This is a genomic window from Stenotrophomonas sp. YJH_SMC_53 (assembly GCF_059369995.1).
The window spans coordinates 57672-114021 of the sequence record NZ_JCAFTF010000007.1; the positions used below are offsets into that span (position 1 = coordinate 57672).

The following is a 56350-nucleotide window of genomic DNA, read 5'->3' on the forward strand; positions in this document are numbered from 1 at the left end:
GGTGGCGGCGCTGATCCACCTGGCACGGCGACGGCTGGTGATGGTCACGCCGTATTTCGTGCCTGACGAAGCTACGCTCAGCGCGTTGCGCATTGCGGCCTTGTCCGGTGTGCAGGTGCAGCTGATCCTCTCGGCCAGCAACAACCAGCGGCTGACCTCGTGGGCGCAGGAGGCGTACTACGACGAGCTGCTGCGCTGTGGCGTGCGCATCGCGCTGTACGAGCCGCAGTTCCTGCACGCCAAGCACATGAGCGTGGACGAGGACATCGCCGTGCTCGGCTCGATCAACATGGACATCCGCTCATTCGCGCTGAATGCCGAGGTCGGCCTGGTCTGCTACGACCGCGCGCTGGTGCAGCAGCTGTGTGCGATCGAGGATGGCTACCTGCGCGAGTCGCGGCAGCTGGACCTGCAGCAGTGGCGCAGCCGCCCCACGTGGCGGCGCAGCCGCGAAGGCATCGCACGGCTGGCCGATGCGTTGATGTGAGGCGGCGGCAATCGCCCGCTTCGGCAACCCGGCCCGTCATCGCCGATGGCCTACAATCGGCGCATGACTGATTCACCGCGTAATGGCGAACTGGACCTGGCAATCATCGGTGGTGGTGCGGCCGGGGTGCTGGTGGCGATCCAGGTACTGCGCCAAGCCAAGGCGCCACTGGCGTTGGCCATTCTCGAACCGGCTTCGCAGCTGGCCCAGGGCATCGCCTATGCCACGCCGTGGCCGGAGCACCTGCTGAACGTGCCGGCGGCGAAGATGAGTGCGTTTGCCGACCAGCCCGGCGATTTCCTCGACTACCTGATGGCCGCCAACGCCTACCCGGGCGAGGCGCGCGAGGTGCTGGGCGAGCGTTATGTATGCCGCCACTACTTTGCGGCCTACCTGCAGCAGCGCCTGCAGGAGGCCGCTGCGGCCAGCCCGGCGCAGCTGCAGGTGATCGCGCAGCCGGTGCTGGGCCTGCAGCCGGATGACCATGGCTACCGGCTGACACTTGGCGATGCCCAGACGCTGCACGCCGTGCAGGCGGTGCTCGCTACCGGCAACAGCATGCGGCCGCTGCCGGTGGCCGGTGCCGAGGCACTGCCCGCCGATGATGTGATCGAGGCCTGGGACTACGACGGCGTGCGTACCCTGGCCGGTGAGCAGGCCGTGGCCATCGTCGGCTCCGGCCTGAGCATGGCCGACACCGTGCTGGCGCTGGTTGCCGCCGGCCACACCGGCCCGCTGCACGTGATCTCGCGCCATGGCCTGCTGCCGCTTCCGCATGCGCATGGCGGCCTGCCCACGTTCGACCCGGCCACGCTGCTGCCGATGCGCCTGCGCCAGCGCCTGCGCGCATTGCGCGGGTTCGCTCGCCAGGCGCAGGCCGACGGGCTGCCGTGGCAGGGCGTGATGGACCGCATCCGTCCGCATGGACAGGCGCTGTGGTGCAGCCTCGACGCGGCCGACCAGCGCCGCTTCCTGCGCCATGTGGTGCGCTACTGGGACGTGCATCGCCACCGCATCGCCGAAGAGGTCGACGCACAGCTGCAGGCGCTGATCGAAAGCGGCCAACTGCGCATTCACCGGTCCCGCCTGCAACGCGTCGGCCGCGAAGGCGATGCCCTGCGGCTGTCGGGTCGCGATGCCAACGGCAATGAACAGCACTGGATGATCGGCGGCGTGGTCAACGCCACCGGCGTGGAAACCCGCGCCAGTGCGCTGCGCAATCCGTTGCTGCAGCAGCTGCAGGCCGAGGGCCTGGCACGCCCCGGCCCGCATGGGCTGGGCCTGGACAGCACGGTGCCGGGCGACCGCCTGCGTGCTGCCGGTGGCCAGCCGCAGGCACGGCTGGGCGTGCTCGGCAGCCTGCGCATCGGCAGCCTGTGGGAAAGCCTGGCGGTGCCTGAACTGCGCCAGCAGGCGCTGGCGCTGGCCAGCCAGGTGGTCGCAGGAGCCGCGACGGCGATGCCGTAAAATGGAGGCATGGATGTCTCCCACCTGCTTGATGGCCTGAACCCGGCCCAGCGCGAAGCCGTCTCCGCTCCCCCCGGCCACCACCTGGTGCTGGCCGGTGCCGGTTCCGGCAAGACCCGCGTACTCACCCACCGCATCGCCTGGCTGCATGAAGTCGATGGCGTGCCGACCCACGGCATTTTCGCGGTGACCTTCACCAACAAGGCGGCCGGCGAAATGCGCCACCGCATCGACGCCCAGCTGCCCCATGGCAGCCGTGGCATGTGGATCGGTACCTTCCACGGCCTGGCCAACCGCCTGCTGCGCCTGCACTGGCAGGACGCCAAGCTGCCAGAAGGCTTCCAGGTGATGGACTCGGACGACCAGCTGCGGCTGGTCAAGCGCGTGGTGCAGGCGCTGGAGCTGGACGACGGCAAGTACCCGCCCAAGCAGATCGCGTGGTGGATCAACGCGCAGAAGGACGAAGGCCGCCGCCCGCAGCACATCCAGCCCGAACCGCACGATGCGTGGCTGGAAACCATGCGCCAGGCCTACATCGAGTACCAGGCACGCTGCGACCGCGCCGGCCTGGTCGACTTCGCCGAGCTGCTGCTGCGCGCGCATGAACTGCTGCGCGACAACCCGGCGCTGCTGGCGCACTACCGCGCCCGCTTCCGCGAGATCCTGGTGGACGAGTTCCAGGACACCAACGCCATCCAGTACGCCTTCGTGCGCGTGCTGGCCGGCGATTCCGGCCACGTGTTCGTGGTCGGCGACGATGACCAGGCCATCTACGGCTGGCGCGGTGCCAAGGTCGAGAACGTGCAGGGCTTCCTGCGCGACTTCCCGGGCGCACAGACCATCCGCCTGGAGCAGAACTACCGCTCCACCGCCAACATCCTCGGCGCCGCCAACGCGGTGATCGCGCACAACCCGGACCGCATCGGCAAGCAGCTGTGGACCGACAGCGGCGACGGCGAGCCGATCGACCTGTATGCGGCGTACAACGAGATGGACGAAGCGCGTTACATCGTCGAGCGCGCCCGCCAGTGGGTGCGTGATGGTGGCAGCTACACCGAAGTGGCCGTGCTCTACCGCAGCAATGCGCAGTCGCGCGCGCTGGAAGAAGCGCTGCTGAGCGAACAGGTGCCGTACCGCGTGTATGGCGGCATGCGCTTCTTCGAGCGTGCCGAAATCAAGGATGCGCTGGCCTACCTGCGCCTGCTGTCCAACCGCAACGATGACGCCGCCTTCGAGCGCGCGGTCAACACGCCGACGCGTGGCATCGGCGACCGCACGCTGGACGAAGTGCGCCGCGAGGCGCGCGCGCAGGGCATTTCATTGTGGGAAGCCACCATGCTGGTCACCCAGGGCAGCGCGCTGGCCGCACGCGCGCGCAATGCACTGGCCGGCTTCCTGGGGCTGGTCAACGAGCTGCAGGCGCAGACCGTGCACATGACCCTGGCCGAGCGCGTGGACCACGTGCTGGCCCGATCGCAGCTGCGCGAGCACTGGAGCAAGGAAAGCCGCAACGCGCTGGACTCGGAATCGCGTACCGACAACCTCGACGAACTGGTCTCGGTGGCCTCGCGCTTCGTGCGCCGCGCCGACGACATCGAGGAAGTGGGCGAGGACATGGATGAGCTGGTTGCGTTCCTGGCTTACGCCGCGCTGGAGGCCGGCGAGGGCCAGGCGCAGGCGGGCGAGGACGGCGTGCAGCTGATGACCCTGCACTCGGCCAAGGGCCTGGAATTCCCGCTGGTGTTCCTGGCCGGCCTGGAGGAAGGCCTGTTCCCCAGCGCACGTTCGCTGGAGGAAAGTGGGCGTCTGGAAGAAGAGCGTCGGCTGGCCTACGTGGGCATTACCCGCGCGCGCCAGAAACTGGTGCTGAGCTATGCCGAATCGCGCCGCATCCACGGCCAGGATAACTACAGCCTGCCATCGCGCTTCCTGCGCGAGATTCCGCGTGAGCTGCTGCACGAAGTGCGCCCGAAGGTGCAGGTCTCGCGACCGGCCTCGATGGGCGCCAGCCGGGTGATGGGCCATGCCTCGATCGAAGCACCGCCGATCAAGCTCGGCGCGCTGGTTACCCATCCCAAGTTCGGCGAAGGCATGGTGACCGACTACGAAGGCAGCGGCGCCCACGCCCGCGTGCAGGTCGAGTTCGCCGACGCCGGCAGCAAGTGGCTGGTGATGGCCTACGCCAACCTGACGGTGATCTGATCACCGTCGAGGGGCGGGATACCTGTAGAGCCGAGCCTATGCTCGGCTGCTTGTACCGGGGAAAACCCAGCCGAGCATGGGCTCGGCTCTACAAACGCGGTCGGTCGTCAGCCGGTGGTGAACGTCTCTACGGCTGCCACCAACCGCGCTCGGTCCATCGCTTCTTCGTCCTGGCGGTTGCGGATCAATACGTAGTGACCTTCCTCCGGCGACAACACCTCGATCACCTCATTGCGATAGTTGGTGATCTCGATGAAGCCGCTGCTCACTCCGTTGAGGTTGTCGATCTCGGCCATCAACGTCTCCAGGCTCACGATGGCGCCGTCCTTGTCCGTTCCGCCGCCAGTGCGGGGATTGTCGAGGTACACGCTTATCTTCGGCTGCCTGGTCCTATGCCAGTTGTTGACGTCAACGATGTGATGTGTGGACCACCTGAAATCCTCTGCTGATTCGTTGCCGTTGAACTCACACCGGAAGATCGGCAGGCATAGGAACAGCTCCGTGCGCTTCTCGATCCGATTCAGAAGCCCGTGATAGGTGCTGGGAACCGCCATCGCATGAGTGAACCCATAGGCATTGGAAGGAATCTCGAAGATCGTTGGCCCATCATGTGAAAGATGGTGCGGTGCGTTCAGCACAACGCTGGTGGCGAATTCCGGATCATCGCCATTCTTGGACGCAATCGCGAGGTCATGTCCCTTGGCATTCCTCACGCAGCAATAGAGTACGTACGTCGCGACTACGTAACTGCTGAAGTAGCAGCCGTGGATTTCGGCCACCTCTCCGAACGTCGTTAACAGGTCATCCTTGGTGATCATGGGCATCTGGATGGTGGAAAAGCACATGATGGTCTGCTGAAGGTCTTCCGGCCATGCAACTTGTCTGAAAGCACCTGGATGGGGTCAGAGCCCCTTTCCGTTGGAAAAGGGATCCGACCCCGATACGCTGCAGCCATGACCCGCAACGTGCTCTTCCTCTGCAGCCAGAACCGCCTGCGCAGCCCCACCGCCGAGCGGGTATTTGCCGATTGGCCGGGCATCGAGACCGCCTCGGCCGGGCTGTTGGCCGACGCCGAGGAGGTGCTCAGCCCCGAGCTGCTGCAGTGGGCCGACCTGGTGTTCGTGATGGAGAAGGCGCATCGCAACCGGTTGTCCAGCCGCTACAAGGCCTGGTTGAACGGCAAGCGGGTGATCTGCCTGGATATTCCCGACGACTACGACTACATGGACCCGGTGCTGGTCGAGCTGCTCAAGCGCAAGGTGGCGCCGTTCCTGCGCTGACGGGCTGTTGTAGAGCCGAGCCCACGCTCGGCTGCTTCTGGCTGGAAGAACAGCCGAGCATGGGCTCGGCTCTACAGGGGTGCGCAAAGGGCAGTCGAGCAAGCTATGCCGGTCGTCCTGACCGGCACCCCTTCGGGCCGTCGCAAGCGACGTTGGCAGCGGCTCCTGCCGCTACCTTCGGCTCTACAATAGGCGGCACTTCTTCCAGGAACGCCCCCATGACCGAACCCGCGCTGCACGTCACCGTGACGTTGAATGCCCGGCTGCAGCCCGAACATCGCCACGAGCTGTTCGAAGACCCGCTCGATGCGCTGCTGCAGGCGGCCAATGTCGGCGAGATCACCGGTGGCGGCACCGCGATGTCCGACGACGGCGAGGTCGAATACGGCGATATCGAAGTGGCACTGGTCGACGTGGCCGGGGTGCCCAAGCTGATCGACCTGCTGGAGCAGCTGGGTGCGCCGAAGGGGTCGAAGATCCAGGGGGCAGGCGAAGCTGATCGCAGCTTCGGCGTGACCGAGGGCCTGGGCATCTACCTGGATGGCCTGAACCTGCCGGACGAGGTCTACGAACAGTGCGATTCCAACCACGTATTCGAGCAGCTGTCCGGGAACATCGATGGCCTGGGCGAGATCTGCAGCTGGTGGCAGGGCCCGACCGAAACCGCACTGTACATGTACGGCGAATCGTTCGAGGCGATGCGTGATGCGATTGCCGAATTCGTGTCCAGTTATCCGCTGTGCCAGAACGCACGCGTGGTGCAGATCGCCTGAGCGACATTGTTGTGGAGCCGAGCATGGGCTCGGCTCTACAGAAGTGGGCCGGCCGAGCGCGTCCCTCGGACCACGCGACGGTGCGCACGGGCCCCTGCACAGCGCCGGATTGATCCTGCTCAAGGCGCCGCCTCCACATCCGGTGTGCAATGGTGGCGTTCCCATCTGGCAGACCGCCACGGAGCCCCACCATGTACAAGCGCATCCTGATTGCCACCGACGGGTCCGAGCTGGCCGACAAGGGCCTGGCCAAGGGCCTGGAGCTGGCCAAGGACCTCAACGCCGAGGTCGATATCGTGACTGTCTCCGAGCCGTGGGCCGTCGGCATGTACGACGCCATGGGCTGGAGCGTGGGCTACATGAACAGCCCGGAATACAAGGCCGACCGCGAGGAAGGCGCGCAGAAGGTGCTGCAGCCGGCGCTGGCCAAGGCCGCCGAGCAGGGCATCACCGCCAACCCGGTGCACGTGCTGGACCGCTACGCGGCCGACGGCATCATCGAGACGGCGGCCGAGCGCAACAGCGACCTGATCGTGATGACCTCGCACGGCCGCCGTGGCGTGACCCGCGTGCTGCTGGGCAGCCAGACTGCCGAGGTGCTGGCACGCAGCACGCTGCCGGTACTGGTCATCCGCTGATCCATACCCGCAGATTCAAGCGTTCCCGGGGAGGGACCCGACGCCGGCCGCAGGATGCGCGCCGGCGTTGTTTTTTTGTGGAGCCGGGCTCGCTGGGGTCAGAGCCCTTTCCCGAGGAAAGGAATCCGACCCGGTCACCTCACCAGCTGTACAGCTTCCAGTAGACCGGCGAGACACCGTCCTTGTCGTTGTCCATGCGGCCGTCGCCGTTCTTGTCATACATGTAGAACGGGGCACCGCGCGACGGGGTCACCTTGACCATGCGCAGCTGGCCGGACACACGGTACTCCTCGATGGTGTCACCGTTGTCCATGGTGCGCCTGGACACATCCGCGCCCTTGACGTCCACCGGGGGAGCACCCGCGCCACCCATGCTGGCGCAGCCAGCGATCAGGAGCAGGGAAGCCAGCATCAGGGTCTTCATCGGCGGGGGCCTTTGCCTGGAAAGAGCCCTGATTATGCCCCATCGCGGTGTGCGCGCCGTGTCGCCGCGGTGCAGGCACGGGCGCGTAGAATCGGCGCATGAGCAGATTAGTCCTGATCGACGGGTCCAGTTACCTGTACCGCGCGTTCCACGCGCTGCCGCCCCTGTCCAATGCACAGGGTGAACCCACCGGCGCGCTGTTCGGCGTGGTCAACATGCTGCGTTCGACGCTGAAGGAGCGCCCGGCCTACGTCGCGTTCGTGGTCGATGCGCCCGGCAAGACCTTCCGTGATGACCTGTACGACCAGTACAAGGCCAACCGCCCGCCGATGCCCGATGAACTGCGCAGCCAGGTCGAGCCGATGTGCCGCATCGTCGAAGCGCTGGGCATCAGCATCCTGCGCATCCCCGGCGTGGAAGCCGACGATGTGATCGGCACGCTTGCGCTGCAGGGCCTGGCGCAGGATCTGAAGGTGACCATTTCCACCGGTGACAAGGACTTTGCCCAGCTGGTGCGGCCGGGCATCGAACTGGTCAACACCATGACCGGCAGCCGCATGGATTCCGACGCGGCGGTGATGGACAAGTTCGGCGTGCGCGCCGATCAGATCATCGACCTGCTGGCGCTGATGGGCGACGCGGTCGACAACGTGCCGGGCGTGGAGAAGTGCGGGCCGAAGACCGCTGCCAAGTGGCTGGCCGAGTACCAGCACCTGGACGGGGTGATGGCGGCCGCGCCGACCATGAAGGGCAAGATCGGCGAGAACCTGCGCGCTGCGCTGGAACGCCTGCCGCTGAACCGCGAATTGGTGACGATCCGCACCGATGTGGAACTGGAGGCCAGCCCGACCACGCTGGCGCTGCGCGAGCAGGATGTTCCGGCGCTGACCGAGCTGTATACGCGCTATGGTTTCACCCAGGCGCTGAAGGAGCTGGGCGCGCCTGTGCAGGCACCGGTGGCCGCCAGCGAGGCGACCCCGAGCCTGCGCGGCACTGCGGCCGGCTTCGCGCGTGGCAGCGTCGAGGCGCCCGCCGCCGGCACGCTGGATCCGGCACTGTCCGCGCCGGGTGAATACGAGACCGTGCTGACCAGCGGGCAGCTGCAGGCCTGGGTCGAGCGCCTGGAGCAGGCCGAGCTGATCAGCTTCGATACTGAAACCGATGCGCTGGACGCGATGCGCGCGCGCCTGGTTGGCGTCAGCCTGGCTGTCGAGCCGGGCAGGGCGGCCTACATTCCGGTCGGCCACGATTACCCGGGTGCGCCGGCCCAGCTGCCGATGCAGCAGGTGCTGGATGCGCTGCGGCCGGTGCTGCAGGACCCGGCGAAGAAGAAGCTGGGCCAGCACGGCAAGTACGACCTGCATGTGCTGCGCCGCCACGGCGTGGAGGTGCAGGGCTACCACGACGACACCATGCTCGAGAGCTTCGTGCTCAACTCCACCGCCACCCGCCACGACATGGATTCGCTGGCCCTGCGTTACCTGGGCTACACCACCCTCAAGTTCGAGGACGTGGCCGGCAAGGGCGCCAAGCAGATTCCGTTCTCGCAGGTGGGCATCGACGAAGCCAGCCGCTATGCGGCCGAGGACGCCGACATTACCCTGCGCCTCCATCGCGCGCTGCAGCCGCAGCTGCTGGCCGAGCCGGCGCTGGACAGCGTGTACCGCGACATCGAGATGCCGCTGGTGCCGGTGCTGACCAGCATCGAAGCCAACGGCGTGCGGATCGACACCGACGAACTGCGCCGCCAGAGCCAGGACCTGTCCTCGCGCATGCTGGCCGCGCAGCAGAAGGCCACCGAGCTGGCCGGCCGCAGCTTCAACCTGGATTCGCCCAAGCAGCTGCAGGCGGTGCTGTTCGACGAGCTGAAGCTGCCGGCGGTGGTGAAGACCCCGAAGGGCCAGCCCAGCACCAATGAAGAGGCACTGGAGGCAATTGCCGACCAGCACGAGCTGCCCCGGGTGATCCTCGACTACCGCGGGTTGGCCAAGCTGCGCAGCACCTACACCGACAAGCTGCCGGAGATGGTCAACCCGGACACCGGCCGGGTGCATACCAGTTACCACCAGTCCGGTGCTGCCACCGGCCGCCTGTCCTCATCGGACCCGAACCTGCAGAACATCCCGATCCGCACCGAGGACGGCCGCCGCATCCGCCGCGCGTTCGTGGCGCCGGAGGGCTTCCAGCTGCTGGCCGCCGACTATTCGCAGATCGAGCTGCGGATCATGGCCCACCTGTCCGAGGATCCGGGCCTGGTGCGCGCCTTCGAGCAGGGCGCCGACGTGCACCGTGCCACCGCCGCCGAGGTGTTCGGGCGCACGCTGGAGGAGGTGACCCCGAACGAGCGCCGCGCCGCCAAGGCGATCAACTTCGGCCTGATGTACGGCATGAGCGCCTTCGGCCTGGCCCGCAATCTGGGCATCGACCGTGGCCAGGCACAGGACTACGTGGCGCTGTACTTCAGCCGCTATCCGGGCGTGCGCGACTTCATGGAGCGGATGCGCCAGCAGGCCCGTGATCAGGGCTACGTGGAAACCCTGTTCGGCCGCCGCCTGTACCTGAACGACATCCACGCCCGCAACCAGGGCCTGCGTGCCGGTGCCGAGCGCGCCGCGATCAACGCGCCGATGCAGGGCACCGCCGCCGACATCATCAAGCGTGCAATGGTGGATGTGGACCAGTGGCTGCGCGACAGCGGGGCACCAGCGCGGATGATCCTGCAGGTACACGATGAACTGGTCTTCGAAACCGAAAGCAGTTTCGTTGAAGACCTGCGTTTGCAGGTGGTGGAGCGCATGTCGCAAGCGGCCAAACTGCGAGTGCCGCTGGTGGTCGATACCGGCGTCGGCAACAACTGGGACGAAGCGCACTGACGGCATTTCAGGCCGAAAACGACGTGAATGTGTTCATGAGTCGGGGGTTTCTGACTCGACCATGAATGTTGCCCCGATTGAATTTCATTAAATGGGGCCCCTTCACGAACCGTTAGTGTTCGGAGTGCTTCTATAACTCCCGACAGGCGCAATGCCTGTTGTGGATCTCTCCCATCCCCTGGAGCAGATCTCGGAACGGGGACTCCTCCCCAAGTGCCCGTTCCCCGGCCCCGTTGACCTCCCCCTGGTCAGCGGGGCTTTTTATTTGTGCCGCCGGAACCTCGGATGGGGTCAGATCCCTTTGCCCGTCGGGCAAAGGGATCTGACCCCAGGTGCTAGGCTGGGCCACCGTTCCGCAGGGGAAGACCATGCCCGACCTGTTCGCCCTGGCCATGCCGTGGTGGGAATTCATCCTGCGCGCGGTGGTGGTGTATGTCGTGGTGCTGGGCATGGTCCGGCTGGGCGGCAAGCGGGCCCTGGGGCAGATCACGCCCTTCGACGTGCTGCTGATCGTGCTGCTGGGCAACGCGGTGCAGAACGCGCTGCTGGGCGTTGACACCTCGCTGGGCGGCGGCCTGCTGCTGGCGGCGACCCTGATCCTGCTGAACTACGGGGTGGGCTGGCTGACCACCCGGAACCGGCGGATGGAGCGGTTGATCGAAGGAGAACCCACCGTAATCGCGCGCGATGGTCGCCTGTTTGAGGCGGTACTTCGCCGCGAGCTGATCAGCCGCGCCGACTTCGATGCCGCGCTGCGCCAGCAGGGCGGGCTGCAGATTGAAGACGTGCAGATTGCCCTGCTGGAGACCACCGGGCACATCACCATTATCGCGCGGAAGGGCAGCTGACCAGCGCCGAGCCCACGCCCCGCGCGACGGGACCCCTCAGAGCCAGTCGCGCGGCACCAGATAGTCGGCCAGGCGCGATTCGGGGCTGCCCGGTTCGGGCGAGAAGCCGTATTCCCAGCGCACCCGCGGTGGCAGGCTCATCAGGATGCTTTCGCTGCGGCCACCGCTCTGCAGCCCGAACAGGGTGCCGCGGTCGTAGACCAGGTTGAATTCCACGTAGCGGCCGCGGCGGTACAGCTGGAACTCGCGTTCGCGTTCGCCATGGGGTGTGTCCTTGCGCTGCTGCACGATCGGCAGGTAGGCGTCGAGGAAGCCATCGCCGACCGCGCGCAGATAATCGAAATCGCGCTCGAAGTCGCCGTGCAGGTCGTCGAAGAACAGGCCACCGACGCCGCGCGTTTCGTTGCGGTGGCGCAGGAAGAAGTACTCATCACACCAGCGCTTGTGCGCGGCGTAGCGTTCGTCGCCGAACGGCGCACACAGATCGCGTGCGACCCGGTGCCAGTGCTGCACGTCCTCGTCGAACGGATAGAACGGGGTCAGGTCGAAGCCGCCGCCGAACCAGCTGGCCACCACTTCACCGTCGCGCTGCGCCTGGAAGAAGCGCACGTTGGCATGGGTGGTCGGCACGTACGGGTTGAGCGGGTGGAACACCAGCGACACGCCGGTGGCGCGCCAGGAGGCGCCCGCCAGTTCCGGGCGGTTGGCCGAGGCTGACGGTGGCAGGCGGCTGCCAGCCACGTCGGAGAAGCCGATGCCGGCCTGCTCGAACACCGCACCGTCGCGCAGCACGCGGGTACGCCCGCCACCGCCCTCGGCACGCTGCCACAGGTCTTCCTGGAAGCGGGCCCGGCCATCGACGGCCTCGATCGCCGCACAGATGCGGTCCTGCAGCTCGGTGAGGTAGGCGCGAACGCGCTCGAATTCGTTCATGGCGCGTACTTTACCGCAGGGCCCGGCCAACGCCGCGGACAGGCCCTGGCAGGCTCAGCGCTTGCGGTTGGTAGCGCGCGGCGCCGGAGCGTCGTCCACGGCCGCTTCATCAACCGCCTTCTGCAGGGCACCGCCCAGCGTGATCAGCTCCCAGTTCTGGGTTCCGAGCACATCGCAGGCCACATGCAGGCCGCTGCGGTCGGCCTCGCACAGTTGCCCCAGGATGGCGCGTGCATCCACGTCCGCCCCATTGCCCTGCGCGGTGACCAGGTTCTCGCACCCTTCGCGGACGCCGGCGCGGCAGACCGTGGTGTAGTGCTCTGCGGCCTGCAGCCAGTGCCCGGACAGCGCCAGCCGGTTGCCGAGTATGTTGCAGCCCTGCAGCTTGCCCTGCGCACAGCAGGCGTCGGCGCCGTCCTCGTTGGCCAGCGCCAGTGGGCAGTCCTGTGGCAGCGGCAGTACCGTGTACTGCTTGGGTGCGCTGCACCGGGTGGCACCCTTGCCGGTGGGGGTGAACACCTGGAAGCGGGTCCAGGTATCCAGGCCCAGCAACTGCCCGCCGGGCAGCGGGCGCAGCACGAAGTCGCCGCCCCTGTCGTGGCGGATGCGGATGTCGCCCTCTTCGACGCGCGCGCGAAGGTGGCTGTTCCAGCCCACACCGACCAGGCCGTCGTCGCCGAAATCCAGCGTGTCCATCAGGCCGCCGTCGGACCGGTAATCACCGCAGGGCAGGACCGTTGCCGGCTGCGGTTGCAACGATGCACCCACCGCCTGCAGCGCTGGCAGGCGCTCGCAGGTAGCGGTGTCATTGCCGGAGGTGCAGGCCGCAGCCAGGGCCTGCACCGCCTGCTGGGGATCTCCCGCCTCCCAGGACAGCTCGGCCACGCGGGTGCAGAAACTGCCGTCCGGTACCTCGCGGCACAGCCGCAGCAACTGTTGCCGCTGCTCAGCCGGAATGATCACCGGCACGGTCGGCGCCGTCATCGTCAGCATGGCTTCGGTCATGGCTGCGGTCATCGCCGCCTTGACCAGCTTCTCCTGCACTGCGGGGTCGGCCTCGAGTGCGGCGGCACACGCTGGGGTTCCCTGGTCGAAGCCACCGTCATCACAGGCGGCGGGGAGTCTGATGCCGGACAGGGCGGCGTCGAGCGCCGCCTTTGCCAGGGCGGGATCGGCCTCGACCGCAGGCTTGGCTTCCTCGTGCCAACGATCAGCCAGTTGCAGGCACATGCCGGGCACGCCTTCCCGGCACCCTGCTTCCAGCGCGGCCGGGGTCGCTTCGCGACGGTTGTCCAGGCACGCCGCCGCATCGGCCAGGCAGCTGCCTTCAGCCGGGGTGGCGGCTGCGGCGCATTGTGCGGGGGCCTGCAGGGTGTAGACCGTGCCATCCACCTCGACCGTGCGGCCACGATCGCGCACTTGCAGCACGCTGGGCAGGCCGTACTCCAGGTTCACCAGCTGCAGCTTTCCGTCGATCTGCTGGAACGCGACCGGCGTCGGTGCGCTGCCGAAGTGCTTCTGCTCGCCGCGGTTCGGCGAGCTGATACGCAGCGTACCGCTGCCTTCGTCGGCCTTGAACAGGCCGCATTGCGGTGATTGTGCGGCGGCCACCGGCGCGGCCAGCAGCAGCGCCCAGGCCAGCCAGTGGCGGTACGGTGCGAGTGAGAGCATGTCGTCTCCTTGACGATCGAACGGAACACTCCAGGCGCTACGGCGAACCATGGCCCTCGCGCGGGGAAGAGCATTGTGCCGTGCCGGGCACCGGCTGGTAGCGCTGGTAACCGGTCCGCGTATCCATGCCAAGCAGGTCGCCGTTGCCCAGCCGGCGCAGGATGAGGGTTTCGCCGTCCTGCTGCAGGTGGATGGCGCCGCCATCCAATCGGCCGCGCGTGCCATCGCCGAAGTCGAGCCTGTCGATCGCGCCGCCATCGGCCCGGTAGCCACCACAGGGCACCTGCTGGAGTGGCACGAGGCGTAGATCGGCGCCGAGTTCACGCAATGGCGCAATACGTTCGCAGGCGCTGGTGCGCCCTGCATCGCAGACGACCTGCAGCGCCTGCATCGCCAGCGCGGGTTCCAGCGCGATCAACTGCTGTTCGGCGACCTCGGTGCAGAAGCGACCACCGCGCTGGTGCAGGCAGAGCCGCTGCAGCGCGGTGCGCTGCGCTGCAGGCAATGACGCGTCCTGCTGCCCGGCTCCGGCTGCGGGTGCAGCGAGAAAGTGGCGCAACAGCGCCGAGCATCCGGCGCCGACGCCTTCCTCGCACGCGCGTTGCGCCTGCGCCGATGGCGCATCAGCGAGCCGTGCAATGCAAAGCGCAGGTTGGCCCAGGCAACCGTCGGTGCCGGGCGCGGGAGCGCGCTGGCAGGCCTGGGCTCGATGCAGCTCGTAGCCAGTTATGCCGTCGTTGATATGCACCCCGTCAGCGGCCACGCTGATGGCGGTGGATACACCGTCGTCGAGAAACACCAATCGCAGATCGCCGGCGCTGCGGTCGATGCGCAGAGGCGCGCGTTCCTGACCATCGAGAGCGCGATAACCGGTAGTCGATGATTCGAACACCAGCGCCATGCCGCCATCGGTGCTGCGATACTCGCCACATCGCAACGCGTCGGCGAACGCAGGCAGCGCGGCGAACAGCAGCAGTGCGGGGAGCAGGGTCAGCAAGCGCATGCGACGGCCCTTGTCGCGCGGGAAAGGGGTGTGGCTCAGTGGAAGCGCGCGCGCACGCCGGGGCGCAGCAGTCGCCAGGCCAGCCAGCCCTGCAGGCCGAGAAGCACGAACGACATGCCGACCACGGTCAGCGTGATCAGCCAGCGTTTCAGCTGCAGCTCCTGCAGCAGGGCCGGGTCATCGGCCAGCAGCGGAATGAAGTCGCCCATGAACAGGTCCAGCCACCAGGCGGCTGCGAAGTTGGTCAGGGCACTCAGCAGCAGCAGTACCACGAAGCTCCACAGGCCCCAGCGACGTTCACGCAGCAGGCCCCAGCTGGACACGGTCGAGGCCAGGCACAACAGCGCGAGGACCATTGACGCGGCCACCGGGTGCGCCAGCAGCCAGACCAGGCTGTGCAGCTGCTGTTGCTGCACTTCGCTTTCCACCAGGCGCCACAGCGTGAGGTTCTGCAGCGGCCACAGCACCAGTCCCTGCAGCACGAAGTAGATCGTCAGCAGCAGTGACAGCCAGAACGAAGCCTGTGCGACCGGGCGCACCCAGGCGTGATAGGCCGGGGAAAGCGGCGAGGGGATCGACGGGATCGACATTGACATCCGATGTCCTTGCAGTCGGCGCCCGCCTGCTCAGCGGGCCGTCGCCCGGGTGGCGACGGCCGGCAGGATATGGTGTTCGCTCAAGGGTGCCAAGGGCAGGCCATGCGGCGGTTGCAGCGGCACCCAGGCCAGTTCGGCAATTTCGGCGCGCGCCTGCGGCGCACCGTCCACCTGTACCCACCACGCCTGTGCCTGCACGCGGTGGCCGGGCTCGTTCACAGCCCAGTCCTCGAACGTGCCCAGCGCGATGGCGGCATCGGCGCGCAGCTGCACGCCCAGTTCCTCGTCCAGCTCGCGGGCCAGCGCCTGCAGGGGCGCCTCGCCGGGTTCGGGCTTGCCACCGGGCTGGATGAAGCGGCGCGCACCCTGCTTGCGCACCACCAGCGCCCGGCCGCGGTCATCCAGGATGACCGCAGCCACGATCCGGATCGTGGCTGCGGCATTGCTCACTTCAGGTTCTGCTCGAACAGCTTGAGGATGCGCTTGTACTGGTCCAGCCAGGAATCGGCACGCACATAGCCGTGGCGTTCCAGCGGGTACGGGGCGATCGACCAGTTGTCCTTGTGCAGTTCGATCAGGCGCTGGGTCAGGTTCACCGAGTCCTGGAAGAACACGTTGTCATCCATCATGCCGTGGGCGATCAGCAGGTTGTCCTGCAGGTTCTGCGCGTACTCGATCGGCGAGGACACGCGGTACGCCTCCGGGTCGATGTCCGGGGTGTTGAGGATGTTGCTGGTGTAGCCGTGGTTGTAGTTGTGCCAGTCCACCACCGGGCGCAGCGCCGCGCCGGCCTTGAAGGTGCCCGGCGCACGGAACAGTGCCATGAAGGTCATGAAGCCGCCATAGGAACCGCCGTAGATGCCGGCGTGGTCGCGGTCACCCTGCTGGGTGTCGACCAGCCAGTCCAGGCCGTCCTTGTAGTCTTCCAGTTCAGGGTGGCCCATGTTGCGGTAGATCGCCGTGCGCCAGTCGCGGCCGTAGCCCTCGCTGCCGCGGTAGTCCATGTCCAGCACGATGTAGCCCTTCTGCACCAGCAGGTTGTGGAACATCTGCTCGCGGAAATAGGCCGGGTAGCGCTGGTGCACGTTCTGCAGGTAGCCGGCGCCGTGCACGAACATCACGATCGGGTACTTGCGGCCCGGTTCCTTGTTCTCCGGTTCGTAGTACTTGGCCCAGACCACGCCGGCACCATGCTTGGACGGCACTGCCACCAGCTTCGGCTGGATCCACTGGCGTGCCTTGTAGTCGGCGGTGCGGGTGTCGGTCAGCACGCGCGCCTGGCCACCGGCACTGGGCAGCACCGCCAACTGCGGCGGCAGGTAGGCGCCGGAGTAACGCACCAGCAGCTGCTGGCCGTCCGGCGACAGCGAGAAATCCTCCACGCCGTTGAGGCTGGTCAGCTCGCGCACCTGGCGGTTGCCGGTGTCGACCGCGCAGACTTCGTAGTCATGCGGCGCCTGCTGGTTGCACAGGAAGTAGAAGCCCTTGCCATCGGCCGACGGCACCGGTGCCGAGGTTTCCCACTTGCCGCTGGTCAGCGCCTGCGGCTTGGCGGTGCCGGCCTGGGTGTACAGGTGCGAGAAGCCCGATTCCTCGGACAACAGCCACAGCGTGCGGCCATCGGCCATCCAGCCGAAATCGTTGAAGCCCCAGTTGATCCAGGCGTTGTCGGTCAGGCGGTGGCGGTTCTGAACGCGGCCGTCGGCGGCGTTGACGCTGATGATCCAGCGGTCCTTGTTGTCGTTGGCACGCAGCATCACCGCGGCCTGCTGGCCGTCGGCGCTCCAGCGGATGCCGCCGCCCATGAAGTCGCTCATCACCTGCACGCTGCGCTCGCCCTTCAGTGCATCCTTGCCGGCCTTGCGGCGCAGTTCGGCCAGCGGGTCGGTGCTGATGCCCGGCAGGCCGGACAGCGAGACCTTCTCGGCCTTGCCGGTGCGCACGTCCACGTACCACAGGGTGTGTGGCTCGAAGCCGTTGCGGCCGACGCGGGTGCGGGTGTCCTCGGTTTCCTCGTAGCCCGACTCGGTCACGTACAGCGGCATCTTGCTGGTGCGGCCGTCGTCGAAGTCCTTCGGCTTGGTCACCACGATCAGGTGGGTCAGGTCCGGCGACAGCACGCTGTCACCGATCTCGACGTCGGCGCCCAGGTAGACCGGGCCCGGTGCGCGGGTCGGATCCGCCTGGCGCCAGCGCTGGTCCTGGTCCTTCAATGCCTCGCGCTGCTCGCGGTCGCGGCGCAGGGTTTCAAGCGTGCGCAGCTGCTGGTCGCGGAGCACGTCGGCCTTCGGCGGCGTGCGCGGGTCCTTCTCGGCCTTCAGGCTGGCCACCTGCTGCACGCCGCTGGCGGCGGTCCAGTGGAACCAGTTCTGGCCGACGCGCCAGATCACGCCGTTGTCGGCCGCGAAGTTCACATTGCCCGCGCGCTCGTTGCTGCGGGTCAGCTGGGTCAGCGCGCCACTGCGCAGGTCGCGCACGAACACATCGCCATTGCGCACGAAGGCGCTGCGGCTGCGGCTGCGGTCGTAGACCGGATCGGCGACGTCCAGGGTACCGCGCTGGTCATCGGCCACCTGCGCGGCCACGCCGCCGGCCACCGGCTGGCGGAAGGTGTCGCGCACCGGGCTGCCGTTGCGCTTGAGCTGGTATTCCACCTGCTGGCTGTTCCACGACCACCAGGCCTTCTCGACCGGCGGACCGATCCAGTCCGGGTCGGCCATGGCCTGTTCGATGGTGATCGGCGTCGGCGCGGCATGCGCGGCCGGTGCGGCCAGCACGGCCGACAGCAGGAGGGACAGGGGCAGCACTCGGGACATGGGCGGACGGCACCAGAAGAGGAAACCGGGCAAGGGTAGCAGCCGTCCGGGCCGGGGGCAGGGGCCACAGGTCATGGCAGCGGAATCGGCAAAACGGCACCGCCCGGGTCGCTGCGACGGCGTGTGCGGCATGATGGTCATTCCGTTCGGATGGAACCGATATGTACTGCTACGACTACAGGATCTCTCTGGGGGTGCAGCACCCGACAGAGGCCGGCGCCGGAATTGCCGCCCGGCTGGATCTGGAACCGGCGTTTTCCCGTGATGTCGGGACCGGATATCGGGATCGCGACGGTACCTTGATCCGGGTTCATGCGGCGACCCGCGTGGTGTTCGTACTGCAGAGGGGAAAGGACGGTTGGCTGATGGATGCCTGGCCGGCGTTGATCGATCTCCTGCGGGCACGCGCCGACGTGATCAGGGAACTGCTGCAGGAGGGGGCCGGGATCGGCCTGCGTGTTGGCATCTTTGGAAAGACGGCATGGGCGGGTTTCGAGCTGGATCCGCAGTTGCTGCGGCTGATGGCGGACCTGCAGCTGGATTTTCAGGTGGAGACCTATTTCCCCGACCCGGCGGACACGACCGGCGCCAGCGAAACGTCGGCGGACAGCTAGTGCAACCGGTTGCCGTGGTCGCGCATCCATTCTCCTGTACCCGCATCATCCATCGAACAGGAGCCCGACCATGCAGGAACTGATCCCGATCACCCTATTCGTCTGCATCGCCTACGCGATCCATGCCATTGCCGATGCGCGCGCACGCAGCAAGCTGGTCGCCCCGCACGTGCCCGAGGAAGTGATCCGCTCGCTGGCCGGGCTGGAAGAAGAGCGCCGCCGCCAGGGTGCGTTGCGCTGGGGCATCAGCCTGGTCTGCCTGGCCCTGGCCATGGCCCTGCTGGAAGCCATCGGGGCCCGCGACCTGACCTTTGGTGCCGCTGCCGCGCTGGTCGGCAGTGCCGGCCTCGGCCAGCTGCTGGCCTGGCACTTCACCCGGCCTGCCGCGCGCAAGGGCTGAGGCAGGCATGCCACGGGCACAGGGGGCGCCCCGCGCATGAGCCTGCTGGGCGGAGCATTGGCTGCATGGCGGGGACGCCGCCGCGATGTCCGCGTTGAGCCCTCGCTGGACGCGGGCGACGACCGCGCCCTGGTCATCGCCATCATCGACGGCTCGCAACCGGCGTTCGCGCAGCTGGTGCAGGCCCATCAACGTACCTGCGCGCATCTGATCGGGCGGATGGTCGGCGACCGCGACCAGGTGGCCGACCTGCTGCAGGAAACCTTCCTGGCGGTATTCCGCCAGCTGCACCGGTTCCGCTTTGAATCCTCGCTGCGCACCTGGGTCTCAAGGGTGGCCTACACCACGGCGTTGCAGCACCTGCGCCGGCGGCGACTGGAGGCGCAGTGGATGGTGGCGGTGGAGGCGCCGGAGGAACTGGGCATCGGCGATGAAGGCCCCGGGCCCGCCGAGTTGAGCGAGGCGCTGCAGGCCGGGCGTCAGCTCGGCGCGGCACTGGAACGGCTGAGTCCGCCGCAGCGCCTGATCGTCGGCCTGCATTACCTGGAGGATTTCGATCTGGCCGAGATCGAACAGGTGACCGGGCTGGCGCGCGGTACCATCAAGAGCCACCTGCACCGCGCGCGCCAGACCCTGAAGCAGGAACTGACGCGGCATGCCACCGCCGGAGAGCTGCTGTGAACCCACCGACCGACCCTCGCGATGCGGAAGCGCGCGCGCTGGCACAGGCGTTGCGTGAGCAGGCGCAGCAGGAAGACACGCCGGATGTGAGCGAGGCGCTGCAGAAGCGCATTACCGCTGAGTCGCGCGACGGTGGCGTGGGTTATGTGGTGGTGCAGGTGCTGTTGTTTGGCGCCCTGCTGGCTGCGGCGGCCTGGTATTTCTGGCACTGAGGCACCCGCCGGGCAAGGGGCCGCTCCAATCGCGGTGGGTGGATGCCGACCTTGGTCGGCGCTTGGGCGTGTGTGCCAACCAAGGTTGGCAGCTACCAGAACGGTTGACCCCTGCGACAAAGTGAAGCAGCGCGTCACCCGGTCGCATCCCGTCTTAACGAAATCCTCCTAAAGTGGTCCGGTATCCCACCGGTCGCAGGCAGGAGGCGTCCCTTGGACGCGTTGTTGTTGTCCCGGATCCAGTTCGGATTCGTCATCAGTTTCCACGTGCTGTTCCCCGCCTTCACCATCGGCACGGCCAGCTGGCTGGCCTTCATCGAATGGCGCTGGCTGCGCACGAGGCTGCCCGTGTGGCGCGAGCTGTACTTCTTCTGGCAGAAGATCTTCGCGGTGTCGTTCGGCATGGGCGTGGTCAGCGGCATCGTCATGGCGTTCCAGTTCGGCACCAACTGGCCGCGGCTGAGCGAGGTGGCCGGCACGGTCATCGGCCCGCTGCTGACCTACGAGGTGCTGACCGCGTTCTTCCTCGAAGCCAGCTTCCTCGGCGTGATGATGTTCGGCTGGGGCCGGGTCTCGCCGCGCCTGCATTTCCTGTCCACCTGCATGGTTGCGCTGGGCACGCTGTTCTCCACGTTCTGGATCCTGTCGTCCAACAGCTGGCTGCACACGCCGGCCGGCTACGAGATGGTCAACGGCATCGTGCATCCGGTGGACTGGTGGCAGGTGGTGTTCAATCCCTCGTTCCCCTACCGCCTCGCGCACATGGCGCTGGGCTCGTTCATCACCACCTGTTTCGTGATTGGTGGTGTGGGTGCGTGGTACCTGCGCAGGGGCATGCACGTGGAAGCGGGCCGGCGCATGCTGATCGCCGCTGTGGCATTCGCCGCGCTGACCGTGCCGGTGCAGATCTTCGTCGGCGACATGCATGGCCTGAACACGCTCAAGCACCAGCCGATGAAGATCGCGGCGGTGGAAGCGCATTGGCATGAGACCCGGGAAGGCGAGGGCGTACCGCTGGTGGTGTTCGCGCTGCCCAACGAGAAGGAGGAGCGCAACGATTTCGAAGTGGCCATCCCGAAGCTGGGCAGCGTGATCCTGACCCACAGCCTGGACGGCACCTTCGACCCGCTGACCGCGGTACCGGCCAGCGAGCGGCCGCCGGTGACGCCGGTGTTCTTTGCCTTCCGCATCATGGTCGGGCTGGGCACGCTGATGCTGCTGCTGGCCTGGGTGTCGGCCTTCCAGCTGTGGCGCAACAAGCTGCTCGATTCGCCATGGCTGCTGCGCGGCTGGAACTGGATGCTGCCCAGCGGTTTCATCGCGCTGCTGTCGGGGTGGTTCGTCACCGAGATGGGGCGCCAGCCATGGGTGGTGTATGGCCTGCTGCGCACCGCCGATGCGGTCGGCCCGCAGAGCGCGTGGATGACCGCGCTGTCGCTGGGTGTCTACGTGGTTGGCTATGCCTTCGTGTTCGGCTGGGGCATCTGGTACCTGGTGAAGATCCTGCGCCACGGACCGCAGCCCTACGCCGAAGGGCCGTCGCTGGACCACGGCAGCCACACCCCGGCGCGCCCGCTGTCGGCAGCCGACGAACCGCTGGAGGAGCGCTGACATGGACCTGATGACCTGGCTGCCGGTGGCGTGGTTCGCGGTGATCGGCTTCGGCGTGCTGATGTACGTGGTGCTGGACGGCTTCGTGCTTGGCATCGGCATCCTCGCCCCGTTCGCCGAGGACGAGGAGCAGCTGGACCTGATGATGAACACCGCCGCGCCGATCTGGGACGGCAACGAGACCTGGCTGGTGCTGGGTGGTGCCGGCCTGCTGGCGGCCTTCCCCAGGGCCTATGCGGTGCTGTTGTCGGCGCTGTACCTGCCGGTGCTGGTGCTGGTGGTGGCGCTGGTGTTCCGTGGCGTGGCCTTTGAATTCCGCTTCAAGGCACATCGGTCACGCCGGCTGTGGAGCGTGGCGTTCGGCCTCGGTTCGCTGCTGGCGACGTTCGCCCAGGGCGTGATCCTGGGCACCCTGGTGCAGGGCATCCCGCTGGTGGACGGTGTCTATCAGGGCGGGCCGTTCGCCTGGTTCAGCCCGTTCGCGATGCTGACCGGTGCCGCGCTGGTGGCCGGCTATGCGCTGCTGGGCAGCACCTGGCTGATCCTGAAGACCGAAGGGCGCGTGCAGGCGCTGGCGCGGCAGATGACCCGGCCGCTGGTGGTGGCGGTGATCGCGGCGATGGGCCTGGTCAGCAGCTGGCTGCCGTTCCTCGATTCGCGGTTGATGGCGCGCTGGTTCAGCGACGGCAACTTCTGGTGGCTGTCGCCGGTGCCGCTGTTGACCCTGGCGGTAGCCACTGCGCTGTGGCGCAGTGCCACCCACCCGCGCCGTGACCTGCCGCCGTTCCTGCTCAGCCTGGCCCTGTTCGTACTCGGCTTCCTCGGCCTGGTGCTGGGGATGTGGCCCTACCTGCTGCCACCGTCGATGACCCTGTGGCAGGCCGCCGCGCCGGCCTCCTCGCTGGGCTTCACCCTGGTCGGGCTGGTCATTCTGCTGCCGGTCATCCTCGGCTACACGGCGTGGTCGTACCGGGTGTTCCGCGGCAAGGTGCACGCCGATACCGGTTACCACTGATCGATTGAAGCGGGGGGGGGCGCCGGTGCCGGCTCCCGTGTTGGGGAATGTGAAACCTGCACACCCCGTGCAGGACGTGCTAGCGTGCGCTCCTTTCCGGCAGCCAGGGGGGCGGCCGGCGACGTCCTGGACGGACGCACGGCTGCAGGAATGGGGGGCCGCCGCGCGTCGCCGTAATGGCTCGTGCCTATTGTTCTCCCGTTGAAGCACCTTCGCTAAATGATCGAATTCTCCATCGTCGACTGGGCTGCCTGGGCGCCCGGCCTGAGCGAGCGTAGCCAGTGGCTGGGCTGGGCCGATGCGCCGTATCCGCCGGTTGGCGAAGACACGCCGGCGCTGGCCGAGATCCCGGCAATGCAGCGCCGCCGCATCGAGCGGCTGGGCCGGATGGCGATCCAGGCTGCCTGCTGGTGCGAGGATGGGCAGGGGGCGGACAACCAGGTCCCGCTGGTGTTCGCCAGCCGCCACGGCGACGTGGCCCGTTCGATGGAGCTGCTGGGGGCGCTGGCCAGTGATCAGCCCTTGTCACCGACGGGGTTCGGCCTGTCGGTGCACAACGCGATCGCGGCGTTGTACTCGATCGCGCGCGGCCACCGTGGCAACTACCTGGCGCTGGCCGCCGGCCAGGCCACGGTCGAGACCGCCTGCCTGGAAGCGGCCGGTCTGCTCGCCGATGGCGCCCGCGAAGTGCGGGTCGTGGTGTATGAGTCGCGCCTTCCCGAGATTTACTCGACGTTCGCCGACGAACCCGACCCGTTCTTTGCCTGGTGTTGGCGTTTGACGGCGCCGATGCCGGGCCAGCCGACCCTCTCCCTGCAGTGGGAGGCGGCGCCGGAGGCCCCTGCCACCGCCCCGGGCGCGCTGCCGCACGCGCTGGACCTGCACCGCTTCCTGCTGTCCGGTGCGCCGGCGCTTGAGCACGTGGCCCAAGGCCAGCGCTGGCGCTGGGGGCGCCGTGGCTGAGGCGCTGCGCCGTCTCGATCATGCCTGGCGGGTGCTCGGCACCGGCCTGAGCTTTGCCGCATTCGGCATGGGCGGCCTGCTGCTGGGCGTGCTGGTGATGCCGGTGCTGCTGCTGATGCGCGACCCGGTGGTCCGTCGCCGCCGGGCCCGCCGCGTGGTTCAGGTTGCCTTTGCCAGCCATCTGCGCCTGATGCGCGCGCTGGGGGTGATGACCTACCAGATCGAGGGCGGTGAACGCCTGCAGCGCGACGGTTTGCTGGTGCTGGCCAATCACCCGACCCTGATCGACGTGGTCTGCCTGATCTCGCTGCTGCCCAACGCCGATTGCGTGGTGAAACGGGCCGTGGCCTGCAACCCGTTCATGCGCGGTCCGGTGCGGGCGGCCGGCTACATCTCCAATGACGATGGCGCTGGCCTGGTCGATGACTGCGTGGCGGCGGTGCACGCCGGCGGCACCCTGGTGATCTTCCCCGAAGGCACCCGCAGCGTGCCGGGCCAGCCGCCGCGGCTGCAGCGCGGGGCCGCCAACATCGCCGTCCGTGGCCGGCTGGACATCACCCCGGTGCGGATCACCTGCACCCCGCCCACGTTGACCAAGGGACAGAAGTGGTATCGTGTCCCCTCACGTCGCTTTCACGTTCGGCTGCAGATCGGCGAAGATATCCCGATCGCGCCCTTCCTGGCCGATGACGACTCGCCAAGGGGGGATGCCTTGGCAGCCCGCCGCGTCACCGAGCACCTTTCTCGTTATTTCGACCTGTCTGGAGATCCGCCCCGTGCAAGCACTTGAGCACGAGATCAAGGAATTGATCATTTCCTCCCTTTCGCTGGAGGACATCACGCCGGAGGACATCGATCCGACCGCGCCGCTGTTCGTCGAGGGCCTCGGCCTGGATTCGATCGACGCGCTGGAGCTGGGCCTGGCGCTGCAGAAGAAGTACGGTGTCAGCCTCTCGGCCGATTCGGAAGAAACCCGTCGCCATTTCTCCAGCGTGCGCGCGCTCGGCGAGTTCGTCGCCGCCCGCCAGTCGTAACGGCGCCAGGAATAGCCATGACCAAGAATGAACTGTTCGAACGCATCGTCAGCATCCTGACCGACAGCTTCGAGATTGAAACCGCCCGGATCACCCCCGAGGCCCGGCTCTACGACGACCTGGACATCGACAGCATCGATGCGGTCGACCTGATCGTGCAGCTCAAGCCACTGCTCGGCCGCAACCTGCAGCCGGAAGCGTTCAAGGCCGTGCGCACCGTGCAGGACATCGTTGATGTCGTGTATGGACTGCTGCCGGACCAGGCAGCCGCCTGACCGCAGCGCCGGCGGCTTCGCCATGGCTCGCGCACGTACCGTCGTGGTGGCAGCGATTTCGCTTGCCTACCCGCTGCTGGTGTACCTGGCGATGGGCCGCTTCGAGCCACGCTGGCTGTCGCTGCTGCTGTTCACCCTGGCCCTGCTGCGTGCGCTGAGCACGCGCCAGCCGTTGTGGTGGGCCGCCGCCGCCGGCACCGGCCTGCTGGCTGTGCTGGCCACCGTGCTCAACCAGGCCCTGCCGCTGAAGCTGTACCCGGCGCTGGTCAATGCGGTGATGCTGGCGGTGTTCGGCACCAGCCTGCGCTTCGGGCCGCCGTTGGTGGAGCGCCTGGCGCGGCTGCAGGAGCCGGACCTGCCCCCGTTCGCGGTGGCCTATACCCGCCGCGTCACCCAGGTGTGGTGCGGCTTCTTCGTTCTCAACGGCAGCCTGGCCCTGCTGACCGCGCTGTACGCGTCGGACCGGGCCTGGATGCTCTACAACGGATTGTTGGCGTACGTGATGATGGGCGTGTTGTTCGCAGGTGAGTGGCTGGTGCGGCGGCGGGTGAAGGCGGCGCACGCGCATGGCTGAGTGGATTGCCCTGGACCGGCTGCTGCTGGAGGCGCGGCCGCAGCGCAGCGTCGGCCTGTGTGACGGAGACATGGTTGACCACGCCTGCTTCCGCCAGCGCGTACGGGGCTGGCGCGCCGCCTTTGCGGCGGCTGAAGGCCGCGACTGGGCCCTGTATTTCGATGACGCCGTGGCCTTCGCTGCGGCGCTGTTCGGCGCCTGGCATGCCGGCAAGCGGGTGTTCCTGGCCGCTGACAACCTGCCGGCCACGCTGCAGGCGCTGCAGCCGCAGGTGAGCGGTTTCGCGGGCGACGTGCCGGCCGACTACCGCCCGCTGGCGGCGCTGGACGCCACACTGGACGACGAACTGCAGGCGCTGGACGAGCGCGCCTGCGAGCTGTGCGTGTTCACCTCCGGCAGCACCGGCCAGCCCAGTGCGATCGGCAAGCGCCTGGACCAGCTGGCGCGCGAGGTGGAAGCGCTGCAGGCCGCGTTCGGTTCGCAGCTGGATGGCGCGCAGGTGCACGGCACGGTGTCCCACCAGCACATCTACGGGCTGCTGTTCCGCGTGCTGTGGCCGCTGGCCGCCGGCCGCCTGATCCATCCGCGTCGGTTCTTCCACGAAGACCTGGTGGGTGCGCTGGCCGGTACCGCCACGGTGCTGGTGGCGACGCCGGCCCATCTCAAGCGCCTGCCCGAGCAGCTCGACTGGGCCAGCCTGCATGGCCGCCTGCGCGCGGTGTTCTCCTCCGGTGGCCCGCTGCCGGAGGACGCGGCGCGACACGTGCGGCAGTGGTTGGGCGTGGCCCCGACCGAGGTCTATGGCAGCAGCGAGACCGGCGGTATCGCCTGGCGCCGCTGGGACACCGACCTGCCGCCGTGGCAGCCGCTGCCGGGTGTGCAGTGGCGGATCGACGACGGCTGCCTGGCGGTGGCCTCGGCGCATCTGGAAACCCCCGGCTGGTGGCGCACCCAGGACCGCGTGGAAGCCCTGGCCGATGGCCGTTTCCGGCTGCTGGGCCGCGCCGACCGCATCGTCAAGATCGAAGAGCGCCGCGTCTCGCTGGATGCGCTGGAACGCGCGCTGCGCGAAGACGCCGAAGTGGATGACGTGCGCGTGCTGGTGCTGCCCGGGCAGCGCGAGCAGCTGGCCGCCGTGGTGGTTCCGGCCGATCCGGCGCTGCTGGAGGGCGGCGACGCCGCGCGCCGTGCGCTGGGCCAACGCCTGGGCGCGCGCCTGGCGCATGCGCATGACGCGGTGACCCGGCCGCGCCGTTGGCGCCTGGTGCAGGCGTTGCCGATCAACGCGCAGGGCAAGGTGACCCAGGCGGCATTGGCGGCGCTGTTCCAGCCACTGATGCCGGTGCCGGTCTGGGACCGCCGCGATGCCGCCAGCGCCACGCTGCGCATGACCCTCGACCCGGCGCTGCGGCCGTTCCAGGGCCACTTCCCGCAGGCGGCGATCCTGCCCGGTGTTGCGCAGTTGGACTGGGCGATGCGTTTCGGCCGCCAGGCATTTGCGATGCCGCGCGCGTTCCTGCGCATGGACGCGGTGAAGTTCCAGCACGTGGCCCGCCCCGGCGATGAGTTGACCCTGCAGCTGGACTGGGATGCCGCACGCAACGTGCTGGCCTTCCGCTATACCTCCAGCCACGGTGTACATGCCAGCGGCAGGGTGGTGTTCGCCGATGCGGACTGACCCGGCCGTTGCCGGTGCCGCGTTTGCGCCACTGGCGGTGATTCCCGTCTACGACCACGAGCACGCCATCGTGGCGGTGGTCGACGGTGTGCAGGCCGCTGGCTTGCCTTGCCTGCTGGTCGACGATGGTTCGCATGATGCGTGCGCGGCGGTGCTGCGCACGCTGGCACAGCGCCAGGGCGTCGACCTGCTGCGCCTGGACGCCAACCAGGGCAAGGGTGGGGCGATGCTGGCCGGTTTTGCTGAAGCCGGCGCGCGTGGCTACAGCCACGTGCTGCAGATCGACGCAGACGGCCAGCACGATACCGCTGACCTGCCACGTTTCATCGAGGCCGCGCGTGTGCATCCCGACGCGGTGATCTGCGGCATTCCGGCCTACGACGCCAGTGTTCCCAAGGCACGCCTGTATGGCCGCTACGCCACCCACGTCTGGGTCTGGATCAACACGCTGTCGCTGCACCTGCGCGACACCATGTGCGGCTTCCGGGTGTATCCACTGCCACCGGTGCTGCGCCTGATCGGTGAAGAGACCATCGGACGGCGCATGGATTTCGATACTGAAGTGATGGTGCGCCTGTACTGGCGCCAGCTGCCGGTCGAGCACCTGGCCACGCGCGTGACCTATCCCGCCGATGGCGTGTCGCACTTCGATGTGTGGCGCGACAACGTGCGCATCAGCCGCATGCACACTCGCCTGTTCTTCGGCATGCTATGGCGCGCACCGCGGCTGCTGTGGCGCCGCCTGCAGGGGCAGCGCTGAGATGGCGACCGCGCAGGATGCCCCGCACTGGGCCGATATCGGCGAATCGACGTCGGTGGCCGGCGTGCTGTTCCTGTGCTGGGTGCACCGCTGGTTCGGGCGCTGGCCATTCCGCCTGTGCGCGTGGCCGGTGGTGGCCTGCCATTGGCTGGGCAACCGTGTGGGGCGACAGGCCTCGATGCAGTACCTGCAGCGGCTGCATGCATACAGCGGTGTGCTCGGCCGCGCGCCGACCCGGCGCGACAGCCTGCGCCACTTCTTCGCCTTCGCCGACACGATGCTGGACAAGATCCTCGGCCTGGGCGGGCGCTACCCGGCCAACCGTATTCACCTGCACCGCGACCTGGTGCTGCAGAAGATCGCGCGCCGCGAAGGCGGTCTGATCCTCACCGCGCACATCGGCTGCCTGGAACTGTGCCAGGTGCTGGCCGAACAGGTGCCGGGGTTCCGCATCACCGTGCTGGTGCACACCGCGCATGCGCAGCGCTTCAACCGCCTGCTGCAGCGGCTGGACCCGCTGGCGGCGGTGGAGCTGGTGCAGGTCACCGAAATGGGGCCGGCCACCGCGTTGATGCTGGCCGAGCGCGTGGCGGCCGGTGGCTTCGTCGCCATCGTCGGCGACCGCACGCCGGTGCAGGGCGGCCGCAGCGTCACCGCCGATTTCCTCGGCCATCGCGCGCCATTCCCGATCGGCGCCTATGTGCTGGCCGCGGCGCTGGGCTGCCCGGTCTACACCATGGCCTGCCTGCACCAGGGCGAGGGCTATCGCGTGGCATTTGAACAATTCGCCGAACGCATCGTGCTGCCGCGTGGCTCGCGCGACGCGGCACTTGCCGAACAGGCACAGCGCTTCGCGCGCTGGCTGGAACTCCAGGTCATCCAGTCCCCGTTGGACTGGTTCAATTTCTTCCCCTTCTGGGATCAGGCTCCGCATGACGACTGACGCCGTACCCGTGTGCCGCTTTGGCGATGCACCGTTGACCATCGAAGACGTGGTTGCCCTGGCCCAGCGCCAGTGCGAGGCCGCACTGAGCGACGCGCCGGCGTTCCGCGCACACATCCAGCGCGGTGCCGACTTCCTTGACCGCCTGCTGCGCGAGGATGGCGTGATCTACGGTGTGACCACCGGCTATGGCGATTCGTGCACGGTGAACATCCCGCCGGCGCTGGTGGCTGAACTGCCGCACCACCTGTACACCTATCATGGCTGCGGCCTGGGCCGCTACCTGGACCCGGTCGAGACCCGTGCGGTGCTGGCCGCGCGCCTGGCCTCGCTGGTGCGCGGCATGTCCGGTGTCAGCATGCCGCTGCTGGAAGGCCTGGCCACGCTGCTGCAGCACGATGTGCTGCCGATGATCCCGGCCGAAGGCTCGGTCGGTGCCAGTGGTGACCTGACCCCGCTGTCCTACGTGGCTGCGGTGCTGTGTGGCGAGCGCGAGGTGCTGCACGATGGCCGCGTGCAGCCGGCGGCCGAGGTGCTGGCGAAGATCGGCATGACCCCGCTGAAGCTGCGGCCGAAGGAAGGCCTGGCGATCATGAACGGCACCGCCGTGATGACCGGCCTGGCCTGCCTGGCCTGGCAGCGCGCCGACTACCTGGCGCGCATGGCCACGCGCCTGACCGCGTTCAACGTGCTGGCCAGCGACGGCAACGCGCACCACTTCGACGAAACCCTGTTCGCGGCCAAGCCGCATCCGGGCCAGGGCCGCATCGCCGCGCGTCTGCGCAGCGACCTGCACAGCGAGCGTCCGCCGCGCAATGAACAGCGCCTGCAGGACCGCTACTCGCTGCGCTGCGCGCCGCACGTGATCGGCGTGCTGGAGGACAGCCTGCCGTTCCTGCGCCAGCTGATCGAAACCGAACTGAACAGCGCCAACGACAATCCGCTGATCGATGCCGATGGCGAGCGCATCCTGCATGGCGGCCACTTCTACGGCGGCCACATCGCGCTGGCGATGGACACCCTGAAGAACACCGTAGCCAACGTGGCCGATCTGCTCGACCGCCAGTTGGCGCTGGTGGTCGATGCCCGCTACAACCATGGCCTGCCGGCCAACCTGTCGGCGGCCACGGGCCCGCGCGCGGCCATCAACCACGGCCTGAAGGCGCTGCAGATCAGCGTGTCGGCCTGGACGGCCGAAGCGCTGAAGCAGACCCTGCCGGCCAGCGTGTTTTCGCGCTCCACCGAGTGCCACAACCAGGACAAGGTCAGCATGGGCACCATCGCCGCGCGCGACTGCCTGCGCGTGATCGAGCTGACTGAACAGGTGGTGGCCGCGATGCTGATCGCCGCCCGCCAGGGCCTGGCGCTGCGCGAACGGGTTGGCCTGAACGCGCAGCTGCATGGCAGTCTGGCCGACATGTACGCCGACCTGGGGCAGCGCATCGCCCTGGTTGAAGAAGACCGCGCGCTGGATCGCGAACTGCGGGAACTGCTGGTGGAGATCCGCGCGCAACGTTGGGAGCTGTATGCCGGTGAATGAGGCCATCGAACGGGTCGGCGAGATTGCGCTGACCCCCGCCTTCCATGACTGCGATCCGATGAACGTGGTCTGGCATGGCAACTACTTCAAGTACTTCGAGATCGCGCGCTGCGCGCTGCTCGGGCGCTATGACTACGACTATCCACAGATGCTCGAATCGGGCTACCTGTGGCCGGTGGTCGATGCGCGGGTGAAGTACGTGCGGCCGCTGTTGTTCAACCAGGCCCTGCGCGTGGTCGCGCGCATCGTGGAATGGGAGAACCGGCTGAAGATCGAGTATGAAATCCTCGATGCGCAGAGCGGCCAGGTGCTGACGCGCGCGATGACCATCCAGGTCGCGGTGGACGCGGCCAGCAAGGAAATGCTGTACCAGTGCCCGCCGGTACTGTGGGAACGCCTGGGAGTGCCTGCACCGTGAACACCCTTGTCCGTCTTCCGAGCGTGCTGCTGTGCGCGCTGATCTTCGTTGCCGCGCCACAGGTGCAGGCCGCCGACCCCGCCATCGATGCGATTACCCAGGCGGTGGCGCGGCCGGATGTACTGCGTGGCCAGTTCAGCCAGGAAAAGCAGGTCAGCGGCTTCAAGAACCCGCTGCGCTCGCAGGGCCAGTTCGTGGTCGCGCGCCAGCACGGCGTGATCTGGACCACGCTCAAGCCGTTCCCTTCCGAAGTGGTGGTCACTGCCGACCGCATCCTCAGCCGCCAGCGCGATGGCAGCACCCGTGTCGAGCTCGACGCACGGCAGCAGCCGGCGATGCGTTCGGTGAACGCGATCATGTTCGCGCTGATGAGCGGCGACGTGCAGGCGCTGTCGAGCCAGTTCAATGTGGCGGCCAGCCGCGAAGGGCAGGGCTGGCGGCTGCGGCTGACGCCGAAGTCGGCGATGCTGGCCAAGGCGTTCCAGTCGCTGACCCTGCAAGGTGACCGCTACGTGCGCCAGGTCGAGATCGTCGAGGCCAACAAGGACCGCACGCAGATCCAGTTCAGTGCACTGAGCGAAGCGCCGGCCACGCTCACCGCCGACGAGGCACGCCGCTTTGAGTGAGGGGGCAGCATCGAACGGGCCGGACCGGTTGCGGCGCTGGTGGCACTGGCTGGGCATCGCCTGGCTGGTGCTCCTGCTGGTGTTGGGTGCGCAGCAATGGCGCCTGTGGAGCCAGCAGTCGCGGATCGACACCGACATCCTCGCCCTGCTGCCGCAGGACGCGCATGACCGCCTGTTGAGTGACGTCACCCGGCGCATCGCCGACGGCAGCTCGCGCCAGGTGGTGGTGCTGCTGGGCAGCAAGGATGGCGCCGCCGCCAAGCGCGCACAGGCGGCGTTCGCTGCGGCGATGGCGGCGGATGCCGACAGCGCGTTGCTGGTGCCCAGCGGTTCGATCGAAGGCTGGTTCGACGAGGCGCGCGCGTTCTACGCGCCGTACCGCGACCGCCTGCTGACCCCGGCCCAGCGCGAGCAGCTGCAGGGCAGCGAGCCGGGCGCGTTGGCCGAGCAGGCGTTGGCTGCGCTGTACGGTCCGATGGGCGCACCGCGCCTGACCGATTGGCGGCAAGACCCGCTCTCGCTGTGGCCGCAATGGTGGCAGCAGCAGGCGCAGGGGTCGGGGTTGCGGCTGGGCGATGACGGCCTGCTCGAAGCCGAGGGCAGGCATTGGGCCGCGCTGCAGTTCGATACGCCGGGTTCGGCGTTCCAGCTCGATGGTGAGCGCCATCTCGACGGGCTGCTGGAACGTGCCGGGCAGGCCGCCAGGGCGGCGGCGCCCGAGCTGGAAATCCTGCATGCCGGCGTACCGCTGCATGCCGAAGCGGCCGCAGTGCAGGCCAACCAGGAGATCAACACGATCGGCTGGGGCTCGCTGGCCGCGGTGCTGCTGCTGGTGTGGCTGGCGTTCCGTTCGCTGCGGCCGATCCTGCTGGTCGCCGCGTCGTTGCTGATCGGCTGCGGCGTGGCGCTGGCGGTGACCGTGCTGGTATTTGGCAAGGTGCATGTGCTGACCCTGGTGTTTGGTGCGTCGCTGGTGGGCGTGGCCGAGGACTACGGCATCCATTGGTTCGCTTCGCGCCAGGCCGAACCGGCTGATCGTCGCTGGAAGCTGCTGCGGCACCTGCTGCCCGGCCTGTGGCTGGCCCTGCTGACCAGCGCGCTGGCCTACCTGGCACTGGGCCTGGCCCCGTTCCCGGGCCTGCGCCAGATGGCATTGTTCTCGGTGGTCGGCCTGGCCGCCGCCTTCCTTACGGTGATTTTCTGGTTCCCGTGGCTGGATGGCGGTGAGATCCGCAAGACCCGTTTCTCGCAGTGGCTGGGCAACACGCTGGAGCGCTTCCCGCGCCTGCATGGCCGTCGCCCGGTGACGGTGTTCGTGGTGATCACGCTGGCGCTGTCTGCCATCGGCATCGCCCGCCTGAACAGCAACGACGACCTGCGCAGCCTGCAGTCCTCGCCGCCGGCGTTGATGGCCCAGCAGATCCGGCTGAGCCAGCTGCTGGGCATGCCCAGCCCGGCGCAGTTCTACCTGGTGCAGGGCACCGACGCGGCGCAGCTGCTGCAGCGTGAGGAAGCGTTGACCGAACGCCTGCGTGTACTGGCCAACGACAAGCGCATTGGTGGCTATCGTGCGATCAGCGATTGGCTGCCGTCGCCGTCGCGCCAGCAGGCCGATGCGGCGCTGACTGCGAAGGTTGAACCGGGTGTGCTGGACGCGGTGTCCGAGGCGGTCGGCGAACCGCTGCCGCGCCCGGATTTCGCCGCTACGCCGCTGACCGCGGATGCGTTCCTGGCCTCGCCGGCCTCGCAGCCGTTCCGCCACCTGTGGGTGGGCGAGGTCGGCGGGCAGATGATCAGCGTGGTGATGGTCGATGACCTGTCGCGCGCTGATGCGCTGGCCACCCTGCGCGGGGCGGCCGAAGGCCTGCCGGGTGTGCGCTGGGTGGACCGCACCGCCGACTTCTCGCAGCTGCTGGGCCACTACCGCAAGCTGATGGGCGGGCTGCTGCTGGTCGGCATCGTGCTGGTGTTCGGCGCGCTGTGGCTGCGCTATCGCCGCCAGGCCTGGCACGTGTTCGCGCCGACCCTGATTGCCGGTGCGCTGACCCTGGGCCTGCTGGGCCTGTTCGGCCAGCCACTGCAGCTGTTCAACGTGCTGGCACTGATGCTGTTGCTGGGCATGGGCATCGACTACGGCATTTTCCTGATCGAGCACCGCGGCGACGCCAGTGCCTGGCTGGCCGTGTGCGTGGGCGCGGCCAGCACCTGGCTGTCGTTCGGCCTGCTGGGCCTGTCGCAGACCCCGGCGTTGCGCGCGTTCGGCCTGACCCTGCTGTTCGGCATCGGCCTGGTCTGGCTGATCTCGCCGCTGTTCCGTCCGCCGCCGCACGATCTGCCGCCGGCCTGAACCTGTTTCCGACTTCCTTCTTTCCACTTGATCGAGCAACAAGGACGCACCGATGAACACTGCTGTGGATGCTGTCGAACGTACTGAAATCCTGATCATCGGCGCGGGCCCGGCCGGTTCGGTGGCTGCGGCGATGCTGCGCCAGCAGGGCCGCCAGGTGCTGATGCTGGAACGCCAGCAGTTCCCACGCTTCTCCATCGGCGAAAGCCTGCTGCCGCAGAGCATGGAGTACATCGAGGCGGCCGGCCTGCTGCAGGATGTGGTCGAGGCGGGCTTCCAGTACAAGAACGGTGCCGCCTTCGTGCACGGCGAAGCGCGCACTGCATTCGACTTCAGGAAGAAGTTCTCGCCGGGTTGGGGCACCACCTACCAGGTGCAGCGCGCCGACTTCGACAACGTGCTGGCGCGCGGCGCCGAGCGCATGGGCACCACGCTGCGCTTCGGCGACGAAGTGCTTGCGGTCGAGCCGGGCGAGCAACCGGCGGTGACGGTGCGCCGCCCGGACGGCAGTGAATACCGCATCGAGGCCGATTTCATCCTCGATGCCTCCGGTTTCGCGCGGCTGCTGCCGCGGTTGCTGCAGCTGGAGTCGCCGTCCAACTTCCCGGTGCGCGGCGCGATCTTCTGCCACGTGCGCGACAACATTCCGGCCGAAGCGGACTTCGACCGCAACAAGATCCTGATCACCACCCACCCCGAGCACATCGACGTCTGGTACTGGACGATTCCGTTCTCCAACGGCTGCTGTTCGCTGGGCGTGGTCGCCGAGCCGTCGTTCTTCGAGCGCTACGAGGGTGACGACCTGCAGAAGCTGCAGGCCATCGTCGGCGAGGACCCCAACCTGACCGGGCTGCTGGCCAACGCCGAATGGGCGGTGCTGCCGGTGCGCCGCATCACCGGTTATTCGGCCAACGTCAGTTCGCTGTGGGGGCCCGGCTACGCGTTGCTGGGCAACGCCGGCGAGTTCCTCGATCCGGTGTTCTCCTCCGGCGTGACCATTGCCTTCAAGTCCGCGCAGCTGGCCAGTGAATGCCTCAAGCGCCGCTATGCCGGCCAGGCCGTGGACTGGGAGGCCGAGTTCTCGATCCCGCTGCGTGCCGGCGTGAAGACCTTCCGTCGCTTCGTGGAAAGCTGGTACGAAGGCGGCTTCCAGAAGATCATCTACCACCCGCAGCAGCAGCCCGAAGTGCGCAACATGATCAGTTCCATCCTGGCCGGATATGCCTGGGACACCAACAACCCCTATGTGGCCGATGAAAGTGGTCGCCGCATGCGCGTGCTGGAGCAGCTGTGCAGCGCCTGATCTTCCGTACTGCGGCCCTGCTGCTGTGCCTGCTGCTGGCCGCCTGTGCCGGGCGCATGCCCAAGCCACAGGTGGAGCTGCCGCCGCTGCGCCTGTCGCCGGCCAGCTTGCCGGCGCCGCTGGCGCTGCAGCAGCAGCTGCACTTCCGTTTCGGCAGCCATGAGCGCGACCTCGATGCGCTGCTGGAAGCCGATGCACAGCAGGTGCAGCTCGCGGTGCAGGCGATGGGCCAGACCGGCGTGCGCCTGCAGTGGGACGGCCAGCAGCTGACCCAGCAGCGTGCGCCGTGGCTGCCGCCGCAGGTGCGTGCCGAGCGCGTGCTGGATGACCTGCAGTTCGCGCTGTGGCCGACCGCGGCCATTGCCGCCGTGCTGCCGGCGGGCTGGCAGGTCAGTGATGATGGCCATCAGCGCAGCCTGTCGCGTGAGGGCACCGTGTGGCTGCACCTGCAGCGGCTGGACGATGGCAGCGTGCAGCTGGACAACCGCGCCGAAGGCTATGCGCTGCGCATCGAATCGATCGACATGGCCGGGCCGGACCGATGAGCGCACCGATCTACCTGAACGACCTGGGTGTGGTCTGTGCACTCGGCGCTGGCCGCGCCGCCGTGACGTCGGCACTGTTCGCCGACGCGCCGGGCGGGCTCAGCGACAACGAGAGCCTGTTGCCGGGGCACACCCTGGCGCTGGGAGAAGTACGCACGCCGCTGCCGGCGCTGGATGACCTGCCGGTGGCCCTGCGCGGGCGCAACAATGCCCTGCTGGACGTGGCATTGGCTCAGATCGCGCCGGCAGTGGCCGCGGCGATCGCCCGCCATGGCGCCGAGCGCGTAGCGGTGGTGCTGGGCACCAGCACCTCGGGCATTGGTGAATCCGAGCAGGCATTGCGCAGCCATGCCGAACAGGGCCAGTGGCCGCAGGGCTTTGATTACGCCCAGCAGGAAATGGGCACCGCCGCGCAGTTCGTGCGCCAGCGCAGTGGCGCACAGGGGCCGGCATGGACCCTGTCCACTGCCTGCTCGTCCAGTGCCAAGGCGCTGATGTCGGCCGCACGCATGCTGCGCGCCGGCATCGTCGATGCGGTGATCGCCGGTGGCGCCGATTCGCTGTGCCGCTTCACCGTGGCCGGCTTCAGCGCGCTGGAATCGGTCTCGGCCCAACGTTGCAATCCGTTCTCGCAGCATCGTACGGGTATCAACATCGGCGAAGGCGCCGCGCTGTTCCTGCTCACCCGCGAACCCGGCCCGGTATGCCTGGCGGGGTGGGGCGAGTCGGCCGACGCCCACCACATGTCCGCCCCGGACCCGCAGGGCCTGGGCGCCATCGACGCCCTGCAGCAGGCGCTGCAGCGTGCTGGCTGGGCCGCCGGCGAAGTGGACTATGTGAACCTGCATGGGACCGCGACCGGCCACAACGATGCGATGGAAAGCCTGGCCGTGTCGCAGGTGCTCGGCAGCCACGTGCCGGCCAGTTCGACCAAGCCGTTGACCGGCCATACGCTGGGTGCCTCGGGTGCCATCGAGGCGGCGCTGTGCTGGATCGTGCTGGCCGAGAACCCGCAGCAGCTGCTGCCGCCGCACTGGTGGGACGGCGTGGCCGACCCGGCACTGCCGGTGCTGCCGCTGGTTGCACCGGGCACGCGCCTTGCGCAGCCGCCACGGCGGGTGCTGAGCAATTCGTTCGCCTTCGGCGGCAGCAATGCCGTGCTGGCACTGGAGCGTCGATGAACACGCTGTACGAGATCGAAGACGTGGTGCCGCACCGCCAGGACATGTGCCTGCTGGAGCGCATCACGCAGTGGGACCAGGACGCCATCGAGGCCGAACTGGTGGTGCCCGAGGCCGGCCTGTTCGTCGAGGATGACCAGGTGCCGGCATGGGTCGGCATCGAGTACATGGCGCAGGCCATCGCGGCCTGGGCCGGTTGCCGAGCGCGTGCGGCCGGCAGGCCACCGCAGCTGGGCTTCCTGCTCGGCAGCCGCCGCTACAGCAGCGCGCGCAGCAGCTTCCCCAGCGGTTCGCGGCTGCGCGTACAGGCGCGCTGCGAGCTGTTGGGTGACAATGGATTGGGGATGTTCGCCTGCCGCATCCTGGCAGGCGAGGAAGAATGGGCGACAGCCAACGTGTCGGTGTTCGAACCGGCCGACGCGATGGCCTATCTGGAGAGTGGACAGGCATGACAGGGAATCGAAGCGTGCTGGTGACCGGCGCCAGCCGGGGCATCGGCCGGGCCATCGCGCTGCGCATCGCGCGCGATGGCTTCGACGTGGTGGTGCATTGCCGCAGCCGCGTGGATGAAGCACAGGCGGTGGTCGCCGAGATCCAGGCACTGGGCCAGCAGGCCCGCGTGCTGGTGTTCGACGTGGCCGACCGCGCGTCTGCGCGGGCCGCTCTGGAGGCCGATGTCGAAGCGCACGGCGCTTACTACGGCGTGGTCTGCAATGCCGGCATCGCCCGCGATGGCGCCTTCCCGGCGCTGTCAGCGGACGATTGGGACCAGGTCATCCACACCAACCTGGATGGCTTCTACAACGTGCTGCATCCGCTGATCATGCCGATGGTGCGGCGGCGCAAGCCGGGCCGCATCGTCACCCTGTCGTCGGTCTCCGGACTGGCCGGCAACCGCGGGCAGGTCAACTACAGTGCCGCCAAGGCCGGCATCATCGGCGCCACCAAGGCCCTGGCGCTGGAACTGGCCAGCCGCCAGATCACCGTCAACTGCGTGGCCCCGGGCCTGATCGAGACCGAAATGCTCAACGACGAAGTGGTTGAACACGCGCTCAAGCTGATTCCCGCCGGCCGCGTTGGCCGCCCGGACGAAGTGGCGGCTACCGTGGCGTTCCTGCTGTCCGAACCGGCTGGCTACATCACCCGCCAGGTGATCTCGGTGAACGGAGGCATGCTCTGATGGCCGCCGATCGTCGCGTGGTGGTTACCGGCGCCGCTGCCATCAGTCCACTCGGCCACGACTGGCCGACCATCGAAGCGCACCTGCGCAGCTGCCGCAACGCGGTGCGTGCGATGCCCGAGTGGGATGTCTATGCCGGGCTGAACACCAAGCTGGCCGCGCCGGCGCAGGACTTCGAGCTGCCGCCGAACTACAACCGCAAGACCACCCGCTCGATGGGCAAGGTCGCGATCATGTCGGTGCGCGCCACCGAGGTGGCGCTGCGCGAGGCCGGCCTGAATGAGCATCCGGTGCTGCGCAGTGGCCGTACCGGCGTGGCCTATGGCTCCTCGTCCGGCAGCCACGAGGCCACCGGCGAATTCGGGCGCATGCTCAACGAATTCACCACCGATGGCATCAGCGCCACGACCTATCTGAAGATGATGAGCCACACCGCGCCGGTCAACATCGGCGTGTTCTTCGGCCTGTCCGGGCGCGTGTACACCACCTCCAGCGCCTGCACGTCGGGCAGCCAGGGTGTGGGCGCGGCCTATGAAGCCATCCGCAGCGGCAAGCAGACGGTGATGGTGGCCGGCGGTGCCGAGCAGCTCGATGCCACCGCTGCAGCGGTGTTCGACACGCTGTTCGCCACCAGCGTGCGCAACGACGCGCCGCAGACCACGCCTCGCCCGTTCGATGCCGGCCGCGATGGCCTGGTGCTGGGCGAGGGCGCCTGCACGCTGATCCTGGAAGACCTGGAGCACGCGCAGGCGCGCGGCGCCACCATCCTTGCCGAGGTGGTCGGCTACGGCACCAACAGCGATGGCCAGCACGTCACCCAGCCCAGTGCCGACACCATGGCCCAGGCCATGCGCCTGGCATTGGAGGACGCGGGCCTGGACGCGGCGCAGATCGACTACGTCAACGCCCATGGCACCGCCACCGACCACGGCGACATCGCCGAGACCCAGGCCACCGCACAGGTGTTCGGCAGCCGCGTGCCGATCAGCTCGCTGAAGAGCTACGTCGGCCACATGCTGGGTGCCTGTGGCGCGTTCGAGGCCTGGGTGAGCATCCAGATGATGCGTGCCGGCTGGTTCGCGCCCACCCTGAACCTGGCCGCGGTCGACCCGCGCTGTGGCCAGCTCGACTTCATCACCGGGCAGGGCCGCGAACTGCAGGCCGAGTACGTGATGAGCAACAACTTCGCCTTCGGCGGCATCAACACCTCGCTGGTGTTCCGCCGCTGGAGCGAGTGATCCACTGCGCCAACACACCGTTCCCGTTACCCCCGCACCCTCGACAAGGAGATGTTCCGATGCGCCGCACTCTCATGATCGCCACGGCTACCGCGCTGCTGGCCCTGACTTCCACCGCTTCCGCCCGCGACACGCGTGTCGAACAGTCCCTGCAGGAACTGGTCAATTCGCAGGCCGCCAAGGACGCCGGCATCGACGGCAGCGTGCGTTTCTATCTGGCCGGCCAGCCGGTCAGCGTGCAGCAGCGCCTGGGCGAAGACGTGACCAACAAGAAGACCAACGCCGCCAACAAGAGCGATGCCGAGGCCTGCCGCTGGGTTGCGCTGTCGGCACTGCGCGCGCTGCAGGACGGTGCCAAGTCGCGCGGCGCCAACGCCGTGGTCGACATCGTCAGCTATTACAAGAAGAACGAGTTCAAGAGCAGCACCAACTACGAGTGCTACGCCGGTGCCATCCTTGCGGGTGTCGCGCTGAAGGGCACCTACGCCAAGGTCAAGTAAGCGCCCGTGTGGCGGCGGCGCAGCCTGAACGTCGCCGCCACATTGCTGAACCCCGCAGGCGAAACACCGCCGATCGCGCCGCCATCGTCGGCTGACGGCTTTCCCCGGTGTCGGCTTTCCGACACAATCATGGCTCTTCCCGGGTTATCGTCCCGCGGACATGCACGCCTACGTCTATAAAAGCCAACTCAAGCCGGACACCTACGTCTACGTTCCCCGACGCGATGATTTCAGCGCGCTGCCCGCGCCGCTGCTCACCTCGCTGGGGACGCTCGCCTTCGTGCTGGAGGTGGTCCTGGATGCCCAGCGCCGCCTGGCGCAGGCTGACCCGGAAAAGGTCCGCAGCGAAATGAGCGAGCGCGGGTTCTACCTGCAGGTGCCGCCGACGGTGGCCAGCCTGATGCCGCGCCACTATGACTGACGCCTCCCGTCCGCGCATTCTGTCAATTGCCTTCGCCGCGGGCGCGGTACTGGCGCTGGGCGCCGCCGTGGGCGGCGTTCCGGGTGCGGTCCTTGCCGCACTGGCGCAGCCCGCGTTCGCGTTGGCGATATCGTGGTGGCGCCGCAGCCGCGCGCTGCTGCCGCTGAAGGTGGTCGCACGCCAGGACCTGCCGGCGCTGCTGGCATTGTGGGCAGCCGCCCCGCTGTTGCTGGCGCTGCTGCTGGCCTGGCCGCTCGCAGCGCTGCGTGACAGCGGCAGCCTGGCGGCAGTGCTTGGCCTGAGCGTACTGGTCAGTGCCGGCCTGCTGGCGGCCTGGCGCACCTGGCCATTGTGGAACGATGTCGAACGCCTGGATGGCAGCCTGGCCCAGCACTGGCAGGCGCTGGCGGGGCGCGACCTGACTGCTTGGCGTGGCCTCGGCGTGGCCGCGCTGGTCATTGCGCTGGCCGCGCTGGTGGTGCTGCCGGCCTGGCCGGGCCTGTTGCCGGAAAGCGCGCGCTGGCCCGCCGCGCTGGCGGTCGTACTGCTGTCGCCGGTGCTGCACCTGCTGCTGCAGCGGGTCGCGCCTGCGCCGCTGGTGTCGTTGCGCTCCAGCCCGTTGGTGGCGTCCAGCGCTGAACCCGAACCGATGTTCGCAGCGGCGGCCGACGCCCTGCCGCTGGAGGCGATGGCGCCGCAGGAACTGACACCGGCGCTGTATGAAGCCGCCCGCCAGGGCCGCATCGACCGGGGCCTGCAGCTGCTGCAGGCCGGTGCCGATCCGTATGCGCTGCCGGACCCGAACTGGCGTGACCAGCGCAGCCTGGCGGTGCTGGCCGCGGTGCTGCCGGACCTGCGCCTGCTGCGCGAACTGATTGCCCGCGGCGTCGATGTGAATGCGCCGCACCGGGGCATGACCCCGCTGCTGGCGGCGACCCGCGACAGCTGGCATGGCCGCCCCGAAGCGGTGATGACCCTGCTCGCCAACGGCGCCGACTCGCGTGCCACCGACAGTGATGGCAACACCCCGCTGCACCATGCCGCACGCAGTTCCGACCCGGGGGTGGCCGCGCTGCTGCGCGATGCCGCTGCCGAAGTCGATGCGCTGAACCGTGATGGCTGGTCGCCGCTGGCGGTGGCCTGCCAGGTGGGCAACTGGCGTCTGGCCCGCTTCCTGCTCGAACGCGGTGCACGCTGCGAACCGGCCGATGGCACCCCGGTGCTGCTGGCCGCCGCCGCCACCGAGGATGACGATCCGGCGGGCGTGCAGCTGCTGCTCAAGCACAAGGCACGGGCCGACGCCCGCGATCGCCAGCGCCGCAGTGCGTTGCATGAGGCGGCCCTGGCCGGCCATGTCGAGATCATCGGCGTGCTGCTCGGCGCGGGCGCCAATCTGGAGGCGCGCGATGCACTGGGGCGTACGCCGTGGCTGGAAGCGGCCCGTGCCGGTCGCGCCGCCGTGATCGAGCACCTGCTGCCGCACAAGCCGGACCTGGTCGCGGTGGACGGCGAAGGCCGCAATGCGGTGCAGCTGGCGGCGATGGCCGAGGATGTCTCGCCGCTGCTGATCAAGCGCCTGGTCGAACTGGGCATCGCGGCCGATGCCACCGATCCGGTCGGCCGCCGTGCGGTGGACTACGCCGCCGAGGCCGGCCGCTGGGCGATCGTAGCCCTGCTGGACCCGTCCTATCCGTTGCCGGCTGCGGTCAGTGATGGCCTGGCCGATCGTGGCGAAGCAGCCAGTGCCAGCGGCCTGCTGCCGGACCGACCGCCGCTGACCCTGCTGCGCGAGGCCCTGGGCTTCGGCAACACCGACGGCATGGCGGCGCTGGCCAGGCTGTGCCAACCGGAGGAACTGGGCGGGCTGCTGCTCGATCCGGAGTTGGCGCTGGAACCGCGTGCGGTGGACTGGCTGCTGGGCCACGGCGCCGATCCCTATGTGCGTGATGCCTGCTCCGATACGCCGATGTTCGCGCTGTTGTCGCGCGGCATCGATGCGGTGCCGGCGTTGCAGGTGATGCTGCAGCGTGGCCTGTCGCCGGCCGGCCGCGGTGGCCTGGCGCGCTTCCTTGCTGCCTGCGCACAGCACGACCAGGCCGCGCGTGGCCTGGAACAGCTGGCACTGGAACTGCTTGAGCGTGGCGCCGATCCGTTCGCCGCCTCCCCGGCGGGCGATCCGCCGCTGTCGCTGGCGGTGCGCCTGGGGTGGCTGCGGCTGCAGCAGGCCCTGCTCAAGGCCGGCGTTGATCGCGAAGCACGCGACAGCCACGGCATGACCGCACTGCACCTGGCCACCGCATTGGCCCGCGAAGGCGCGCTTAAGCTGCTGGTGCAGCATGGTGCCTCGCCGGAAGCACGTGCCGCCGACGGCCAGACACCGCTGGGCGTGGCGCTGTCGATCGGTCGCCGCGATCTGGCCGACTGGCTCGATTGGCGGGTGTGGCCGTTGCCGCGCCGCACCCTGCGCGAGGCCGATCTGCCGGCCGCCGCAATGGCCGGTGACGTCGATGCAGTGCGCCGCCTGATCGATCTGGGCTTCGCCGTCGACGCCGTCGACGCACAGGGCTGCACCGCGCTGCTGCGTGCTGCCGGTGGCGGCCACCTGGCGGTAACCGACCTGCTGCTGGCGCGCGGCGCCGATCCGCAGCACGCGGCGGCCAGTGGCGCGACGCCGCTGTCGGCGGCGGTCAGCATGCGCCAGGTGGACATCGTTTCGGCCCTGCTCGACGCTGGCGCCAAGCTGGAACACCGCCTGCCGGGTGGCGTGACGGTGCTGATGCTGGCTTCCGCGCTGGGCCTTCCGGACATCGTCGCGCGCCTGCTCACGGCGGGTGCCGACGTGCATGCCGGTGACGCGCAGCAGCTGGGTCCGCTGCACTGTGCCGCGCTGTACGGTTTCAGTGCCCGCGACCGCTCGCGCCTGCTGGCGCTGCTCGACACCCTGCTGCTGGCCGGTGCCGAACCGGACCAGGCCGCCGCTGGTTCTGTCACGCCGCTGCTGCTGCTGCTGGGCGCGCGCGCCGAGCCGGGTACCGCCTGCGACGAGCAGGTGGTGATGGCCGCAGTGGAGCGCCTGCTGGACGAGGACGTAAGCCTGGACGTACGCGACCCGCGTGGCTTCGGCCCGCTGCATCTGGCCGCGCTGCATGGCCTGCCGCTGCTGGTGCAGCGCCTGCTGCGCGCCGGCGCCGATCCTGAAGCGCGCGACAGCCTCAACCGCAGCCCGCGCGAGATCGCGGTGATGCGTGGCTTCATCGACGTGGCCGGCGAGTTCGAGCCGCGCGTGCCGGGCGTTTCCTCGATGGCGCGGTTCCTGCGCGACAACGGCTGATCGGGACTCGGTAGATCCACGCCATGCGTGGATGATCGTGCCCGGAAGCCAAAGCATCCACGCATGGCGTGGATCTACTGCCGGAATCCGCAACCTCAATCTGTGGTGGGTGCCGACCGTTGGTCGGCACGCCTATTTGTCGTCGCTCTCCGCGTCGGCCTCGAACAGGTGCATAAGGTCATTGCGCGCATCACGCGAGGTCTGGATCACCGCGGCCTCGTCGTCGTACACCAGGTACTGGTCACGCAGCAGCTGCTCATCATGCTCACGGAAGCGCTGCACATGGCGTTCGGCCACGTCTGGGGCCACGCCCAGCGCCGTCAGCACGCGCCCGCTCATCTCCAGGCTGGTGCCGAACACTTCGCGGAACGGCTCGGCCGACATGTCCATCAGGCGCCATGCATGCTGGCGGTTGCGCGCTCGCGCCAGCACTTTCGCGTCCGGGTACAGCCGGCGCACCATGCGCACCGCGCGCAGGTTGGTCTCCGGGTCGTCCACGGTGATGACGAACACATCGATGTGCTCGCCACCCGCTGCACGCAGCATCTCCGGGCGGGTCGGGTCGCCGTAGTACAGCTGGTTGCCGAAGCGGCGCAGGTCGGCCACCGTGTCCGGGTTCGCCTCCAGCGCCACGAACGGCACCTTCTGTGCGGTCAGCAGGCGTGCGATCACCTGGCCGAAGCGGCCCATGCCGGCGATCAGCACCTTGGGCCGGTTGTCCGGTGCCACCTTGTCGGCCTCTGCGGTCCCGCGCGGTGGAGCCTTCTCCTGGCCGAGCAGCTTGAGCAGCGCGATCATCAGCAGTGGCGTGATCGCCATCGACAGGCCGACGATCGCCACCAGCCGATCGTGATTGGCGTTGCCCAGCAGGTGCGCGCGCTGCGCTTCGTTGAACACCACGAAGGCGAACTCGCCCCCCAGCCACAGCACGCTGCCCAGCAGCAGCGACTGCCGCGGACTGAGCTTTGCAATACGGCCAATCACATACAGCAGGCTGAACTTGACCACCAGCAGGATCGCCACGCCGGCCGCGATCAGCCACGGCTCTGCGGCGATGCGGTCGAGATCGATGCCCATGCCCACCGCGATGAAGAACAGCCCCAGCAGCAGGCCCTTGAACGGCTCGATCTGCGCTTCCAGTTCGTGCCGGAACTCCGAATCGGACAGCAGCACCCCGGCCAGGAACGCGCCCAGGCTGGGGCTGAGGCCCGCTTCCTGCATGAACCAGGCAGTGCCCAGCACCACCAGCAGGGCGGTGGCGGTGAACACTTCCGGGCTGCGGGTGCGCGCGATGATGCTGAACACCTTGCGCAGCACCGGTCGCCCGCACAGGATCACCACGGCCAGCGCGCCGAGGGCCACGGCGGCGTCTTCCCAGCGCAGGGTCTCGTTCTTCGCCCCGCCCAGCAGCGGGATGGCCGCCAGCAGCGGGATCGCGATCAGGTCCTGGAACAGCAGGATGGCAAAACCCAGCCGGCCATGGTCGCTGTTGATCGCCTTGTGCTCGGACAGCAGCTGCAGGCCTACCGCGGTGGATGACAGCGCCAGCGCAACACCGACCACCAGCGCGCTCTTCCACTGGAAGTGGTCGAGCAGCAGCAGGCCGCCCAGCACCAGCCCGGACATCGCCACCTGCGCCGCGCCCGCGCCGAACACCGAGCGCCGCATCACCTTCAGGCGTGCCGGCGACAGCTCCAGGCCGATCACGAACAGCAGCATCACCACGCCGATCTCGGCCGCGCCGAGGATGCGGTCGGCGTCCTGCACGAAGCCCAGCCCGTCCGGGCCCAGCACCACGCCGGCCGCCAGGTAGCCCAGCACCGCGCCGAAGCCGAACTTCTTGAACACCGGCACGGCAATGACCGCCGCCAGCAGCAGCACCAGGGCCAGTTCCAGACCGCCGCTATGCATGGGAATACCTGGTCATCGGGGAAGCCCGCAGTGCGTCCGTTCGGGTGGGGAAAACGTGGCGAGCGCCACCCGGCCATTATGCGCGCCGGTTGGTGTATGCACGAGAACAACCGGCCGGCAGGCGCCCGGCGCAGGGATGCCGGGTTGACCTGCATGGCCCGCGGGTCCAGACTGCCCGCCGCTGGCGGCGCACCGCCGGCACGCGCATTCCGGAGTCCCCAACCCATGTCCAGCGACAGTAGAAGTCGACCTCGTTCGACGCCAGCGATGGCCACCGCCTGACATCGGGACGGTTTGCCTGCGTTGGCGTTGCGCGAGGTCGCACCCCCACAAGGCAAAACCGATGAACCAGAAGCAATTGCTGCGCCCGGTGGCCGATGCCGCCGCATTGGCCGCACCGCTGGCGAACTACAACACCGCCGATGCGGTGGAATTCCTCAACACATTGGAACTGGCCCGCGCCGCGGAAACGCTGGCCGCGCTGCCGTTGCCGCGTGCAGTGAAGATGCTGGAAGCGCCGGAGCTGCACCGCAGCGGTGAGCTGGTGGCCGCGCTGCCGCCGGCACGCGCCGCTGCCCTGCTCGGGCTGATGGCTGACGACCGCGCCACCGACATCGTCCACGAGCTGGATGAGGAAGAACGCGCGCGGCTGATCCCGCTGCTGGGCACCGACGCCCGCCAGGTCATCCAGAAGCTGCTGAGCTACCCGCCGAACACCGCCGGCGCGCTGATGACCACCGAATACGTGGCGGTGCCCGCCAGCTGGACCGTGGCGCAGACCCTGCAGCACATCCGCCAGGTCGAGCGCACGCGTGAAACGGTGTACGCGATCTACGTGCTGGACCCGGCCAGCCAGCAGCTGCAGCAGGTGGTGACCATGCGCCGGCTGATCACCGGCCTGCCCGAGGAATCGATCCTGGACGTGGCCCAGGTCAATCCGCCGGTGACGGTGGACGCGCTGATGGACCAGGAAGAAGTCGCGCGTCTGATCCGCCGCCACGACCTGTTGGCGATTCCGGTGGTCGACGCGCAGCAGCAGATGCTCGGCATCGTCACCGTGGACGACGTGCTCGATGCGCTGATCGAGGAATCGACCGAGGACGCGCACAAGTTCGGCGGCATGGAAGCGCTGGACAAGCCCTATATGCAGATCGGCTTCTTCGAGATGCTGCGCAAGCGTGCCGGCTGGCTGAGCGTGCTGTTCCTGGGCGAGATGCTGACGGCCAGTGCGATGCAGCACTACGAGGACGAACTGGCGCGCGCGGTGGTGCTGACCCTGTTCATCCCGTTGATCATGAGTTCGGGCGGAAATTCCGGCTCCCAGGCCACCTCGCTGTTGATCCGGAGCCTGGCGCTGCGCGAACTGCGCCTGCGCGACTGGTGGAAGGTGGCCATCCGCGAGATCCCGACCGGCATGGTGCTGGGTGCCATCCTCGGCTGCCTGGCGATCGTGCGCATCGTGATCTGGCAGCTGGGTGGCCTGCATGACTACGGCGAGCACTGGATCCTGCTGGCGATCACCATCGGCGCCGCGCTGGTCGGCATCGTCACCTTTGGTTCGCTGTCCGGCTCGATGCTGCCCTTCGTCCTGAAGCGCCTCGGCTTCGACCCGGCCAGCGCCTCGGCCCCGTTCGTGGCCACCCTGGTGGATGTGACCGGCCTGGTGATCTATTTCAGCATCGCCGCGCTGATCCTGCACGGCACGCTGCTGTAACAAAAAAGGGGACGGAGGGGATTAAGTCGTTTGTGCACAAACGACTTAATCCCCTCCGTCCCCTTTTTTGGGTACCGTAGGCGCATGAGTACCTACCACCTGCAGTCCGTATTCCGTCCGCAGTCGGTCGCGGTGATCGGCGGCAGCCCGCGTGAGCGTTCGGCCGGCCGCGCAGTGATGCGCAACCTGCGCGGCACCGGCTTCCCCGGCAAGGTGGCGTGGATCAACCCGCGGCACGCCGAGATCGATGGCATCCGCACGGTCAAGCGCTTGAAGGACCTGGACTGGGTACCCGACCTGGTGGTGATCACCGCGCCGGCGGCGATCGTGCCGCAAGTGGTGCGTACAGCTGCAGAGCGTGGCGTGCAGGCGGCGATCATCCTCACCGCGCACCTGGGCGAAGGCCCGGGTTCGTTGTCCGCACAGGTAGAGGCGGTGGCGCGCAAGCATGGCCTGCGCATCCTCGGGCCGCATTGCCTGGGCGTCATCGCGCCGCACGCGCGACTCAATGCCAGCATCGCCGCGCACTTCCCGCAGGCCGGCGACCTCGCGCTGATCTCCGAATCCTCGGCCATTGCCGCCGCGCTGGTGGAGTGGGGCGTGGCGCGCTCGGTGGGCTTCTCCGCCGTGGTTTCGCTGGGCGACACGATGGACGTCGACTTCGGCGACCTGCTCGACTACTTCGCCACGGACTACCGCACCCGCGCCATCCTGCTGTATGTCGAGCAGATCAAGGACGCGCGCAAGTTCATGTCGGCCGCGCGTGCCGCCGCCCGCGCCAAGCCGGTGGTGGTGGTGAAGTCCGGTCGCGCCGAGCGCGTGCAGCCGGGCAGCCGCGATACCCATGTGCAGGCCCTGGCGCGTGCCGATGATGTGTATGGTGCGGCCTTCAATCGTGCCGGCCTGCTGCGCGTGGGTGCGCTGGACGAACTGTTCACTGCTGCCGAATCGCTGGGGCGGCTGGGCACCTTTCCCGGTCGCCGCCTGGCCATTCTCAGCAATGGCGGCGGTGTCGGCCGCCTGGCCGTGGACCAACTGATCGCGCTGCGTGGCACGCTGGCCACCCTTTCCGACAGCACGGTGGAGAAGCTCGATGCGGTGCTGCCGCAGGGCTGGTCGCGCAGCAATCCGGTGGACATCGTGGTCGACGCCGATGGTGACCGCTATGCGTCGGCCATCGAAGCACTGCTGGCCGACAACGAGAACGATGCGGTGATGGTGGTCAACGTGCCAACCGCGTTTACCTCGTCCGCCGACGCGGCGCAGGCCCTCACCCGCACGCTCGGCCTGCGCCCGCGCCATCATCGCGACAAGCCGGTGTTCGCCGTGTGGCTGGGCAACGACGACCAGGCCACCGCCACGCTCAACGCAGCACGAGTGCCGACCTATCCGACCGAGGCCGAAGCGGTACGGGGCTTCCAGCACCTGGTGCGCTACCGCGAAGCGCAGAACGCGTTGATGGAAACGCCGCCCAGCCTGCCGCAGGACTTCAGCGTCGACACGGCCACCGCGCGCGCACTGGTCGATGCCGCGCTGGCCAACGGCCAGCAGTGGCTGGACCCGCTGGCCACGCACGAGCTGCTCAAGGCCTACGGCATCCCGTCCGCGCCGGTGATGCATGCGCGCGATGCGCATGAGGCGATGGACCTGGCGCAGCCACTGCTCGAACGCGGTGCGTCCGTAGCGCTGAAGATCCTGTCGCCGGACATTCCGCACAAGTCCGAAGTGGACGGCGTGCGCCTGAATCTGTCCACGCTGCCGGCGGTGCAGAGCGCGGCCAACGCGATCCTGTCGCGTGCGCGACAGCTGCGGCCGGATGCGCGCATCGATGGCCTGCTGGTACAGCCGACCATCGTCCGCCCGAAGGCGCGCGAACTGATTGTCGGCATCGCCGATGACGCGACGTTCGGCCCGGTGATCGTGGTCGGACGTGGCGGAACCGCCGTCGAAGTGATCAACGACAAGGCGCTGGCCCTGCCGCCGCTGGACCTGCGCCTGGCCCACGAGCTGATCGGCCAGACCCGCGCTTCACGCATCCTCAAGGCCTACGGCGATGTGCCCGCCGCCGACGAGCGCGCACTGGCGCTGGCACTGGTCAAGCTGGCACAGCTGGCCGCCGACATTCCCGAAGTGCGTACGCTGGACATCAACCCGCTGCTGGTCGACGGCAAGGGCATCCTCGCCCTCGACGCGCGCGTGGCAGTGGCACCGTCGCGCATCCTGCACAAGGGCCGCGGGCATCCGCGCTTCTCGGTGTTCCCGTACCCGAAGGAGTGGGAGCGCACCATCGAACTGTCCGATGGCGGCCGCGCGTTCGTCCGCCCGGTGCGGCCGGAAGACGATGCGCTGTTCCGCGCGTTCTTCGCCCGCGTCAGCGACGAAGACCTGCGCCTGCGCTTCTTCCAGTCGGTGAAGCACTTCAGCCACGAATTCATCGCGCGCCTGACCCAGCTCGACTACGCGCGCTCGATCGCGCTGGTAGCGATCGAACCGCGCAGCGGCGAGATGCTGGGCGCAGTGCGCCTGCACGCCGATGCCGATTACCACCGTGGCGAGTACGGCATCCTGATCCGCTCGGACCTGAAGGGCCACGGCATCGGCTGGCGGCTGATGGCGATCATGATCGAGTACGCGAAGTGGCTGGGCCTGGACGTGGTCGAAGGCCAGGTGCTGCGCGAAAACAGCACCATGCTGGCGATGTGCCAGAGCCTGGGATTCAAGACCAGGCTGGACCCGGACGACCCGACGGTGATGATGGTGACCTTGCCGGTGCAGCAGGTCGAGGTGCCTGACGTGCCGCCGGTGGCGTAATTCCTGTAGAGCCGAGCCTACGCTCGGCTGCCTAGCATCATACGGGCACGCCTGAGCCGAGCATGGGCTCGGCTCTACAGCTTCAACGCGCGGGTTCCACCACCACCGCCGTGCCATAGCACAGCACTTCGGTCAGCCCGGTCATCACATCGGTGGCGTCGTAGCGCATGCCGATGATCGCGTTGGCACCCAGCTGCCGCGCGTGCTTGACCATGTCGCGGTAGGTTTCCTCGCGAGCCTGTTCGCACAGCTCGGTGTAGATGGTGATGTTGCCACCGAAGAGCGTCTGGATGCCGCCCAGGAAGTTGCCGACGATCGAACGTGAGCGCACGGTGATGCCGCGCACCACACCCAGGTTGCGCACGACGCGATGGCCGGGCAGCTCGAAGGCGGTGGTGACCAGCGCATCGTCGAAGCGCAGCGCGGGTGGGGTGGGAGTGCCGCTGTTGTAGGGGTCTGCCATGGTCGTGTCCGTGTCGCTGCCTTCTGTAGAATCGAGCCATGCTCGACAGGCTGTGCTGCAGCCGAGCATGGCGCGACTCTACAACGCAATCGCCCGTTGCGGCATGGTTCCGTCACCGTGCTGGCGCGACAATATCCCCATGACCGACCGTATTCCCCTGTTGCTGCTGCCCGGCCTGCTCAACGACGCCGAGCTGTGGCGCGCGCAGCTGGCCGACCTGGCCGATATCGCCGACTGCACCGTGGGCGACCAGACCGGTGGCGAGACCCTGCAGGCGGTGGCCGAAGACGTGCTGGCGCAGGCACCGGAGCGCTTTGCGCTGGCCGGGTTCTCGCTGGGCGGCTTCGTGGCCCAGCAGATCCTGCGCATTGCGCCGGAGCGGGTGCTGCAGCTGGCGCTGATCGACACCTCGATCCACCCCGACTCACCGGAGCGGGCCGAGCAGCGCCGCAGCCAGCGCGCCAGCGTGCGCCTGCCGGGGAAGTTCCACGGCTTCGGCGATGTGCTGATGCGCAGCTACATCGATGCCTCGCGGCTGGACGACTACGTGCTGGTGCAGCGCGTGCGCGACATGACCACCCGCCTGGGCGCGGAGGTGTTCCTGCGCCAGAGCGCGCTGGAACGCCGTGATGGTCATGATGTGCTGGCCGGTTACCGTGATCCGCTGTTGATCGTGTGTGGCGCCAATGACCGCATTACGCCACTCGCGGTGAGCGAGGAAATGCACGCGTTGGTGCCGCACTCGCAGCTGGTGGTGGTTCCCGATTGCGGGCACCTGGCGCCGATGGAAAAACCGGACGAGGTCAGTGCGGCGATGCGTGGGTGGTTGTTGCAGGCGCGATGCTGACCGGGTCGATGGAGGCATCGTTCCAGCCCATCCGGTTGTAGAGGTGGTAGCGCAGAACGCCGATACGCTCATGCAATATCACTTCGACCAGCAATAGATTGAATGTGGAGGGCAACCACCCCCGGGTGGCACGGAGGCGGTCGCTGGGCAGGCCTTCGGCCACGACGCCGAAGTGACGGAAGTAGATCAAGCTCCGCGTGAGATGCAGGCCCGAGGTGACCAGCACCACCCGCGAACTGTCATATCCGATGATCGCGCTGCTGTTCCTGGCGTTCTCCCAGGTGTTCGCGCTGGTGCGCTCGCGGACGATATGCTCGGTGGGCACGCCCAGTGCCATCAGTTCGCGTGCGTAGACATCGGCCTCAGCGACATCGCCGTTGGCAGTGACGCCTCCGCTGGCAAGCACCGTACAGACCTCCCGCGTGCGATCGCATTCGTGGTAACGCTGTGCAGCCCTCATCAGGCGGCTGTAACCGGCCAGCCCGGGCCTGGGGCCATGGGCATCGTGATCGATTCCGGCACCCAGCAGTACGATCACAGTGCGTGGATGTAGCGCATGTTGAGTGACACGCGGCGTGTCCTGCGCGCGGTCCAGCAGCCATTGCGTGATCGGCGGGCTGGCGCTGGCTGCAATGGCCATGGGAAGCGTCGCCAGAAGTGCAGCGCTGCGCAGGCGGCGTTTCAAGACCAGCACGCTGCATGAAAGCAGCAGGAGAAGCGTCAATGTCAGCATGGTGGTCCATGAGGGAAGTTTGAAAGGATTCCGATGGCGTAGTGCATTCGTTGCCTACATGCTGGGTGCCATGGACCTGAAGCGACTGTCACTCCCGGCCCGATGTGCTGCCATCGTAGGCGGAATCATGCTCGCGGTGGCTGCAGGGCATCTGTTGGGTGGCTGCTTTCCACAGTTGTTCGTACAGATCCATCAGCGGATGCAGTAGCTCGTGGGTCATGCATGCTGACGCCTGAGGTCTCCAGTCAGGCGTAACAGGGCGCAGGAATACATCCATTCAAGTGTTGAATGCGACAGATGGAGGAAGGCGATGCAGAGCTTGAAGTCCCGGGTTGGGCTGCACTCAGGTCCACACGCCATGGACCGGCCTGAGCTTGGGGAACGCTCGATGCTGGGTCTCATTGCGGCAACGTCGCCTCACCAGCTCCCATCATTCACCGCAGCATTGGACGCGGCGATATCGCAGTGGATGAGCATGGCGAAGGAAGAATCCTTCGGTGGCATGGAGCAGGAGCTGGCGCGCCTGCATGCCTTGAAGAGCGTTACCTCGGCGTTGGGCAGCGCCGGAGTTGCGCTGGCCTGCGACGCGTTGAGTGACTGTCTCCGCTCGGGTACAGAAGCGCGCGCTGTGCGGCGGCGGGCATGCGCGTTGGCACTGTCTGCGCAGCGTCTTCTGCATCGTGCGACGACGCATTTCCGGATGGAAGGGGGCTGACGTGCACGAGCCCCGTGTGTCCTCGCAGGCCTCCGCACCGGCAGCATTGCTGCAGGCAGCCCGTGCGCTGGAGATGCACCGCCTGGCCTGGCTTCTGTCGTCCCTGCAGGAGCCACGCGCCAGCGGATTCCGGGTGCTGCTGCAGGCACTGGTGGTGCTATGGTGCTGGCTGTGGGTGGATGGTCCGCAGCCGGTTCTGGCCAATGAGGCGGCCCGTGCGTTGCCGGTGGCCGTTGCACTGCTTGCGGTATCCGTGACATGGGCACTCGTTGCAAGTCTCTGCATGGAGCGCTGCCACCGCTGGTGCGATGGGGTAGGCCTTCTGCTCAGCCTGGCAATGGTTGCGATCCAGGTGAATGCGGCGTTCATCCTGTTGATGACGCTCAATGCAGCCCTGCCTTTCCTCGTGATCTCCGCCACCGCAGTGTATGGCCGCAGGGCAATTGCTCCCGCGATTGCATCGACTGCGCTGGCATTGCTGTGGGCCGCGCCTGAAGGTTACTGGGTCTCTCGGCCCGCCTACCTGGCCTACGCGCTGGCATTGACGGTCCTGTTGCCGCTGGTGGTGGCGTCGCTGGTAGCCGCGATGCGTGACATAGCGCTGCGTGCCATTGCTTCGCGTGAGGCACAGGGCCGATTCGTCAGTACGATGAGCCACGAGCTGCGGACGCCGCTGAACGCCATCATCAGTGGGATCCAGCTGCTGGAAGTGGGGACGGTAAGTGTGGCCCAACGGCATGCACTGGCGACGGTCGCCACGCAGGCGCAGGCGCTCAGGCACCGTATCGATGATGTACTGGACGTGGCCAGTATCGATGGTGGCCGGCTGCAGTTGCGGCTTCATCCTTGTTCGCTGCGTTCGATCATGGAAGGGGTACAGGCGACCTGCATGCCCGCTGCCGCCGACAAGGGCGTACTTCTGCAGCTGGATGGGAGTGAGCCCGATGTCTGGATGCTGGCAGACGGCGGCCGTATCGAACAGGTGGTGACCAATCTCGTCTGCAACGCCATCAAGTTCAGCCCTATGGCGGGCGAGGTATCGGTATCCATCAATGCTGCCCGGTCAGGTGACGACTGGCAGGTTCAGATCGAGGTCTGCGATTCCGGCTTGGGGATCGAAGACGCGGATCTGGAGATGATCTTCTCGCCGTTCGTACAGCTCAGCCAAGGAGAGGCACGCTGCGAGCAGGGTGTCGGGCTGGGGCTGTACATCGTTCGGCTGATTTCCGATGCCATGGGCGGAACGATAAGCGTGGGCCGCAGCGAAGCAGGCGGTGCCTCGTTCGTGTGGCGCTTCACCGTGGCCTCCACCTTGGAGGTGGACTCTCCTCCTTCCCTTGATCAGCTTCTTCAGTCACATGCAGCATCGGTTCGACCGCTGCACTGCCTGCTGTTCGAGGACGTGGAAACCAACCGTGAGGTGGTGGAGCGCCTGCTGCAGAGCGCCGGCCATCGCCTCAGCTCCCGCCATGATGGCCACGATGCGCGGAAAGTGATCATGGCGCTCGGACCTGATGTGATGCTGCTGGATCTGCACATGCCGGGCTGCAGCGGATGGGAGGTGCTGGAGTCGGTAGCCAGGGACCCCGGCGCGCCACCGGTTCTTGTAATGAGCGCGGATACGCGGGTACAGGTGATTGAAAGAGCCCGCGCGCTGGGGGCTGCCGGTTTTCTATGCAAGCCACTGGACATCCACGACGTGCTGGATATGTTGCGCGGTGTTGCCGAGCGCTGACCGACCGGTAGGTGCCGACCTTGGTCGGCACGGTGTTTCATCGATCGATCAGACGTCTGCGCCGACCAGGGTCGGCGTCTACCAGAGCGGTTGCGCGCCGTCTTGGAATCAATCCCAGGCCGGGGCGATGCCTTCCGGGTTGGCCAGGCGATGGCCGCGGTCAAGCTTGGCGATCTGTGCCATGTCTTCGTCGGTCAGGCGGATCGCTGCTGCCTCCAGGTTGCTGGCCAGGTTCTCGCGCTTGGTCGAGGACGGAATGACCGAGAAGCCCTGCTGCAGCGCCCAGGCCAGCGCGATCTGCGCCGGCGTGGCCTGGTGGCGGCCGGCAATGGCCTGGATCACCGGGTCCTTGATTACCTCGCCATAGGCCAGGCTCATGTAGGCGGTGATGTGGATGCCGTTGTCCTGCAGGAATTTCACCAGCAGGCGATTCTGCAGGTACGGGTGGATCTCGATCTGGTTGGTGGCGATGGCGCCGTCACCCAGGATGCCGATCGCCTTGCGGGTCTGCGCGATGGTGAAGTTGGAGATGCCGATCTCCTTCGTCAGGCCCTGTGCCTTGGCCTCGGCCAGTGCGGTCAGGTACTCCTCCATCGGCACGTCGACCTTGCCGTTCGGCGACGGCCAGTGGATCAGCGTCAGGTCCACATGATCGGTACGCAGCTTTTCCAGGCTGGTACGCAGGCTGGCCAGCAGCGCTTCGCGCTTGAACGCGGTGATCCAGACCTTGGTGGTCAGGTAGATCGCTTCGCGCGGCACGCCGGAGTCGGCGATGGCCTGGCCGACCTCGGCTTCATTGCCGTAGATCTGCGCGGTATCGATGGCGCGGTAGCCGGCATCCAGCGCGTTGCGCACGGAGTCGATCACGGTCTGGTCTTTCAGGCGGAAGGTGCCGAGACCGAAGGCGGGGACTGTCATGAGGGGCTCCAGCAGGGGGGAGGGAGACGGGAATATCCACGAAAGGGTAGGCCAGCACCCGTGTGCATGCCGGCAACGGTGCATTGCACCACCGTGTACGACCACGAGGCCGCTGCGGGCCGCGGTGTGTGCGGACCGGTTTGTGGGTGCGGACCATTGGTCCGCACGGATTCCTGCCATCGCCCGACCAACGGCCGGGCGCCACCCGTGCGGCGGTGGATGCTGCCGGCCGCTGGCCGGCAACCGGATCACTCAGGCCGCGCGCGCCAACGCGTCCTTCGCTGTCGCCGTGGCCGACAGGTCGAACACATCCACCGCATCGATCAACCGGTTCGCCTGCTGTTCCAGGCTGCGCGCCGCGGCGCTGGCTTCTTCCACTAGCGCGGCGTTCTGCTGGGTGGTGCCGTCCATCTGGATCACCGTCTGGCTGACCTGTTCGATGCCTGCGCTCTGCTCCTGCGACGCCGCGGAGATCTCGGCCATGATGTCGGTCACGCGCTGCACCGAGGCGACGATCTCGGCCATGGTGTCACCGGCCTCGCGCACGCGCTGCGCACCCTCACCGACCTGTTCCACCGACGCCTCGATCAGCGATTTGATCTCCTTTGCCGCCGCCGCAGAGCGCTGCGCCAGGGTGCGCACTTCGCTGGCGACAACCGCGAATCCGCGGCCCTGCTCACCGGCGCGTGCCGCTTCCACCGCAGCGTTCAGCGCCAGGATGTTGGTCTGGAAGGCGATGCCATCGATCACGCTGATGATCTCGGCGATCTGCCGCGACGACGTTTCGATCGCACCCATGGTCGCCACCACCTGCCCGACCACGCTGCCACCGTGTGAGGCGACACTCTGTGCACCGATCGCCAGTTGGTTGGCCTGGCGCGCGTGCTCGGCATTCTGGCGCACGGTGGAGGTCAGCTCTTCCATGGATGCCGCGGTCTCTTCCAGATTGGCGGCCTGCTGTTCGGTGCGGCGCGACAGATCATTGTTGCCGGCGGCAATCTCTGCGGCAGCGGTATGGATGTTGCCGGAGGCATGCTTGATGTCGGTGACGATGGTTGCCAGCTGCGCGGCAGTGGTGTTGGCATCGCCGGCGATGCGCGCG

The 56350-nt window shown here is 67.9% G+C and carries 53 protein-coding genes (2 of these 53 only partly in view); 40 read left to right on the forward strand and 13 right to left on the reverse strand.

What is annotated here, in order from left to right; genetic code table 11:
• The 3 genes in view from cls to uvrD are tightly spaced (at most 45 nt apart) and all read left to right on the forward strand, a layout consistent with a single transcriptional unit that may run on beyond the window.
• Positions 1-487: the 3' end of a cardiolipin synthase gene (gene cls / locus AC5P7X_RS12600; RefSeq protein WP_495215024.1), read on the forward strand. The gene continues 932 nt to the left of window position 1, outside the view; the window shows 487 of its 1419 coding nt (coding positions 933-1419); its start codon lies off the left edge, out of view; its stop codon occupies positions 485-487.
• Positions 488-532: 45 nt separating this feature from the next.
• The gene (locus AC5P7X_RS12605; protein ID WP_495214922.1) at positions 533-1954 is read left to right on the forward strand and encodes an FAD/NAD(P)-binding protein; all 1422 of its coding nucleotides are present in this window, start codon (positions 533-535) and stop codon (positions 1952-1954) included.
• A 9-nt stretch (positions 1955-1963) separates the two neighbouring features.
• On the forward strand, positions 1964-4156 hold the full coding sequence (gene uvrD / locus AC5P7X_RS12610) for a DNA helicase II (RefSeq protein ID WP_171957724.1): 2193 nt from the start codon (positions 1964-1966) through the stop codon (positions 4154-4156).
• Between the two features lie 107 nt (positions 4157-4263).
• On the opposite strand, the gene AC5P7X_RS12615 is transcribed toward uvrD, so the two are convergent.
• Positions 4264-4974, reverse strand: coding sequence for a hypothetical protein (locus tag AC5P7X_RS12615; protein ID WP_495214923.1), 711 nt, complete (start codon positions 4972-4974; stop codon positions 4264-4266).
• 135 nt (positions 4975-5109) lie between these two features.
• On the opposite strand from AC5P7X_RS12615, the gene AC5P7X_RS12620 reads away from it, so the two are divergent.
• The 3 genes from AC5P7X_RS12620 to AC5P7X_RS12630 all read left to right on the forward strand — a co-directional run bounded on the left by AC5P7X_RS12620 (position 5110) and on the right by AC5P7X_RS12630 (position 6847).
• Positions 5110-5436 (forward strand): low molecular weight protein tyrosine phosphatase family protein, encoded by a 327-nt coding sequence (locus tag AC5P7X_RS12620; RefSeq protein ID WP_197598738.1) that lies wholly within the window; start codon positions 5110-5112, stop codon positions 5434-5436.
• Positions 5437-5654: 218 nt separating this feature from the next.
• Positions 5655-6209: a hypothetical protein gene (locus tag AC5P7X_RS12625; RefSeq protein WP_053498326.1), complete on the forward strand. Its 555-nt coding sequence runs from the start codon at positions 5655-5657 to the stop codon at positions 6207-6209.
• A gap of 191 nt (positions 6210-6400) precedes the next feature.
• Positions 6401-6847 (forward strand): universal stress protein, encoded by a 447-nt coding sequence (locus AC5P7X_RS12630; RefSeq protein WP_005420335.1) that lies wholly within the window; start codon positions 6401-6403, stop codon positions 6845-6847.
• 139 nt (positions 6848-6986) lie between these two features.
• Here the strand turns inward: AC5P7X_RS12630 and AC5P7X_RS12635 are convergent, their stop codons facing one another.
• Positions 6987-7271 carry a DUF2782 domain-containing protein gene (locus tag AC5P7X_RS12635; protein WP_495214924.1) on the reverse strand — a complete coding sequence of 95 codons (285 nt, stop codon included), beginning with the start codon at positions 7269-7271 and terminating at the stop codon, positions 6987-6989.
• A gap of 98 nt (positions 7272-7369) precedes the next feature.
• Between AC5P7X_RS12635 and polA the strand changes: the two genes are divergently transcribed.
• Both polA and AC5P7X_RS12645 read left to right on the forward strand, forming a co-directional pair.
• Positions 7370-10144 (forward strand): DNA polymerase I, encoded by a 2775-nt coding sequence (gene polA / locus AC5P7X_RS12640; RefSeq protein ID WP_495214925.1) that lies wholly within the window; start codon positions 7370-7372, stop codon positions 10142-10144.
• Between the two features lie 368 nt (positions 10145-10512).
• A complete protein-coding gene (locus tag AC5P7X_RS12645; RefSeq protein ID WP_329842018.1) occupies positions 10513-10992 on the forward strand; it encodes a DUF421 domain-containing protein in 480 nt (159 codons plus the stop codon).
• A gap of 36 nt (positions 10993-11028) precedes the next feature.
• Here AC5P7X_RS12645 and hemF read toward each other — a convergent pair whose 3' ends face one another.
• Genes hemF through AC5P7X_RS12675 form a run of 6 tightly spaced genes read right to left on the reverse strand, consistent with a single transcriptional unit; the run spans position 11029 to position 18011 of the window.
• A complete protein-coding gene (gene hemF / locus AC5P7X_RS12650) occupies positions 11029-11925 on the reverse strand; it encodes an oxygen-dependent coproporphyrinogen oxidase (RefSeq protein ID WP_049415973.1) in 897 nt (298 codons plus the stop codon).
• 54 nt (positions 11926-11979) lie between these two features.
• A complete protein-coding gene (locus AC5P7X_RS12655; RefSeq protein ID WP_495214927.1) occupies positions 11980-13596 on the reverse strand; it encodes a hypothetical protein in 1617 nt (538 codons plus the stop codon).
• Positions 13597-13633: 37 nt separating this feature from the next.
• Entirely contained in the window at positions 13634-14599 is a 966-nt protein-coding gene (locus tag AC5P7X_RS12660; RefSeq protein ID WP_329842015.1) for a hypothetical protein, read from the reverse strand.
• 35 nt (positions 14600-14634) lie between these two features.
• Entirely contained in the window at positions 14635-15195 is a 561-nt protein-coding gene (locus tag AC5P7X_RS12665) for a hypothetical protein (RefSeq protein WP_495214928.1), read from the reverse strand.
• A 30-nt stretch (positions 15196-15225) separates the two neighbouring features.
• On the reverse strand, positions 15226-15645 hold the full coding sequence (locus tag AC5P7X_RS12670) for an NUDIX hydrolase (protein ID WP_005420325.1): 420 nt from the start codon (positions 15643-15645) through the stop codon (positions 15226-15228).
• Positions 15642-18011, reverse strand: coding sequence for a S9 family peptidase (locus AC5P7X_RS12675; RefSeq protein ID WP_065177831.1), 2370 nt, complete (start codon positions 18009-18011; stop codon positions 15642-15644). The genes AC5P7X_RS12670 and AC5P7X_RS12675 overlap by 4 nt, the downstream gene beginning before the upstream one ends.
• A gap of 161 nt (positions 18012-18172) precedes the next feature.
• On the opposite strand from AC5P7X_RS12675, the gene AC5P7X_RS12680 reads away from it, so the two are divergent.
• From AC5P7X_RS12680 to AC5P7X_RS12810, 27 genes are all read left to right on the forward strand, one after another.
• Positions 18173-18625, forward strand: coding sequence for a DUF4279 domain-containing protein (locus AC5P7X_RS12680; protein WP_053498339.1), 453 nt, complete (start codon positions 18173-18175; stop codon positions 18623-18625).
• Positions 18626-18695: 70 nt separating this feature from the next.
• Positions 18696-19025, forward strand: coding sequence for a hypothetical protein (locus tag AC5P7X_RS12685; RefSeq protein ID WP_053498340.1), 330 nt, complete (start codon positions 18696-18698; stop codon positions 19023-19025).
• 36 nt (positions 19026-19061) lie between these two features.
• Complete coding sequence (locus AC5P7X_RS12690; protein WP_495214929.1) at positions 19062-19706, forward strand: RNA polymerase sigma factor; 645 nt, start codon at positions 19062-19064, stop codon at positions 19704-19706.
• Positions 19703-19918 carry a hypothetical protein gene (locus AC5P7X_RS12695; protein WP_495214930.1) on the forward strand — a complete coding sequence of 72 codons (216 nt, stop codon included), beginning with the start codon at positions 19703-19705 and terminating at the stop codon, positions 19916-19918. The genes AC5P7X_RS12690 and AC5P7X_RS12695 overlap by 4 nt, the downstream gene beginning before the upstream one ends.
• Before the next feature lie 213 nt (positions 19919-20131).
• On the forward strand, positions 20132-21529 hold the full coding sequence (locus AC5P7X_RS12700; protein WP_495214931.1) for a cytochrome ubiquinol oxidase subunit I: 1398 nt from the start codon (positions 20132-20134) through the stop codon (positions 21527-21529).
• Position 21530: 1 nt separating this feature from the next.
• Positions 21531-22544, forward strand: coding sequence for a cytochrome d ubiquinol oxidase subunit II (gene cydB / locus AC5P7X_RS12705; RefSeq protein ID WP_053498345.1), 1014 nt, complete (start codon positions 21531-21533; stop codon positions 22542-22544).
• 219 nt (positions 22545-22763) lie between these two features.
• Entirely contained in the window at positions 22764-23507 is a 744-nt protein-coding gene (locus tag AC5P7X_RS12710) for a beta-ketoacyl synthase chain length factor (RefSeq protein ID WP_053498347.1), read from the forward strand.
• Positions 23500-24297, forward strand: coding sequence for a lysophospholipid acyltransferase family protein (locus tag AC5P7X_RS12715; RefSeq protein WP_005420313.1), 798 nt, complete (start codon positions 23500-23502; stop codon positions 24295-24297). Before AC5P7X_RS12710 ends, AC5P7X_RS12715 begins: the two co-directional genes overlap by 8 nt.
• Positions 24284-24541 (forward strand): phosphopantetheine-binding protein, encoded by a 258-nt coding sequence (locus AC5P7X_RS12720; protein ID WP_005411610.1) that lies wholly within the window; start codon positions 24284-24286, stop codon positions 24539-24541. The genes AC5P7X_RS12715 and AC5P7X_RS12720 overlap by 14 nt, the downstream gene beginning before the upstream one ends.
• A 17-nt stretch (positions 24542-24558) precedes the next feature.
• Positions 24559-24816 (forward strand): acyl carrier protein, encoded by a 258-nt coding sequence (locus AC5P7X_RS12725; protein WP_005420312.1) that lies wholly within the window; start codon positions 24559-24561, stop codon positions 24814-24816.
• 22 nt (positions 24817-24838) lie between these two features.
• Complete coding sequence (locus AC5P7X_RS12730) at positions 24839-25390, forward strand: COG4648 family protein (RefSeq protein WP_049416044.1); 552 nt, start codon at positions 24839-24841, stop codon at positions 25388-25390.
• A complete protein-coding gene (locus tag AC5P7X_RS12735; protein ID WP_495214932.1) occupies positions 25383-27068 on the forward strand; it encodes an ApeI family dehydratase in 1686 nt (561 codons plus the stop codon). The genes AC5P7X_RS12730 and AC5P7X_RS12735 overlap by 8 nt, the downstream gene beginning before the upstream one ends.
• A complete protein-coding gene (locus AC5P7X_RS12740) occupies positions 27058-27828 on the forward strand; it encodes a glycosyltransferase family 2 protein (protein WP_495214933.1) in 771 nt (256 codons plus the stop codon). The genes AC5P7X_RS12735 and AC5P7X_RS12740 overlap by 11 nt, the downstream gene beginning before the upstream one ends.
• A 1-nt stretch (position 27829) precedes the next feature.
• The gene (locus AC5P7X_RS12745; protein WP_495214934.1) at positions 27830-28771 is read left to right on the forward strand and encodes a lysophospholipid acyltransferase family protein; all 942 of its coding nucleotides are present in this window, start codon (positions 27830-27832) and stop codon (positions 28769-28771) included.
• The gene (locus AC5P7X_RS12750) at positions 28761-30311 is read left to right on the forward strand and encodes an HAL/PAL/TAL family ammonia-lyase (protein WP_495214935.1); all 1551 of its coding nucleotides are present in this window, start codon (positions 28761-28763) and stop codon (positions 30309-30311) included. Before AC5P7X_RS12745 ends, AC5P7X_RS12750 begins: the two co-directional genes overlap by 11 nt.
• Entirely contained in the window at positions 30298-30729 is a 432-nt protein-coding gene (locus AC5P7X_RS12755; RefSeq protein WP_032960618.1) for an acyl-CoA thioesterase, read from the forward strand. The genes AC5P7X_RS12750 and AC5P7X_RS12755 overlap by 14 nt, the downstream gene beginning before the upstream one ends.
• Positions 30726-31355 (forward strand): LolA family protein, encoded by a 630-nt coding sequence (locus AC5P7X_RS12760; protein WP_495214936.1) that lies wholly within the window; start codon positions 30726-30728, stop codon positions 31353-31355. Before AC5P7X_RS12755 ends, AC5P7X_RS12760 begins: the two co-directional genes overlap by 4 nt.
• Positions 31348-33702, forward strand: a complete 2355-nt coding sequence (locus AC5P7X_RS12765; RefSeq protein ID WP_495214937.1) for an MMPL family transporter — start codon at positions 31348-31350, stop codon at positions 33700-33702. Before AC5P7X_RS12760 ends, AC5P7X_RS12765 begins: the two co-directional genes overlap by 8 nt.
• A 52-nt stretch (positions 33703-33754) precedes the next feature.
• On the forward strand, positions 33755-35005 hold the full coding sequence (locus tag AC5P7X_RS12770; protein ID WP_053498357.1) for an NAD(P)/FAD-dependent oxidoreductase: 1251 nt from the start codon (positions 33755-33757) through the stop codon (positions 35003-35005).
• Entirely contained in the window at positions 34993-35550 is a 558-nt protein-coding gene (locus tag AC5P7X_RS12775; RefSeq protein WP_372484858.1) for a DUF3261 domain-containing protein, read from the forward strand. The genes AC5P7X_RS12770 and AC5P7X_RS12775 overlap by 13 nt, the downstream gene beginning before the upstream one ends.
• The gene (locus tag AC5P7X_RS12780) at positions 35547-36731 is read left to right on the forward strand and encodes a beta-ketoacyl-ACP synthase (RefSeq protein WP_053498361.1); all 1185 of its coding nucleotides are present in this window, start codon (positions 35547-35549) and stop codon (positions 36729-36731) included. Before AC5P7X_RS12775 ends, AC5P7X_RS12780 begins: the two co-directional genes overlap by 4 nt.
• Positions 36728-37183, forward strand: coding sequence for a hotdog family protein (locus AC5P7X_RS12785; RefSeq protein ID WP_495214938.1), 456 nt, complete (start codon positions 36728-36730; stop codon positions 37181-37183). Before AC5P7X_RS12780 ends, AC5P7X_RS12785 begins: the two co-directional genes overlap by 4 nt.
• Positions 37180-37911 carry a 3-ketoacyl-ACP reductase FabG2 gene (locus AC5P7X_RS12790; RefSeq protein WP_049416034.1) on the forward strand — a complete coding sequence of 244 codons (732 nt, stop codon included), beginning with the start codon at positions 37180-37182 and terminating at the stop codon, positions 37909-37911. Before AC5P7X_RS12785 ends, AC5P7X_RS12790 begins: the two co-directional genes overlap by 4 nt.
• Positions 37911-39149 carry a beta-ketoacyl-ACP synthase gene (locus tag AC5P7X_RS12795; protein WP_005420285.1) on the forward strand — a complete coding sequence of 413 codons (1239 nt, stop codon included), beginning with the start codon at positions 37911-37913 and terminating at the stop codon, positions 39147-39149. The genes AC5P7X_RS12790 and AC5P7X_RS12795 overlap by 1 nt, the downstream gene beginning before the upstream one ends.
• 59 nt (positions 39150-39208) lie before the next feature.
• The gene (locus AC5P7X_RS12800; RefSeq protein WP_005420284.1) at positions 39209-39649 is read left to right on the forward strand and encodes a hypothetical protein; all 441 of its coding nucleotides are present in this window, start codon (positions 39209-39211) and stop codon (positions 39647-39649) included.
• A 160-nt stretch (positions 39650-39809) separates the two neighbouring features.
• Entirely contained in the window at positions 39810-40070 is a 261-nt protein-coding gene (locus AC5P7X_RS12805) for a YcgL domain-containing protein (protein WP_053498363.1), read from the forward strand.
• Entirely contained in the window at positions 40063-43401 is a 3339-nt protein-coding gene (locus AC5P7X_RS12810; RefSeq protein WP_005420279.1) for an ankyrin repeat domain-containing protein, read from the forward strand. The genes AC5P7X_RS12805 and AC5P7X_RS12810 overlap by 8 nt, the downstream gene beginning before the upstream one ends.
• Before the next feature lie 132 nt (positions 43402-43533).
• On the opposite strand, the gene AC5P7X_RS12815 is transcribed toward AC5P7X_RS12810, so the two are convergent.
• Positions 43534-45312, reverse strand: a complete 1779-nt coding sequence (locus tag AC5P7X_RS12815) for a monovalent cation:proton antiporter-2 (CPA2) family protein (protein ID WP_495214939.1) — start codon at positions 45310-45312, stop codon at positions 43534-43536.
• 343 nt (positions 45313-45655) lie between these two features.
• Here AC5P7X_RS12815 and mgtE point away from each other — a divergent pair, with 343 nt between their 5' ends.
• Together mgtE and AC5P7X_RS12825 are read left to right on the forward strand one after the other, a co-directional pair.
• Positions 45656-47026, forward strand: coding sequence for a magnesium transporter (gene mgtE, locus AC5P7X_RS12820; protein WP_005420274.1), 1371 nt, complete (start codon positions 45656-45658; stop codon positions 47024-47026).
• A gap of 84 nt (positions 47027-47110) precedes the next feature.
• Positions 47111-49837: a bifunctional acetate--CoA ligase family protein/GNAT family N-acetyltransferase gene (locus tag AC5P7X_RS12825; protein ID WP_005420272.1), complete on the forward strand. Its 2727-nt coding sequence runs from the start codon at positions 47111-47113 to the stop codon at positions 49835-49837.
• An 82-nt stretch (positions 49838-49919) separates the two neighbouring features.
• Here AC5P7X_RS12825 and AC5P7X_RS12830 read toward each other — a convergent pair whose 3' ends face one another.
• Positions 49920-50300, reverse strand: coding sequence for a YbjQ family protein (locus tag AC5P7X_RS12830; protein WP_053496763.1), 381 nt, complete (start codon positions 50298-50300; stop codon positions 49920-49922).
• A gap of 139 nt (positions 50301-50439) precedes the next feature.
• On the opposite strand from AC5P7X_RS12830, the gene AC5P7X_RS12835 reads away from it, so the two are divergent.
• Positions 50440-51147 (forward strand): alpha/beta fold hydrolase, encoded by a 708-nt coding sequence (locus tag AC5P7X_RS12835; protein ID WP_070489922.1) that lies wholly within the window; start codon positions 50440-50442, stop codon positions 51145-51147.
• Here the strand turns inward: AC5P7X_RS12835 and AC5P7X_RS12840 are convergent.
• Positions 51104-51880, reverse strand: a complete 777-nt coding sequence (locus AC5P7X_RS12840) for a YdcF family protein (RefSeq protein ID WP_070489923.1) — start codon at positions 51878-51880, stop codon at positions 51104-51106. The two genes, AC5P7X_RS12835 and AC5P7X_RS12840, sit on opposite strands and share 44 nt — an antisense overlap.
• Before the next feature lie 358 nt (positions 51881-52238).
• Here AC5P7X_RS12840 and AC5P7X_RS12845 point away from each other — a divergent pair, with 358 nt between their 5' ends.
• Both AC5P7X_RS12845 and AC5P7X_RS12850 read left to right on the forward strand, forming a co-directional pair.
• Positions 52239-52595, forward strand: a complete 357-nt coding sequence (locus AC5P7X_RS12845) for a hypothetical protein (protein WP_229765977.1) — start codon at positions 52239-52241, stop codon at positions 52593-52595.
• A 16-nt stretch (positions 52596-52611) separates the two neighbouring features.
• The gene (locus tag AC5P7X_RS12850) at positions 52612-54330 is read left to right on the forward strand and encodes an ATP-binding response regulator (protein ID WP_495214941.1); all 1719 of its coding nucleotides are present in this window, start codon (positions 52612-52614) and stop codon (positions 54328-54330) included.
• Positions 54331-54438: 108 nt separating this feature from the next.
• Here the strand turns inward: AC5P7X_RS12850 and dkgB are convergent, their stop codons facing one another.
• Both dkgB and AC5P7X_RS12860 read right to left on the reverse strand, forming a co-directional pair.
• Positions 54439-55248 (reverse strand): 2,5-didehydrogluconate reductase DkgB, encoded by an 810-nt coding sequence (gene dkgB / locus AC5P7X_RS12855; protein ID WP_495214942.1) that lies wholly within the window; start codon positions 55246-55248, stop codon positions 54439-54441.
• 252 nt (positions 55249-55500) lie between these two features.
• Positions 55501-56350: the final stretch of a methyl-accepting chemotaxis protein gene (locus tag AC5P7X_RS12860; RefSeq protein WP_005420264.1), read on the reverse strand. Its footprint extends 1271 nt past the window's final position; 850 of the gene's 2121 nt are visible here — the last part of the coding sequence; the start codon falls outside the window, past its right edge — the gene reads right to left on this strand; its stop codon occupies positions 55501-55503.

What these genes read in the sequence shown, in the direction of transcription:
- AC5P7X_RS12605 (WP_495214922.1), top strand. Translation starts at nt 533, where the DNA reads ATGGCCTACAATCGGCGCATGACTGATTCACCGCGTAATGGCGAACTG.
- uvrD (WP_171957724.1), top strand. Translation starts at nt 1,964, where the DNA reads ATGGATGTCTCCCACCTGCTTGATGGCCTGAACCCGGCCCAGCGCGAA.
- AC5P7X_RS12615 (WP_495214923.1), bottom strand. Translation starts at nt 4,974, where the DNA reads ATGATCACCAAGGATGACCTGTTAACGACGTTCGGAGAGGTGGCCGAA.
- AC5P7X_RS12620 (WP_197598738.1), top strand. Translation starts at nt 5,110, where the DNA reads ATGACCCGCAACGTGCTCTTCCTCTGCAGCCAGAACCGCCTGCGCAGC.
- AC5P7X_RS12625 (WP_053498326.1), top strand. Translation starts at nt 5,655, where the DNA reads ATGACCGAACCCGCGCTGCACGTCACCGTGACGTTGAATGCCCGGCTG.
- AC5P7X_RS12630 (WP_005420335.1), top strand. Translation starts at nt 6,401, where the DNA reads ATGTACAAGCGCATCCTGATTGCCACCGACGGGTCCGAGCTGGCCGAC.
- AC5P7X_RS12635 (WP_495214924.1), bottom strand. Translation starts at nt 7,271, where the DNA reads ATGAAGACCCTGATGCTGGCTTCCCTGCTCCTGATCGCTGGCTGCGCC.
- polA (WP_495214925.1), top strand. Translation starts at nt 7,370, where the DNA reads ATGAGCAGATTAGTCCTGATCGACGGGTCCAGTTACCTGTACCGCGCG.
- AC5P7X_RS12645 (WP_329842018.1), top strand. Translation starts at nt 10,513, where the DNA reads ATGCCCGACCTGTTCGCCCTGGCCATGCCGTGGTGGGAATTCATCCTG.
- hemF (WP_049415973.1), bottom strand. Translation starts at nt 11,925, where the DNA reads ATGAACGAATTCGAGCGCGTTCGCGCCTACCTCACCGAGCTGCAGGAC.
- AC5P7X_RS12655 (WP_495214927.1), bottom strand. Translation starts at nt 13,596, where the DNA reads ATGCTCTCACTCGCACCGTACCGCCACTGGCTGGCCTGGGCGCTGCTG.
- AC5P7X_RS12660 (WP_329842015.1), bottom strand. Translation starts at nt 14,599, where the DNA reads ATGCGCTTGCTGACCCTGCTCCCCGCACTGCTGCTGTTCGCCGCGCTG.
- AC5P7X_RS12665 (WP_495214928.1), bottom strand. Translation starts at nt 15,195, where the DNA reads ATGTCAATGTCGATCCCGTCGATCCCCTCGCCGCTTTCCCCGGCCTAT.
- AC5P7X_RS12675 (WP_065177831.1), bottom strand. Translation starts at nt 18,011, where the DNA reads ATGTCCCGAGTGCTGCCCCTGTCCCTCCTGCTGTCGGCCGTGCTGGCC.
- AC5P7X_RS12680 (WP_053498339.1), top strand. Translation starts at nt 18,173, where the DNA reads ATGTACTGCTACGACTACAGGATCTCTCTGGGGGTGCAGCACCCGACA.
- AC5P7X_RS12685 (WP_053498340.1), top strand. Translation starts at nt 18,696, where the DNA reads ATGCAGGAACTGATCCCGATCACCCTATTCGTCTGCATCGCCTACGCG.
- AC5P7X_RS12690 (WP_495214929.1), top strand. Translation starts at nt 19,062, where the DNA reads ATGAGCCTGCTGGGCGGAGCATTGGCTGCATGGCGGGGACGCCGCCGC.
- cydB (WP_053498345.1), top strand. Translation starts at nt 21,531, where the DNA reads ATGGACCTGATGACCTGGCTGCCGGTGGCGTGGTTCGCGGTGATCGGC.
- AC5P7X_RS12710 (WP_053498347.1), top strand. Translation starts at nt 22,764, where the DNA reads ATGATCGAATTCTCCATCGTCGACTGGGCTGCCTGGGCGCCCGGCCTG.
- AC5P7X_RS12725 (WP_005420312.1), top strand. Translation starts at nt 24,559, where the DNA reads ATGACCAAGAATGAACTGTTCGAACGCATCGTCAGCATCCTGACCGAC.
- AC5P7X_RS12730 (WP_049416044.1), top strand. Translation starts at nt 24,839, where the DNA reads ATGGCTCGCGCACGTACCGTCGTGGTGGCAGCGATTTCGCTTGCCTAC.
- AC5P7X_RS12735 (WP_495214932.1), top strand. Translation starts at nt 25,383, where the DNA reads ATGGCTGAGTGGATTGCCCTGGACCGGCTGCTGCTGGAGGCGCGGCCG.
- AC5P7X_RS12740 (WP_495214933.1), top strand. Translation starts at nt 27,058, where the DNA reads ATGCGGACTGACCCGGCCGTTGCCGGTGCCGCGTTTGCGCCACTGGCG.
- AC5P7X_RS12745 (WP_495214934.1), top strand. Translation starts at nt 27,830, where the DNA reads ATGGCGACCGCGCAGGATGCCCCGCACTGGGCCGATATCGGCGAATCG.
- AC5P7X_RS12750 (WP_495214935.1), top strand. Translation starts at nt 28,761, where the DNA reads ATGACGACTGACGCCGTACCCGTGTGCCGCTTTGGCGATGCACCGTTG.
- AC5P7X_RS12755 (WP_032960618.1), top strand. Translation starts at nt 30,298, where the DNA reads ATGCCGGTGAATGAGGCCATCGAACGGGTCGGCGAGATTGCGCTGACC.
- AC5P7X_RS12770 (WP_053498357.1), top strand. Translation starts at nt 33,755, where the DNA reads ATGAACACTGCTGTGGATGCTGTCGAACGTACTGAAATCCTGATCATC.
- AC5P7X_RS12780 (WP_053498361.1), top strand. Translation starts at nt 35,547, where the DNA reads ATGAGCGCACCGATCTACCTGAACGACCTGGGTGTGGTCTGTGCACTC.
- AC5P7X_RS12785 (WP_495214938.1), top strand. Translation starts at nt 36,728, where the DNA reads ATGAACACGCTGTACGAGATCGAAGACGTGGTGCCGCACCGCCAGGAC.
- AC5P7X_RS12790 (WP_049416034.1), top strand. Translation starts at nt 37,180, where the DNA reads ATGACAGGGAATCGAAGCGTGCTGGTGACCGGCGCCAGCCGGGGCATC.
- AC5P7X_RS12795 (WP_005420285.1), top strand. Translation starts at nt 37,911, where the DNA reads ATGGCCGCCGATCGTCGCGTGGTGGTTACCGGCGCCGCTGCCATCAGT.
- AC5P7X_RS12800 (WP_005420284.1), top strand. Translation starts at nt 39,209, where the DNA reads ATGCGCCGCACTCTCATGATCGCCACGGCTACCGCGCTGCTGGCCCTG.
- AC5P7X_RS12805 (WP_053498363.1), top strand. Translation starts at nt 39,810, where the DNA reads ATGCACGCCTACGTCTATAAAAGCCAACTCAAGCCGGACACCTACGTC.
- AC5P7X_RS12810 (WP_005420279.1), top strand. Translation starts at nt 40,063, where the DNA reads ATGACTGACGCCTCCCGTCCGCGCATTCTGTCAATTGCCTTCGCCGCG.
- AC5P7X_RS12815 (WP_495214939.1), bottom strand. Translation starts at nt 45,312, where the DNA reads ATGCATAGCGGCGGTCTGGAACTGGCCCTGGTGCTGCTGCTGGCGGCG.
- mgtE (WP_005420274.1), top strand. Translation starts at nt 45,656, where the DNA reads ATGAACCAGAAGCAATTGCTGCGCCCGGTGGCCGATGCCGCCGCATTG.
- AC5P7X_RS12825 (WP_005420272.1), top strand. Translation starts at nt 47,111, where the DNA reads ATGAGTACCTACCACCTGCAGTCCGTATTCCGTCCGCAGTCGGTCGCG.
- AC5P7X_RS12830 (WP_053496763.1), bottom strand. Translation starts at nt 50,300, where the DNA reads ATGGCAGACCCCTACAACAGCGGCACTCCCACCCCACCCGCGCTGCGC.
- AC5P7X_RS12835 (WP_070489922.1), top strand. Translation starts at nt 50,440, where the DNA reads ATGACCGACCGTATTCCCCTGTTGCTGCTGCCCGGCCTGCTCAACGAC.
- AC5P7X_RS12840 (WP_070489923.1), bottom strand. Translation starts at nt 51,880, where the DNA reads ATGCTGACATTGACGCTTCTCCTGCTGCTTTCATGCAGCGTGCTGGTC.
- AC5P7X_RS12845 (WP_229765977.1), top strand. Translation starts at nt 52,239, where the DNA reads ATGGACCGGCCTGAGCTTGGGGAACGCTCGATGCTGGGTCTCATTGCG.
- dkgB (WP_495214942.1), bottom strand. Translation starts at nt 55,248, where the DNA reads ATGACAGTCCCCGCCTTCGGTCTCGGCACCTTCCGCCTGAAAGACCAG.